Origin of the sequence: Pseudomonas triticicola (assembly GCF_019145375.1) — a bacterium.
In the GTDB taxonomy this organism is placed as follows: Bacteria; Pseudomonadota; Gammaproteobacteria; order Pseudomonadales; family Pseudomonadaceae; genus Aquipseudomonas; species Aquipseudomonas triticicola.
Window position 1 is genome coordinate 641,732 of sequence record NZ_JAHSTX010000002.1, and the last position, 56,669, is coordinate 698,400.

The following is a 56,669-nucleotide window of genomic DNA, read 5'->3' on the forward strand; positions in this document are numbered from 1 at the left end:
CGCTGCTGAACAATCAGGGTCAGGCGTTCACGCCCAAGGAACTGGCGAATTACGAACACCTGCCGCAGCTGTTCGGCCCACAACGGGCTCAGCAGCAGGTGATGCAGCAGTATCAGGTGCTGAGCCAGATGTTGCGCCCGCTGGGTTTTTCGATTGCACGCCTGGAATTGCGTGAACGCGGCAGCTGGTTCCTGACCACCGGTGCCGGCAGTTCCGGCCCCGGCATCGAGTTGCTGCTGGGACGCGGCAACCTGGTGGAAAAGATGCGCCGCTTCATCGCCATCTATGACAAGACGCTGAAAGAGCAGATTACGAACATTGCGCGCATCGATCTGCGCTACGCCAACGGCCTCGCTGTTGGCTGGCGGGAACCCGTAGCGCCGACGACAGCCCAACCCGCTGTCGCAAAGAATTAAGAAGAGGCAGGACCCATGGCAAACGTGCAAAGCGGCAAAATGATCGTCGGTCTGGATATCGGCACCTCCAAAGTGGTGGCGCTGGTAGGCGAGGTCGCGGACGACGGCCAGCTGGAAATCGTCGGGATCGGCACGCATCCGTCCCGCGGCCTGAAGAAGGGCGTGGTGGTCAACATCGAATCCACCGTGCAGTCGATCCAGCGCGCGATCGAAGAAGCCCAGCTGATGGCCGGCTGCCGCATTCACTCGGCGTTCGTCGGCGTGGCCGGCAATCACATCCGCAGCCTGAACTCCCACGGCATCGTCGCGATCCGTGATCGCGAAGTCAGCTCGGCGGACCTTGAGCGTGTGCTCGACGCCGCTCAGGCCGTGGCGATCCCGGCTGACCAGCGCGTGCTGCACACCCTGCCGCAGGATTACGTGATCGATAACCAGGAAGGCGTGCGCGAGCCGCTGGGCATGTCCGGCGTGCGTCTGGAAGCCAAGGTTCACGTGGTCACCTGCGCCGTCAACGCTGCGCAGAACATTGAAAAATGCGTGCGCCGCTGCGGTCTGGAGATCGACGACATCATCCTCGAGCAACTGGCCTCGGCCTACTCGGTGCTGACCGACGACGAAAAAGAACTGGGCGTGTGCCTGGTCGACATCGGCGGCGGCACCACCGACATTGCGATCTTCACCGAGGGCGCGATCCGTCACACCGCGGTAATCCCGATTGCCGGTGATCAAGTGACCAACGACATCGCCATGGCGTTGCGCACTCCGACCCAGTACGCCGAAGAGATCAAGATCCGTTACGCCTGCGCCCTGGCCAAACTGGCCGGTGCCGGCGAAACCATCAAGGTGCCGAGCGTTGGCGACCGTCCACCGCGCGAACTGTCGCGTCAGGCCCTGGCCGAAGTGGTCGAGCCGCGTTACGACGAACTGTTCACCCTGATCCAGGCTGAGCTGCGTCGCAGCGGCTACGAAGACCTGATCCCGGCGGGCATCGTGCTCACCGGCGGTACGTCGAAAATGGAAGGCGCCACTGAACTGGCCGAAGAGATCTTCCACATGCCGGTGCGCCTCGGTGTACCGCATGGCGTGAAAGGTCTGGATGACGTGGTACGCAACCCGATTTATTCCACTGGCGTCGGTTTGTTGATGTACGGCCTGCAGAAGCAGTCCGACGGAGTTTCGTTCTCCGGCATCGGCAGCCGCGACAGCTACAGCAGCGAAGAGCCTCAGGCGCCGCTGCTGGACCGACTGAAAAAGTGGGTTCAGGGCAACTTTTAAAAGCAGCCTGGAGCGACAAGCTTCAAGCGGCAAGCAACTGCAGTAGATACACCGCTACAAACAGCAGTAGGCGAAAAAACTAGAGAATGTAAGGAGAGGGAAAATGTTCGAACTCGTAGACAACATCCCCGCAAGCCCGGTAATCAAAGTTATCGGTGTCGGCGGTGGCGGCGGCAACGCTGTCAATCACATGGTCAAGAGCAACATCGAAGGCGTTGAATTCATCTGCGCCAACACCGATGCTCAAGCGCTGAAAAACATCGGCGCGCGGACCATCCTGCAACTGGGCACCGGCGTGACCAAAGGCCTGGGTGCCGGCGCCAATCCTGAGGTCGGCCGTCAAGCCGCTCTGGAAGACCGCGAGCGCATCGCTGAAGTGCTGGCCGGCACCAACATGGTGTTCATCACCACCGGCATGGGCGGCGGTACCGGTACCGGCGCAGCGCCGATCATCGCCGAAGTGGCCAAGGAAATGGGCATCCTGACCGTTGCGGTCGTGACCCGTCCGTTCCCGTTCGAAGGCCGCAAGCGTATGCAGATCGCCGACGAAGGCATTCGCATGCTCTCGGAAAGCGTCGACTCGCTGATCACCATTCCGAACGAAAAACTGCTGACCATCCTCGGCAAAGACGCAAGCCTCTTGTCGGCTTTCGCCAAGGCTGACGATGTTCTGGCCGGTGCCGTTCGCGGTATCTCCGACATCATCAAGCGTCCGGGCATGATCAACGTCGACTTCGCCGACGTGCGCACCGTGATGAGCGAAATGGGCATGGCGATGATGGGCACTGGCTGCGCCAGCGGTCCGAACCGTGCACGTGAAGCTACCGAAGCGGCAATCCGCAACCCGCTGCTGGAAGACGTCAACCTGCAAGGCGCGCGCGGTATTCTGGTGAACATCACCGCCGGTCCTGACCTGTCCCTGGGTGAGTACTCCGACGTTGGTTCGATCATCGAAGCGTTCGCTTCCGAGCACGCGATGGTCAAGGTCGGTACTGTTATCGATCCGGACATGCGCGACGAGCTGCACGTAACCGTGGTTGCCACCGGTCTGGGCGCGAAAATCGAGAAGCCTGTGAAGGTCATCGACAACACCGTTCACACTTCCATGGCTTCGGCGCAGGTGCAACAACCAGCTCCGGCCCGTCAGGATCAGCCAGCGGTGAACTACCGTGATCTGGACCGTCCGACCGTCATGCGCAACCAGGCTCAGGCCGGTGCTGCGGCTGCCGCGAAGATGAATCCGCAGGATGACCTGGACTACCTGGACATTCCGGCATTCCTGCGTCGTCAGGCCGATTGATGGAATGTATCAGGGCTATGAAGGTGATTGGTGTTCAGCAAAGGCATGGTCTGCTATCATCGCCAGCCTTTGTTGATACCAGTTCGCAATTTGCGCTCAAGCGGCCCATGCCATGATTAAACAACGCACACTGAAAAATATTATCCGTGCCACAGGTGTCGGCCTGCACTCCGGTGAGAAGGTCTATTTGACCCTCAAGCCTGCGCCTGTCGACACTGGCATTGTGTTTTGTCGCGCTGACCTCGATCCTGTGGTGCAGATTCCTGCCCGCGCGGAATACGTTGGTCAGACCACTATGTCGACGACGTTGATTAAAGGCGACGTCAAAGTGCACACGGTAGAGCACTTGCTCTCGGCCATGGCTGGCCTGGGCATCGATAACGCCTACGTCGAGCTCTCCGCGTCCGAAGTCCCGATCATGGATGGTAGCGCTGGACCCTTCGTATTCCTGATTCAATCGGCTGGCCTGGAAGAACAGGACGCCGCCAAGAAATTCATCCGCATCCTGCGTGAAGTGACAGTGGAGGACGGCGACAAGCGCGCCACTTTCGTCCCTTTCGAAGGCTTCAAGGTGAGCTTCGAGATCGATTTCGATCACCCGGTATTCCGGGACCGCACCCAAAGTGCAAGCGTGGATTTTTCCAGCACTTCGTTCGTAAAAGAAGTCAGCCGCGCCCGTACCTTTGGTTTCATGAGTGACATCGAGTACCTGCGCAAGCACAACCTCGCACTCGGCGGCAGCGTGGAAAACGCGATCGTGGTCGACGCTGATGGCGTGTTGAACGAAGACGGTCTTCGTTATGAAGACGAATTCGTCAAACACAAGATCCTCGACGCGATTGGCGACCTGTACCTGCTGGGCAACAGCCTGATTGGTGAGTTCAAAGGCTTCAAGTCCGGTCATGCACTGAACAACCAGCTGCTGCGCAAATTGATTGAGCAGACAGATGCGTGGGAAGTGGTGACGTTCGAAGACGCCAGCACCGCACCGATCTCTTACATGCGCCCGGTTGCGGCGGTGTAAGTAAAAAACCTCTCTAGTTTTTTGAAGGCCATCCTCGGATGGCCTTTTTTTATGCCTGCGGTTTCTCTGGTGCCTGATCAGGCGTCTTCGCGAGCAGGCGGCGGTGCCATCACCTTGGAAACATCAGGCTGACACCACAACGCGATTGCGCCCGCCTTCCTTGGCCTGATACAACGCCTTGTCCGCTGCAAACAACAACTGCTCCAGTGTCATCTCGCTCGCCGATGTCCAGGTGGCGATGCCGATACTCACGGTCATCGCCCGCTCAGCGCCTTCGACCCAGGGCAAATTTTCCACAGCCTGGCGAATCTGCTCGGCGATCTGCTGCGCCCCGGCGCTGTCGGTCTCGGCGAGAATCACCGAAAACTCTTCACCGCCATACCGCGCGACCAGATCCGCCGGGCGTCGCACGTTCGCGGTGATTACCCTGGCCAGTTCACGCAAGACCTGATCCCCAGCCTGATGGCCATGGCGATCATTGAAGGCCTTGAAGTGGTCGGCATCGATCATCATCACCGACAGCGGCTGGCCCGAGCGCTGGGCGCGGAACCATTCGTGGCGCAGGGTCTGGTCGAGCATGCGCCGGTTGGCCACACCGGTCAGGTCATCGGTGGCAGCCAGTTGCGCCAGTTCGCGTTCGGCGCGATGGCGCAAACGCAGTTCCCGGCCGAGCAGCCACGTCAGCCACAACAACCCCAGGCACAACACGCCGGTGGCGCCGCTGATCAGGATCGCCGTGCGGCGCCAGGTGCCGAACACTTCCTCGCTGGACAGCGCCACCATCACGGTCAACGGCAGATTGCCGACCCGCGAGTAGGTATAGAGCCGCCGTTGTTTATCCATGCTCGAAGTGCTGGTGAAACTGCCGCTGCCATCGCGGTCGCTGAGAATGCGCACGACGTTGGGGCGGTTGCCGAAACTCTTGCCGACCGAATCGCTCTGCAGATACGGCTTCTGCGCGAGCAGCACGCCATCGCTGTTGATGATGTTCAACGTGCTGTCGGTGCCGATGTCGAGGCTTTTGAACAGGTCGTCGAAGTAGTCGAGTTTCAGCGACGCCACCGCCACGCCGAGAAATTCGCCGGTCTGCGAGGAGATGCGCCGGCTGAAGCTGATGCGCCACTGATCGGCCTCTTCGCAATCGCAGCGGGTCTTGAACGGTCGGCTGATAAACATGCCGATGTCGCGGTTGAATGCGTGGGCGAGAAAATAATCGCGATCGGCGAAATTGCCCGGTTTCGCTTCGATGCGCGAGGAGTTGGCGATCACCTCGCCGTGTTTGTCGAGCAGCAGGATGTCGCCCTTGAAGCGCGCGGTGGCAGAGCGATCAAACAGTGCCAGATGGCGGATCTGCGGCGAGACGTTCTGCAGGTCGTCACGCTGAGCGGCGGCGATCAGGCCTTGCAGCGTCAGGTCGTACAACTCGACGGTGCGCAGCACGTCGGCATCGATCAATTGCGCGATGGTCGTGGCGCGGCGCGTGGCGACTTCCTGTGCACTGGCGTACTCGCGGATCAGCAGGAAGGTAACGATGCACACCATCGCAATCACGGTCAGCAGGCTGCCGAGGATCAGCAGGCGCTCGGGGCGACCGGTAAGGCCTGTGATGGAAGGCGTGCGGCTGGCGATCATGATGGGGAGCCGGTTGGAGTGGTTTCATAAGCTTAGTTGGGCTGACGCCGGACGAACCTGTGGGAGCGAGCCTGCTCGCGAAAGCGGTGTGTCATTCAACACAGATGTTGACTGACAATCAGCTTTCGCGAGCAGGCTCGCTCCCACAGGGTAGATCACAGGATCTGTAAAGCGCAGCGCCGATCTTAGAAGACGTTGACCGGGTAGTCGATGATCACGCGGTATTCATCTGTATCCGAATCAATCGCGCCGTAGCCGTTGCCGCCACGGTTGGTGGCCCATTGCAGGCGCATCGCGAGGTCCTTGGCCTGGCCGCTTTGTACGACGTACTGCAAATCGATGTCGCGTTCCCAATGCTTGGCGTTGCGGCCATCGGCGCTGTACCAGCTCGAATAGCCTGCGCTGTCCGGGTCAGCTTTGGTCAGATCCAGCGTGCCGCGTGAATAAGACAGCGCCGAAGTCAGGCCGGGGATGCCGACACCGGTGAAGTCATAAGCGTACTTGAGCTTCCAGGAACGTTCGTTCGGGCCGTTGAAGTCCGAGTATTGCTGAGAGTTGTCCAGATAAACGCTGTCGCCCTGGCTGATGTAGTCGAACGGCGTGTTGCCGTTCACGCGTTGGTACGCGGCGGTGACGCTGTGGCTGCCGATGCCGACGGTGAGGTGCGCGCTCCAGGTGTTGTTGTCGATGTCGCCGAGCAGCGCATCGCCGGTGTCCTGCGTGTGATAGGAGTGCAGGCCCGGGTTGAGGCTGACCAGATCGTTCAGTCGCCAGGTGTAGTCGAGGTCGTAGTAGTACTGGTTCCAGATGTCCTTGAGCTCGGACGCGTAAAGACTGCTGGTCAGGCCCTCAACGCCGCTCCAGGACACACCGGCCCAGTTCAGGTGCTGGCTGTCATCGCCGTCTGCCAGCGTGCCGTAGGACGTGCCGATTCGCGTGTGTCCACTTTGGTTATACGGCTTGGTGAAGCTGGCCTGGCCGCCTTCGATCAGCCAGCCGTCAAAGCTGTGGTTGCTCAGGCTGATGCCACGAAAGCTCTGCGGCAGCATGCGCGTGTCGCCGCCGGCAATCACCGGGTTGGTGAGGAACAGATCACCGGCCTTCAACTCGGTATCGAAGGCGCGCAACTTCAACGTCCCGCCTGCGGTGGAGAACGAGCCCGGCGCTTTGCCGTTGCCATCGCTGATCGGCAGGATGCTCGAACCGTCGGTCCCGCCTCCGCCATCGAGTTTCAAGCCGAGCATGGCATGGGCATCGACGCCGAAGCCGACCGTGCCTTCGGTGTAGCCAGACTGGAACACGCCGAGAAAACCCTGACCCCACTCGATATTGTCGTCCGCCTTCTGCAAGCGGTTGCGATTCATGTAGTAGTTGCGGGCGTTGAGGTTGAGGCTCGAACCTGCGACGAAGCCTTGTTGGGCAGGCTCATCGGCGTGGGCGGCGGGGGCAATCGTTGCGGCAAATGCAATGAACAGCGGTGTGAGGCGGGCAGGGTAAAACACGTGCGGTGGAGCTCCTTGGGTCAGCGGGCCGCTCTGGTTCTTGAGCGGCTTGATGTTTCTTGTTGTTACAGACGCACCAGAAGGCTTTCAGACCACAACGAAAAAAGGCCGCTGAATGGCAGCGGCCTAGAGTGACGACGGTTGAACGGGAAGAGCCAAACAACCGCGTCGAGGGAAACCTTTCGCGGTGCGACTCAGCTGTCTTTCTCGAGCGCTTGAGCCTGGGAAGTAGCGGCCTGCGGGGATTGCGTCGCGTCTTGAGCCTTGGCCATCACTTCGGCCTGATGCTGATCGAATGCCTGCGCGCGCGCGACTCTTTGCGCGACGAACGTTTGCGATTCTTCAGCCATCGCCATCGGCGACAGAATCAATGAGGACAAAACGAATGCGCTGGCAATACCCATACTGTTGGACATCTTGAAAACCTTCTCGCTTGGCGAGTGCTGTTTGGTGCGGGCAAAGATAAGGTTGCCGGGGGTTGGGAAACAGCGTGATTTTCATAAATGACTGTTACAGCAAAAGCAAAGATCGGCACGGGTAACAACCCGGTCTGTGCGTGATGGTGGCCTGTGGCGAGGGGATTTATCCCCGTTGGGCTGCGAAGCGGCCCCAAGAATTCCAGCCTCAAAGATTCTTGGATCTTGTGCACAGGATTTGCGACTGCTGCGCAGCCGAGCGGGGATAAATCCCCTCGCCACAGGGCTTGGCTGAGCATTCAGACCGGAAGGTGAATGCCGAAGGTGTTCATGCCCCGATCACTGCGCACAAACACATCTCCGCCATGCATCAGCGCAATCGCCTTGACGATGGCCAGCCCCAGCCCGTGGTTATTGCCGCTGTTGCTACGCGAGGCATCGACCCGATAAAACCGTTCGAACAACCTCGGCAGATGCTCGCTGGCAATCGGCGTCCCGGGATTGGCCACGCCAATGCTCACCTGATGTTCTTCAACCTCGATGCGCACCTCGATCACTTGACCCGGTTCGGTGTGCTGCACCGCGTTGCTGAGCAAATTGATCAGCGCCCGGCGCAGATGCGCGACCTCAATCTGCACTTGCGCATCGCCGCTGACCCGAACTTCAACCTGCGCGTCTTCAAGAATGAAATCCAGATAGTCCAGTGTCGTCGCCACTTCGTCAGCCAGGGACGTCGAGGTCAGTTTGGTCGCCTTGTTGCCCTGATCGGCGCTGGCCAGAAACAGCATGTCGTTGATGATCGAACGCAGCCGCTCCAGCTCTTCGAGATTCGATTGCAGCACTTCGAAATAGTGTTCGGCGGAGCGCCCGCGAGTCAGCGCGACCTGGGTCTGGCCGATCAGGTTGGTCAGCGGCGAACGCAGTTCATGGGCGACGTCGGCGTTGAACGATTCCAGCCGTGAATAGGCCAGTTCGACCCGTTCCAGGGTCGAGTTGAACGACTCGACAAACTGTTCCAGTTCCGGCGGCAGCGGCGACAGACGCAAGCGTCCGGCGCGCAGCGGTGGTGCCAGACGCTGGGCTTCCTGCGACAGTTTGATCAACGGCTTCAGACCGATTCTTGCGACCCAATAGCCCAATGCAGAGGCCAGCAGCACCCCGACAATCGCCAGACTGATCAGGGCGATGAGCAAGTGATGCTGGGTCTGATGCAGCGTCTCGGTGTCGATGCCGATCATGAAACGCAACGGCGGGCGCTGATCCTTGGCGGGGAACTGACTGACCAGCACTTTCAGTGGGTAGGGTTGATCGGGCAGTTGCAGATCGTGCATGCCCAACGGGCCATTGATGGCGGCACGAATCTGCGGCGTAAGGTTGCCGTATTCGTAGCGCGGATCACCGCTGCTGATCCAGAAGCTGATGCGCTTGTCTTCTTCCCCGAGCAGCTTGAGCTTGTTGTTGATCTTCACCCAATGCTCCGGCGTGCCGTAACGGCCAACGGTGGATTCGAGCACGCTGTACCGCGCATCCAGCTCAGCTTCGGGCAACAATCCCAAGCCCTTGTCGACCTGTTGATACAGCGCGCCGCCAATCAACAGAAACACCACCAGCGCCACCAGCGTGAACATGCCGCTCAGGCGCAAGGCAATCGAGTTACTGGACACCACGGCTCTCCAGCACATAACCCATACCGCGAATGGTGTGCAGCAGCTTTTCGTTGAACGGCCCGTCGAGCTTGGCGCGCAGGCGTTTGATCGCGACTTCGACGACGTTGGCGTCACTGTCGAAATTGATGTCCCAGACCATTTCCGCGATTGCGGTCTTCGAAAGGATTTCGCCCTGGCGACGGGCGAGCACGCTGAGCAGGGAAAACTCTTTCGCGGTCAGATCCAGGCGCGTGCCGGCGCGGGTGGCCTTGCGGCTGATCAGGTCGATCCACAGGTCGGCGATGGTCACTTGCACCGGCTCATGGCCGCCGCTGCGGCGGGTCAGCGCTTGCAGGCGGGCGACCAGTTCGAGAAAGGAAAACGGTTTGCCGAGGTAATCGTCGGCGCCGTCGCGCAGGCCTTTGATGCGGTCTTCGACGCGCTCGCGGGCGGTGAGCATGATCACCGGGGTCTGCTTGCGCGCACGCAGTGCGCGCAGTACGCCGAAGCCATCGAGCCCCGGCAGCATGACGTCGAGGACGATCACGGCGTAGTCGCATTCCAGCGCCAGATGCAGGCCTTCGACACCGTCGCGGGCAAGGTCGACGGTGTAGCCCTGTTCGGTCAGGCCACGGTGCAAATAGTCTGCGGTTTTTTCTTCGTCTTCGATAATCAGAACGCGCATGACCGCCTCAGTCTGTGGTCGCCAGTGCCGTTGCGGGCGTTGGGGCTGGTGGGTGTGAGTGCCGGTGAAACAGCCGCTCGAGCCATAAGTATATGACCGGCGTGGTGAACAGCGTCAGCATCTGGCTGACCAGCAAACCGCCGACCACGGCAATGCCCAACGGCTGGCGCAGTTCGGCGCCGGTGCCGTAGCCGAGCATCAGCGGCAATGCGCCGAGCAGGGCGGCGAGGGTGGTCATGATGATTGGCCGGAACCGGGTGATGCACGCTTCGAAAATCGCCTCCTGCGGCGGCAGACCGCGCTGGCGCTGCGCTTCAAGCGCGAAGTCGATCATCAGGATGCCGTTCTTTTTGACGATGCCGATCAGCAGCACCAGACCGATCAACGCCATGATCGAAAAGTCCTGGCCGCAGATCCACAGCATGATCACCGCGCCCAGACCTGCCGCCGGCAGGGTCGAAATGATCGTCAGTGGATGCACGAAGCTTTCATAAAGCACGCCGAGAATGATGTACACCGCCACCAGCGCCGCCAGAATCAGCCACGGCTGGCTGGCGAGCGAACTCTGGAACGCCTGCGCCGCACCCTGGAAATTGCCGCTGATCGCGGTGGGCATGCCGATCTCGGCCTTGGCCTGATTGAGCTGAATCACCGCATCGCCCAATGCCACGCCGGGGGCGAGGTTGAATGACATGTTGGCGGCGGGGAACATGCCGTCGTGGGCAATCGACAGCGGGCCGATGGTTGGCGCGTCAAACCTTGCCAGCGCCGACAGCGGCACCATCTCGCCGCTCAGTGGCGAGCGTAGGTAGAAATAATTGAGGCTTTCGGCCTTGCCGCGCTGTTTGGTGTCCAGCTCGAGAATCACGTTGTACTGGTTGACCTGGGTCTGGAATTCATTGATCTGCCGTTGGCCGAATGCATCGTACAGCGCCTCGTCGACATCGCTTGCAGTCAGGCCGAAACGCGCGGCGGCGCTGCGGTCGATGCTGATGTGGGTGATGCTGCCGCCCAGTTGCAGATCGTTGGAAATGTCGCGAAACGCCGGGTTGCTGCGCAGTTTCTCGGTCAGGCGCTGGGTCCAGGTGGCGAGGGTCGCGCCGTCATTGCTCTTCAGCACATATTGATACTGGGCACGGCTCGGCCCGGAGCTTAGGTTGATGTCCTGCCCGGCGCGCAAATAAAGGACGATGCCGGGCACTTTCATCAGTTGCGGGCGGATGCGGTCGATGAACTGGCTGGCGCTGACATCGCGATCGCCGCGCTTTTTCAGGGCGATCCAGAAGCGCCCGTTGGCGATGGTCTGGTTGCTGCCGGAAACCCCGACGGAGTGCGAGAACGCCTGCACCGCCGGATCGGCCGCGACGATTTCGGCCATCGCCAAGTGTTTTTTCACCATGTCGCCGTAGGAGATATCCGCAGCGGCTTCCGTGGTGCCGAGGACGAACCCGGTGTCCTGCACCGGGAAGAACCCCTTGGGAATGAAAATGTACCCGGCGACCGCCAACGCCAGCGAGAGACCGAACACGCCGATCATCAATTTCTGATGATCGAGGGCGCGGCGCAGGCCCTTTTCGTACCAGCCGAGCAGGCGTTCGCTGAAACCGGGTTTGGCGTTGGCGTGATGTACCGGCTTACGCATAAACAGCGCGGCAAGGGTTGGCGCCAGGGTCAGCGACACCACCACGGAAATCATGATCGTCGAAGTCGCGGTCAGGGCGAATTCCTTGAAAAGGCGCCCGACCACACCGCCCATGAACAGCAGCGGAATGAACGCCGCCACCAGTGAGAAACTGATCGAAACGACGGTGAAGCCAATCTCGCCGGCCCCCTTGATCGCCGCCTCGCGCATGTCATCGCCGGCCTCGAGATGGCGATGGATGTTTTCCACAACCACGATCGCATCGTCCACGACGAAGCCGACCGCCACGACGATCGCCACCAGCGTCAGGTTGTTCAGGCTGAAGCCGAGGATGTACATCAGGGCGAAACTGGCGATCAACGAGACGCCGAGCACCGCCGAAACAATCAGCGTCGCCGACAACTGCCGCAGGAACAGCGCCATCACCGCGACCACCAGCAGGATCGCGATCAGCAAAGTGATCTCGACTTCATGCAGCGAAGCGCGAATGGTTTGCGTGCGGTCGATCAGGGTTTTCACCTGCACCGAGGCCGGCAGCATCGCTTCGAGGCCGGGCAGGGCGGCCTGAATGCGGTCGACGGTTTCAACAATGTTGGCGCCGGGCTGGCGGAAAATCACCAGATTCACACCGGGGCGATCTCCGGCCCAGGCCTGCACGTAGGCATCTTCCGCACCGTTGACGACTTTGGCGACATCGCGCAGGTGAACCGGGGCGCCATCCTTGTAGGAAACGATGAGCTGGCTGTAGTCCTCGGGGTGGAACAACTGGTCGTTGGTCGACAGCGTCGAGATACTCGATTCGCCGTACAGCGCACCTTTGGCCAAGTTAAGGCTGGTCTGCTGGATCGCCAGCCGAATGTCGGCCAGCGTCAGGCCGATGGCCGCGAGTTTGTCCGCCGAGGCTTGTACGCGAATCGCCGGGCGTTGCTGACCGGTGATGTTGATCTGGCCGACGCCGTCGACCTGACTGATCTGACGCGAGAGCAGAGTTTCCACCAGGTCGCTGAGTTCGGTGCCGGGCATCTGTGTCGAGCTGACACTGAGGATCAGCACCGGGCTGTCGGCCGGGTTGACCTTCTTCCACGTCGGCAGCGTTGGCATGTCCTTGGGCAACTTGCCGGCGGCGGTGTTGATCGCCGCCTGTACTTCCTGGGCGGCGGTGTCGATGCTTTTATCGAGGGTAAATTGCAGGGTCAGCAGAGTTGAGCCCAGCGCGCTGCTGGAGGTCATCTGGGTCATGCCGGGGATAGCGCTGAATTGCACCTCCAGCGGCGTGGCCACTGAGGAAGCCATGGTGTCGGGGCTGGCGCCGGGCAACTGTGCCGAGACCTGGATCGTCGGAAATTCCGCTTCCGGCAGTGGCGCAATCGGCAAACGCGGGAAGGCAATTACGCCGACCAGTACCAGAGCGAACGTCAGCAAAATCGTCGCCACCGGGTGATCGATGCACCAGGTCGAGATGCCCTTGTGCGAGTTCATGGCTTCGGCTCCGCCTGCACCACTTGCGCTGGCTCGCTCATGACTTGTACGCTCGAGCCCGGTTTGAGTCGCGACTGGCCGTCGGTCACCAGCACGTCACCAGCGTTGACACCTTTGATGATGTCCTGGCCGCTGCCCTGATAAACCATTTGCACCGGCACCGCCTCGACCTTGTCGTCCTTCACGCGGTAAACAAAGTGTTGTTCGAGGCCACGCTGTACGACGGTGGGCGGAACCACCAGCGCATCTTTATCCACAGCGGTCTGAATTTTTACCGTCACCAGCAAACCCGGCCAGAGCTTCTGGCTGGCATTGGCGAATTCGGCCTTGGCGCGGATGGTGCCGGTGTTGGCGTTGATCTGATTGTCGATCAGGGTCAGCTGACCTTCGCCGAGCAGATTGCCGGTTTCGCCATCAGTATCGGCTCCGATGTAGGCCTTGACCGGTGCGCGTTGCGGATCGCTGATCAGGCTTTGCAGGGTCGGCAGCATCTGCTGCGGCAGGGAGAACTCGACGGCGATCGGGTCGATCTGCGTGACGGTGAACAGGCCCTGGGTGTCGGTCATGCGCAGGAAGTTGCCTTCATCGACTGTACGAATGCCGACACGCCCGGTGACCGGGGAGCGAATCTGCGTGTAGGAGAGTTGCACCTGTGCCGCATCGATCGAGGCCTGATTGCCTTGCGCCGTGGCCTTGAGCTGATTGACCAAGGCCTGTTGCTGGTCGAAGGTCTGTTTCGATACGCCGTCGTCGACGCTGAGCAGTTTGTAGCGCTTGAGATTGACCAGCGCGACCTGCAACTGCGCCTGACTCTCGCCCAACTGCGCCCGGGCCTGGTCGAGGCTGGCGCGGATCGAGCGGTCGTCGATGGTGGCGAGCAGGTCGCCTGCTTTGACCAGCTGACCTTCCTTGACCAGAATTTTCGTCAGGATCCCGTCGATCTGCGGACGCACCACCACGCTGTGCAGCGACAGCACCGAGCCGATGCCGCTGGTATAGCGCGGCACGTCTTTAGCGCTGACCGTCACCACCCGCACTGGAATGGCAGTCGGTGTAGCCAGTTTGGCCGGCGCCGGTTTCAGCGCGAACCACAGGCCGGCGGCTGCCAGCAGAATCAGGAGAGTGGCCAGCAGGATTTTGTTTTTCTGAATGGACATGCGCGGCGCCGAAGTCTGGAGTTTGGGCAGATTGACCAGTTATAAACCGGTCAGGCGGTCGGCAGGGTGACGGCTGGCTGTCAGGAATGTCAGTTTCCGGCGTTAATTGCCGTGGCTGCGATTAGCGTTGAGTTGATAAGTCCCTAAAAGGGACCTATCGTTCCCTTTTTGAGACTCTTTGGCGGGCCAGGTGGAAAACCTTTCTTTGAGCGAAGCGCTGTTCACTGCCACCCAGCAAAAAGTCTTGGGATTGTTGTTCGGCAAGCCCGACCAGACCTTCTACGCCAACGAAATCGTGCGCTGGGCGCAGGTTGGCAAGGGCGGCCTGATGCGTGAACTCGATCGATTGCAACGAGCCGGGATCCTCAGCATGACACGAGTGGGTAACCAGACCCATTACCAGGCCAATCCCGCATGTCCTATCTACGCGGAGCTTCTGGGCATCACGCGCAAGACATTCGGCTTTGCCGAGCCTCTTCGTCAGGCATTAGAGCCGTTTGCCGAACAGATCACTTGGGCGTTCGTGTATGGCTCCATTGCCAAAAACTCGGCGAACACACTCAGTGACATAGATCTCATGCTGATTGGCGAAGGCCTGCACTACAGTGAATTGATGGAGCGACTCATGCCGTTGGAGGAGCAATTGGGGCGTCCCATCAACCCGACGCTATACACCCCGCAAGACTGGGCCAGGAAGCTGGCAGCGCAGAACAGTTTTGTCATGCGAGTGATGCAGCAGGAAAAAATCGATCTGTCAGGGGCAAACCCTTTGGAGTCCAAGGATGGGCAGCAACGAGAGTCTGGAGAATCTTCTACGTAGCGGTGTACTGAAAGCGGAGCCACCTGACCGCAAGGAGTGTGAAGGTCTGATGCGCTCGGCTTTGGACAGGCTCAAGGATGCGCGCACTTGCACACTGTCGTTTTCCAGCCGGTTCGATTTGGCCTACAACGCCGCTCACGCGCTGGCGCTGACAGCTCTTCGCCTGAGTGGCTATCGATCGGACAAGCGCTATCTGGTATTCCAGTGCCTGATCCATACCACGCAAAGCAGCAAGGTTCAGGTGCGATTGTTTGCGTTGTGCCACGAGCGGCGCAATCTCGCCGAATATGAAGGCTATATGGATGAAGATGACGCGCTTCTTGAGCAATTGCTGGAGAGCACCTCGCAATTGTTGGGTGACGTTCAACAACGCATGAACTGAAATATCATCACGCAGTGTCAGTGCCAGGCAGCCATTCAGCGCATCTCGCAAATCTTCAGATGCCGAGCCAGAGCGCACAGGTATACTGCGCGCCTTTGCGGCTCACTGATCGGGCCGACTTTTTGTTCCCGGAGCTTTTATGACTTCCCCGACCCAACCGCCGGTTGACGACGCTGTGAGCGACGTCCCGGCTGAAGTGGCTGACACCAGCGAAACCAAGGCCGAGATCCCGGCGTTCAAGTTCCCGTTCAAGCCGGGCGAGCTGGCTTCGGCGAAAGGCTCGAATCAGCCGTGGTACAAGAATGGCGCGAAGAATGGCCACACCAAAACCCCGGGCATGGCGCCGCCGGGGACGCGTCGGTCGATGGGCAAGCGCTGACATCGGAAAGTGATGGTGCTTGTGCTGGCCTCTTCGCGAGCAGGCTCGCTCCCACATTGGATTTGTGTAGAACCCAAACCTGTGGGAGCGAGCCTGCTCGCGAAAGCGACATCCGCTACAGCACAAATATCAGATCAAGCCGCGCGCAATGAAATAAACGCATAAGTCTGCGCCGGTTCCGTCACCACCTGCCCACCCGCAGCCAGTACCTGTCCGGCCACGTCATCGCCGGACAAATGAAACCGCCATTCACTGGTTTGCGCCGCCAGCGGTTTCGCGCTCACTTGGTCGATTACCGCGGCAAACGCATCCATGTTCGGCAAGTACGCGGTGAACCCGTCGCCCTTGAGCGCTGTGGTGCGAATCCCTAGCGTTGCGCAGATTGCATCCTTGAGTTTGATGTCATCCCGGTCCGCCTGACGCGAACGCTGGATCAGCTCAACCAGTGCCCGATCAACCAACTCGCCGCCCACGATCAGCTCCGGTCCCTGTTCCCAGGACTCCGGTGGGCAATCCTTGGCAGCAGGATTGAGCGGGATGTGCGGATTGATTTCCGCCGGGTAAATCCGGCACACCAGCGGGCGCCGCTCGTAGATCCGGCAGCGCTTGTCGTCGTCAAGATTCCGGCAGGGGCCGACGTTGTAGGCGGCAAAGGTGATCGCCACATGAGCATCAGCAGTGCCGCTGCGGACCACCGCCGAACGGCGCTCGGCATGTTCGCGCTGCTGCGCCGGCAGACCCAGGCCATTGCCGAGAAACGCCTCGACCAGCACGATCACCTGACCGCCATCGGCCGCCCACATGCGGGCTTCGGCCAGCGTCAGCGGGACATGGTGGTCGGTGCAGCACTTGCCGCAGCCTACGCAGGAAAACGTCGTATTCATTGAGCGATCTGTCTTCAATCAGGGTGTGAAACGGTGGCGGAAAACCACCGCACAGGGCCTGGTCGAAGCAAGTTGTGCGCCACTCACTGAGGTTTGGCGGTCGGACGAATCGAATCCCACTCGGTGACGTACGCGGCTTTCGTCTGTTTGTTGTACAGACACAGCTCGCTGCCTTGCTGGCCTTTCATGTGTTTTTGCGGGTATTGGCCTTGCAGCAGAACGGCGGTGTAACCGACGCGGTCGTCGAATTGCGCAGGTGTGCCGACCGGTTTGACGTTTTTCAGACCGCTGGCCTTGGTGCAACTGGCGAGCACGGTCTTGTCGTAAGCGGCCCAGGCGTCGGGGCTGGAGGCGTGGGCCTGGGAGGCGAGGGCGGTGAGGCTGAGCAGGGCCAGGGTGATGGCTTTCATGGTTGGGGCATCCTTGGTTATGGCCAAGGTTGGAGTCTGCCTGAAGAGTTTTGTTGCCTGGGGCACCGCTAAAAGATCGCAGCCTTCGGCAGCTCCTACATGGAAATGCGGTTTCCTGTAGGAGCTGCCGAAGGCTGCGATCTTTTGACTTTGATCAGTCCGGCACCAATTCCCGGCGGACCACATACATCCCGACACTCTCATAAAACCGCCGCGCCCGCAGGTTGTCCTCCAGAACCCGCAAATCGGCAAACCCCTCGCGCCGCTGTTGAAAGACGCTGAAGGCATGCAGCAACAACGCCCGGCCAAGCCCCCGGCCCTGCATTCGCGGGTGTACCACCAGGTTCTTGATATAGGCACTGGTCCAACATTGCGTCACGCCTACCACGCCCTCGGCATCGCAGGCCACGAAACACAATGCTGGGTCATATTCAGGGTCGCTAACGAAGCGCTGACGCCAGTCGTGCAGTGACGGCACTCGACCGCCACCTTCCAGCTGTCCGAGCTGCATCAGCTGATGCACTGCCGGCGCCAGTTCCTCGCGGTAGACGGACAGCTCAATCCCCTCCGGCCACTGCGCATCCGACAGAACCCCACTCAAGTCGCGGCGCAGCAGAAAGCAAAATGTGTCGGCCAAGACTCAGTGCCCGTTCGCCGCGACGTGCTTGGCGGCTTCGATCAGGCGTTGGGTCAGCTCCGGCGAAGAGAACTTGGTCAGCACCGCATTTGCACCGGCCAGCCGGGCTTTTTCACTGTTCATCGCGCTGTCGAGGGAGGTGTGCAGCAAGACGTACAAATGAGCGAAGTCCGGAGTCTCGCGCAGGGTGCGGGTGAAGGCATAGCCGTCCATCTCGGACATTTCGATGTCGGAGACGATCAGGTTGATCTGCTGCGCGGTGCCCTGCAGGTCGAGCAGGCAGTCGATGGCTTCCTTGGCACTGCGCGCGGTGTGGCATTGCAGGCCGAGGTTGCGCAGGGTATGCACCGATTGCTGCAGGGCCACCTGGCTGTCGTCGACCACCAGAATGCGCGCGTTGCCGAGCACTTCGGCGTCTTCCATGGTCAGGTCGGTCGGCGCCATTTCAATCTGCGCCGGGGCGATGCTGTGGATGACTTTTTCGATATCCAGCACCTGCACCAGCGTGCCGTCCACCGAGGTCACGCCGGTGATGTAGGCGCGCGAGCCGCCAGAGCCGAACGGTGGTGGCTTGATGTCGGTGGTCAGGCAATGGACGATCTTGCTCACCGCCTGCACATGCAGACCCTGCTTGGAACGGCTGACATCGGTGACGATCAGGCAGCCACCGTTGGGATCTTCCAGAGGCCGCTCGCCGATCGCGCGGCTAAGGTCGATCACCGACAACGATGCACCGCGCAGGGAGGCGATGCCTTTGACGTGCGGGTGCGACTCCGGCAGCTTGGTCAGCGGCGGGCAGGGGATGATTTCACTGACTTTCAGCAGGTTGATCGCCATCAGCTTGCCGCTGCGCAAGGTAAACAGCAGAAGCGAAAGTGAATCTGCGCGGGCTTTGGTGGAGGACATAAGAACCTTCTGTGGGGCGAGAGTGGAAATCGCCAGAAACCTTTGATGCCGGGTTATCGGCGTGAATGGGGTGGGCTTTAGGTTTGTCGTCACAGATCAAAAGCCCCTCACCCCAGCCCTCTCCCGGAGGGAGAGGGAGCCGATTGGGGGATTTTGAAGAACTCCGTCGACCTGAACGTGATTTACCGAATCCGTACCTGACTGGTTCAATGCGTTGTCGATTCAAGCTCTTCGAATCCATAATCGACTCGATTTTTTCAGGTCGATGCATGACGCAAGACATCTCGGTCGGCTCCCTCTCCCCCGGGGAGAGGGCTGGGGTGAGGGGCTTTTGGCACTTGGCGGAAATCTTCAGCCCTTCATGCCCAAGCGCTTGGCCATCCGCCCAAGATTTGCCCGATCCACCCCCAACTCCCGCGCCGCACTCGCCCAGTTATCCTGATGACGCTCCAGCGCTGCACTGATCAGGCGCCGCTGAAACTCATCGGTGGCACTGCGCAAATCACCACCGATCATCGGCATCACATTGGCCAAGTCGACACTGGCAGGCACAACCACGTTATCCACAACCTCTCGGGGCAAATCCAGATCCGCCGCGCTCAGACTCAAAATCTTCGGACGCACTTTGCAGTTACCCAGCGCTTTCAGCGCACTGCGCCCGATCAGGTGTTCCAGTTCGCGCACATTGCCCGGCCAGGTGTAGGCGAGCAGTGCTTCCTGAGCATCACTGTTCAAACGCAGGCTATTGAGGCCCATGCGCGAGCGGTTCTGCTCGAGAAAGAAGCCACTGAGCAGCAACACGTCGCGCCCGCGATCGCGCAGCGCCGGCACCCGCAGCGGGTACACGCTCAAGCGGTGATAGAAGTCGGCACGGTAGCGACCGCTGCGCACTTCTTCGGCCAGATCGCGATTGGTCGCGGCAATCAGACGCACGTCGACCTGGTGCTCTTTGTCCGAGCCCAGACGCTGCAATTGACCGCTCTGCAATACGCGCAGCAACTTCGCCTGGACTGTCAGCGACAGCTCGCCGACTTCATCAAGAAACAGCGTGCCGCCATTGGCCAGTTCGAACTTGCCACGCCGGTCGCTGGTGGCACCGGTGAAGGCGCCGCGCACGTGGCCGAACAGTTCGCTTTCCACCAGCGTGTCGGGGAGGGCGGCGCAGTTGAGGCTGATGATCGGTTTGTCGGCGCGCGCGGAAGCGGCGTGGATGGCTTGGGCGACCAGTTCTTTGCCGACACCGGTTTCGCCGGTGATCAATACGGTCAGGTCACTGCCGCCAACCAGATTGATTTCTTCCACCAAGCGTTTGTGCGCTTTGCTCTGGCCGACCATTTCGCGGTTCTGCTGACCGCTGGCCTGACGGTAAACCTCGGCGCGCTGATGCTCGTCTTCGGCGCGGGTGGCCAGACGTTCGATGCGTTCGGCGGCGTTGACCGTGGCCGAGGCGAGGCTGGCGAAGGCTTGCAGGGCGTCGAGTTCGATCGGCTCGAAACGCTCCGGGTCCAGCGCGTCGAGGGTGATCAGGCCCCAGAGTTTTTCATCGACGAATAAAGGACAGCCGAGGCAGTCGTGAACTTCGAGGTGATCGTCGAGGCCATCGACCAAACCGTCATAAGGATCGGGCAAGTCGCTGTCGGCAGCGAAGCGCGTCGGCCCGGCGCCGGCCAGCAGGATTTCAAAACGCGGATGCTCGCTGACCTTGAAGCGCCGGCCGAGGGTGTCGGTACTCAAGCCATCCACTGCCAGCGGCACCAATGATTCGCCATCCAGACGCAACAACGCGGCGGCATCGCAGGGCAACAAGGCGCGCATGGCTTCGAGCAGGCGCCGATAGCGCTCGCCCTCGGGCAGTTCGCGGGACAGGTCAGCGACCAGAGGCAGCAGGGCGGTAAGCAGGGATTTAGCGGTCATGGTTATGTAGTCAAAGAGACAAGGTGTAGTCGCGATGACTATACGTTCATTTGTGTCGAAATGACTAAGCAGGTTTCAAGCTATTGAATTCAGGGGATTAATTAGTTGGCACGAAAGCTGATATCCCCTAGGCAATCTTTCAAGAAAGCGCAGGAGTCACCTTATGCTTAGCGTCCAGGATCGTGCCATCATCAAATCCACTGTGCCTCTGCTGGAAAGCGGCGGCGAGGCGTTGATCACACATTTCTACCGCATGATGCTCTCCGAATACCCGCAAGTGCGCCCGCTGTTCAACCAGGCGCATCAGGCCAGTGGCGATCAACCCCGTGCCTTGGCCAACGGCGTGCTGATGTACGCGCGGCACATCGATCAGCTCGACCAGTTGGGCGATCTGGTGGCGAAGATCATCAACAAACACGTCGCCCTGCAGATTCTGCCAGAGCACTACCCGATCGTAGGCACCTGCCTGCTGCGCGCCATTTCCGAAGTGCTCGGCGAAGAGATCGCCACGCCTGAAGTGATGAGTGCCTGGGGCGCTGCGTACGGGCAACTGGCCGACATCCTGATCGGCGCGGAAGCCGCGATCTATGACCAGAAGGAACACGCCGTCGGCGGCTGGCGCGGTGCGCGGGAATTCATCGTTGCGGCGAAGGTGCAGGAGAGCGCGGAAATCACCTCGTTCTACTTTGAACCGGTGGACAAACGGCCGATTCTTGCGGTCGAACCGGGTCAGTACATTGGCATGAAGTTGATCCTCGACGGTGAAGAAATCCGTCGCAACTATTCGTTGTCGGCACTGGCCAATAACGGCCAGTACCGCATCAGCGTCAAGCGTGAACCGAATGGTCGCGCGTCCAACTACCTGCATGATCAACTGCACGTCGGCGCGAGCATCCAACTATTCCCGCCGTCGGGCGAATTCACCCTGGCGGCCAGCGACAAGCCGCTGGTGCTGATCAGCGGCGGCGTCGGCATCACCCCGACGCTGGCGATGCTGGAAGCCGCGCTGGCCACCGAACGTCCGGTGCACTTTATCCACTGCGCGCGCAACGGCAGCGTCCATGCGTTCCGCGACTGGGTCGATGGGCTGGCGGCGCGTCATCCGCAACTCAAGCGCTTCTATTGCTACGCCGAAGAAGATGGCGTCAGCCCGGCGGCGGACAAGGTCGGCCTGCTCAGCGAAGAACTGCTCGGCCAGTGGCTGCCGGTACAGCGCGATGTCGATGCGTACTTCCTCGGACCGAAAGGGTTCATGGGCGCGATCAAGCGGCATCTGAAAGCGTTGGGCGTTCCGGAGAAACAGAGCCGTTACGAGTTCTTCGGCCCGGCTGCTGCTCTGGAGTGATCCGAGACCGACTTGTCTCGTTGGCGAGCAGGCTCGCTTCCACCGGATTTGCGTTCGACGCAGATCCATTGTGGGAGCGAGCCTGCTCGTGAATCTTCTGCGCGCCGCAAAAGCCATGTTGGTTAATCATTCCTTAACCGCTCTATCGTTTATTGCCCCGGTGTAGACTTGCGACAATTTCAGCCGCCGGCCGGCTGGACCATGAACTTACAAAGGAAAGGCAATGAGCGAGGAAACGATGCGGTTGGGACGTGAGCGGCGCTATCTGGTGCTGCTGGGGATCATCTGCCTGGCGTTGATCGGCGGCGCACTTTACATGCAGGTCGTGCTCGGCGAAGCACCTTGCCCACTGTGCATTCTGCAGCGCTATGCACTGTTGCTGATTGCATTGTTCGCCTTCATTGGCGCGGGTATGCGCAGCCGTCGCAGCATCACCGTGTTCGAGACGCTGGTGGTGATCTGTGCGATTGCCGGGGCCGGTGTGGCCGGGCATCACGTCTATACGCAGTTCTATCCGGCGGTGAGTTGTGGCGTCGATGTGCTGCAGCCGATTGTCGATGATCTGCCGCTGGCAAAGATCTTCCCGCTGGGCTTCCAGGTTGACGGTTTCTGCTCGACGCCGTATCCGCCGATCCTCGGGCTGTCGCTGGCGCAATGGGCGCTGGTGGCGTTCGTGCTGGTGGTCATTCTGGTGCCGTTGCTGACCTCGCGTAATCGAAAAGCGCTGCGCTGAGTCAACTTCTCGGCAGAGCTGCCGATAAACAAAACGCCCCGATTTTCGCTGATGAAAATCGGGGCGTTTTGCATTTCAGAGCGTTTGTGAAAACACCGTGACGAACGGCAATGAAGCGTGCGGCAAATGTGCGACATGTTGTCACACAGGAGCTGTCGCAGGGACTCGGGATGCGGCGGATTGGCCCCCTGTTACATAAAAACATTGGCCAGTTTCAGCGTTTTCGGGCTTCAGCACGGACGTACAAGAGCAGGCAGTTTTAACAGGCACCGGCAGATGGACGAAGCCCTTGGAACATCGGGCTTTGCGCCGCTCCAGCGTCTGTAGATCGGGTGCATAGCTGTCTGATTTGAGGCGGTTACGCTGGCAGATTTTGCCGCTTTTATTGAGAAACGCTTTCGATAACTTGCGCAACTTTTGCAAAAATGGCGATGGATTGTTGCTCTGAGTGATAAAAATTATTTCGGGATAAGACATGGTGTATAGGGCGCTACCTATCTACAATCGCCCGCACTGAATTCCCGACGCTGTTCAGCCTTTATCAAGGAACTGATCAGGAGGTCGGGTGTCGAGCGAGCCGCGAGGCTTTCGAGACACCCTGGTGTCGGTGCCTTTCCAATTTTCCGCACCAAATGGAATTGGTCTGTAACAAGGCCTTTGACCACGAATTCGAATAAGAACTGAACGCTGTCCCAAGGTTTTGTCGAGCGTAAGACGCGCGACGGGCGGCCCTTATTCAATCCAAAGAAAATGCCAACCCTTGGCAGGGTGAAGTGTTGGCGATCAAAACCCAACTGCATTGCGCAAGCTGCTTTAGAGGTCGTGAGATGAGTAAAAACAGGTACCCCAGATTACTAGGCCTAGTGCCGCTGCTCGGCACGTTGTTGCTGGGAGGCTGCAACATGACCTTGCTCAATCCAACGGGCCAGGTCGGCCTGGAACAGCGCAACCTGATCATCACCGCCACGCTGCTGATGCTGTTGGTCGTCGTGCCGGTCATCGTCATGACCTTCCTGTTTGCCTGGAAGTACCGCGCTTCGAACAAGAACGCCGTCTACACGCCGAAGTGGTCGCACTCGACCAAGATCGAAGTGGCCGTATGGACCATCCCGGTGCTGATCATCATCGCCCTGGGCTACATCACTTACATCTCGACTCACGAGCTGGACCCGTATCGTCCGATCGAGTCTGACGTCAAGCCGGTGACCATCGAAGTCGTCGCGCTGGACTGGAAGTGGCTGTTCATCTACCCGGAACAAGGCATTGCCACGGTCAACAAGATCGTGTTCCCGGCGCACACGCCAATCAACTTCAAGATCACCTCCGATGCGGTGATGAACTCGTTCTTCATCCCGGGCCTGGGCGGCCAGATCTACGCGATGGCGGGCATGCAGACCAAGCTGCACCTGATCGCTGACCGCAACGCTGAGATGGACGGTATCTCCGCCAACTACAGCGGTGCCGGTTTCACCGGTATGAAATTCAAGGCTATCTCCACCACTCAGGAAGATTTCGACGCCTGGGTAAGTGAAGTCAAGAAGTCGCCTAAACAGCTTGATCAGGCTGAATACGCGGCCCTGGCCAAACCGAGCCAGAACAACCCAGTCGAACTCTACTCGTCGGTCACGCCGAACCAGTTCCAGATCATCGTCGACAAGTACGAAGGTATGAAGCCGGGCAAGCCGCTGAAGCACGAGAAGAAAGAGAAAGAAGTGGCGGCCACGGATATTGACGCGGGTTCGCATTCAGCTGCCGGGGCAGAGGAGTAAACGATGTTTGGTAAATTAAGTTGGGAAGCAGTCCCATTCCACGAGCCGATCGTGATGGTGACCATCGCCATGATCGCCCTCGGTGGTCTGGCGCTGTTCGCTGCGATCACTTACTTCAAGAAGTGGACGTACCTGTGGACCGAGTGGCTGACTTCGGTCGACCACAAGAAAATCGGCGTGATGTACATCATCGTCGCCATGGTCATGCTGCTGCGCGGCTTTGCCGATGCGATCATGATGCGTACCCAGCTGGCCATGGCCACCGAGGGTTCGCCTGGCTACCTGCCACCTGAACACTATGACCAGATCTTCACCGCTCACGGTGTGATCATGATCATCTTCATGGCGATGCCATTCTTCACCGGCCTGATGAACCTTGCAGTGCCGCTGCAGATCGGCGCGCGTGACGTTGCGTTCCCGTTCCTGAACTCCCTGAGCTTCTGGCTGCTGGTGTCCGGCGTTGTGCTGATCAACCTGTCGCTGGGTATCGGTGAATTCGCCAAGACCGGTTGGGTTGCGTATCCGCCGCTGTCGGGCCTGCAATACAGCCCTGGCGTGGGTATGGATTACTACATCTGGGCGCTACAGCTATCCGGATTGGGTACGACGTTAACCGGGGTCAACTTCCTCGCGACCGTACTGAAAATGCGTACCCCTGGCATGAAACTGATGGACATGCCGATCTTCACCTGGACCTGCACCTGGGCAAACGTTCTGATCGTGGCTTCGTTCCCGATCCTGACCGCTACCCTGGCACTGCTGACCCTTGACCGTTACATGGATTTCCACATTTTCACCAATGAACTTGGTGGCAATCCGATGATGTACGTCAACCTGTTCTGGGCCTGGGGCCACCCTGAGGTTTACATCCTGATCCTGCCGGCCTTCGGCATCTTCTCGGAAGTGATCTCGGCCTTCACCGGCAAGAAACTGTTCGGCCACCACTCGATGATCTACGCCTCGGGCGCGATCTCGGTACTGGGCTTCATGGTCTGGCTGCACCACTTCTTCACCATGGGTTCGGGTGCAAGCGTCAACGCCTTCTTCGGTCTGGCGACGATGCTGATTTCCATCCCGACGGGTGTGAAGCTGTTCAACTGGCTGTTCACCATCTACCAGGGCCGTCTGCGCTTCACCAGCCAGGTCATGTGGACTCTGGGCTTCATGGTGACCTTCGCCATCGGGGGCATGACCGGCGTACTGCTGGCCATCCCGGGTGCTGACTTCGTACTGCACAACAGCCTGTTCGTGATCGCGCACTTCCACAACGTGATCATCGGCGGTGCGGTATTCGGTTACATCGCTGGCTTCGCGTTCTACTTCCCGAAAGCGTTCGGCTTCAAGCTGCACGAAGGCTGGGGTAAAGCAGCGTTCTGGTTCTGGATCTCGGGCTTCTTCGTCGCGTTCATGCCGCTCTATGCACTGGGCTTCATGGGCATGACCCGTCGTCTGAACGCCACCACCAACCCTGAGTGGGTACCGTATCTGTACGTTGCCATGTTCGGTGCGGTGATGATCGCTGTCGGTATCGCCTGCCAGTTGATCCAGCTGTACGTCAGTGTGCGTGACCGCAACAAGCCAGAGAACGTTTGCGATCACGGTGACCCGTGGAATGCACACACCCTGGAATGGTCGACCTCGTCGCCACCACCGTTCTACAACTTCGCTGTGCTGCCTAAGGCTGACTGCATCGACCCGTTCACCGAAGCCAAGGAAAACGGTACTGCGTACCAGCGTCCGGCCAAGTACGAGCCGATTCACATGCCGAACAACACCGCCACTGGCGTGGTGATGGGCGCGCTGTTGACCGTCTTCGGTTTCGCGATGATCTGGCACATCTGGTGGCTGGCGATCGCGAGCCTGGTGGGCACCGTCGTTTACTTCGTGATCCACGCTGCACGTGACGACCAGGGCTATATGGTTCCGGTTGAAACGATCGAGCGTATCGAAGCCGAGCAGCACAAGCGTCTGGTCGCGGCAGGGAAAATCCCGGCCAATGCCACCCGTGTTGAAACCTCGTTGGAACAGGCTTAAACCATGTCGAACTTAGTGACCAATGTTGGACACGCCCATGGTGACCATGGGCACGATGACCATCACCACGACTCGGGTGAGATGACCGTATACGGTTTCTGGCTCTACCTGATGACCGACTGCATTCTGTTTGCGTCGATCTTCGCGGTGTACGCAGTACTGGTAAACAACGTCGCCGGTGGCCCGTCGGGCCACGACATCTTCGAACTGCCATACGTGCTGGGCGAAACCGCTCTGCTGTTGTTCAGTTCGATCACCTACGGCTTCGCCATGCTGGCGTTGTACAAAGGGAAGAAGCAGGCAGTCCTGGGCTGGTTGTTCATGACCTTCCTGCTCGGCGCGGGCTTCATCGCCATGGAGATCAACGAGTTCCACCTGCTGATCTCCGAGGGCTTCGGTCCTAGCCGTTCGGGCTTCTTGTCGGCGTTCTTCACCCTGGTCGGTACCCACGGTCTGCACGTTTCGGCCGGTCTGATCTGGATGGGCATCATGATGTATCAGGTCAACAAGCATGGCCTGACGTCGACCAACAAGACCCGTCTGAGCTGCCTGAGCCTGTTCTGGCACTTCCTGGACGTGGTCTGGATCTGCGTCTTCACCGTTGTTTACCTGATGGGGACTCTGTAATGGCTAATGCACACTCCCATGACAGCCACGATGCTGGCCACGGCAGCGTCAAGTCGTACGCCATCGGCTTCATCCTGTCGGTAATCCTGACCGTCATTCCGTTCGGTCTGGTGATGTACCCGACCCTGCCGAAGTCGACGACGCTGGCAATCGTTCTGCTGTTCGCAGTGATCCAGGTGATCGTTCACCTGTATTACTTCCTGCACCTGGACCGTTCCATTGCACAGCGTAACAACGTGATCGCATTCGTCTTTACGGCGATCGTGATCGTGCTGCTGGTTGGCCTGTCGCTGTGGATCATGTTCAGCATCCACACGTACATGATGGCGAAGTGAGGTAGACCCGATGTCGCTCAAGCACTTTATCCAAATCACCAAACCGGGGATCATTTTCGGTAACGTGCTTTCTGTGGCAGGCGGGTTCTTCCTGGCCTCGAAAGGGCATGTCGATCTGGCGGTGTTTCTGGCCGCCATGATCGGTACTTCCCTGGTCGTGGCCTCCGGTTGCGTGTTCAACAACTGCATCGACCGCGACATCGACCTGAAGATGGAACGCACCAAGAACCGTGTGCTGGTCCAGGGCCTGATCTCCCTGAAACTGGCCCTGGTTTACGCGACCATTCTGGGTGTTCTCGGCGTTGCCTTGTTGTACAAGGTGGCCAACCCGTTGGCTGCCTTGTTCGCAGTAATCGGCTTCATCATCTACGTCGGCTTTTACAGCCTGTACCTCAAGCGCAAGTCGGTTCACGGCACGCTGGTGGGCAGTCTGTCGGGCGCCATGCCGCCAGTGATCGGTTACGTTGCCGTGACCAACAGCTTCGACATGGCCGCACTGACCCTGCTGGTGATGTTCAGCCTGTGGCAGATGCCGCATTCCTACGCCATCGCGATTTTCCGTTTCAATGATTACCTGGCCGCATCGATTCCGGTGCTGCCAGTGAAACGCGGCATTCAAGTGGCGAAGAAGCACATCCTGCTCTACATCCTGGCGTTTCTCGTGGCGACCTTGATGCTGACCTTCAGCGGCTACGCCGGCATGAGCTACCTCGCCGTCGCCGCCGCCATGGGCATGTACTGGCTGTACATGGCCTGGACCGGCTACAAGGCAGTCGATGACACCGTCTGGGCACGCAAGCTGTTCGTGTTCTCGATCTTCACCATCACTGCGTTGAGCGTCATGATGTCCCTGGACTTCAAGGTGCCGACAGAGCTGCTGCTGACGTACGCGCCGTAAGTTTGCTGGCTTCAGAAAAAACCCGCCATCGCGAGATGCGCGGGTTTTTTTTCGGCAGATATTCGACGTGCAACGTGGTGAGTTGCACACCGAGGGTCATTACCTATCCAGCAAACGGAAAAATCGCTCCCGCACATGCACATGATCACTGTGCGCGACGTTGAACCGCAGATAGTTGCCGGCGTCTGCAGCTTTGCTCAGCAATGTGCCCGGGGCCAACACCAGATTGTTTGCCAGTCCTTGGCGGGCCAGGATTTCGGCGTTCTTGCCCGCAGGCAGGCGCGTCCAGATGAACAACCCTTCGCCGGGTAGCGACGACACCGAGCAGCCTGCTTCAACCAGCCAGGCGGCGACGCGGCTGTTGGATTCGTACAAGCGGTCGACCGTGCGTCGCGCGTGTTTGGCGTAGCTGCCATCGCTAAGCAGGGTGCAGGTGATTTGCTCGGCCAGTTCCGAGGTGACGCCGCCGCAGGCCATTTTCAGGGCGATCATTCGTGCTGCCAGGGGCGCCGAAAGCACTGCATAGCTGACCCTGCTGTTGGCGGTCAGGGTTTTCGAGAAGCCCGAGACATAACTGACGTTGTCCAGGCCGCTCGCTGCCAGACGCGGAGTGCGGCGTTGCTGGATATCGCAATACAAATCGTCCTCGACGATATGGAAGCCGTATTGGTGGCTCAACTCCAGCAAGCGGTAAACCTGGGCCGGTGAGAAGGAATGGCCGGTGGGGTTGTGCAGGGTGCTGTTGGTCATATACAGCACCGGTCGATGGGCAATCAGCAGTTGCTCCAGCGCTTGCAGGTCCATGCCGCTGCTGTCGCGCGCGATGGTAATTACCTTGGCGCCATGCAGGGCGAGGTTGGCATGCAGGTTGAAGTAGCAGGGATCATCGAGCAGCACAGTGTCGCCGGGTTTGATCAGCAGCCGCATCAACAGGTCGATGGCCTGCATGGTGTTGGCGGTGGTGATGATCTGTTCCAGCGGCGCTTCGATGCCGAATGTCGCCAGTTTCACCTGCAAGGCCTGACGCAAGGGCAGGTAACCCCCGGCGACGCCGTACTCGCCCATGCGCAAAGTGGTCGCGCGCAATGTACCGCGCACGGCTTTGAGCAACTCTTCGGCGGGCAGCCATGAGGAGGGCAAAAAGCCGCAACCGGGACGCAGTGCGCCGTTGTCCAGCAACAATGCGCGCCGCACCACGCTGAGAGTGTCCTGGGGTTGCAGATCGGGTCGTGGACCGGCGGCGGGCGATATGGCAGCGCGGTGCACGTAATGCCCCGAGCCTTGACGTGACACGACCTGGCCCTTGGCGCGCAAGCGGTCGAGGGCATCGACCACGGTCGATTTGCCGACGTTCATCAACTCCGACAATTCGCGGATCGGTGGCAGCCTGGCGCCGTGGGGCAGACCTCCGGTGCTGATGGCCTGGGACAGTTGATCGACGATCTGCTGCACCAGCGGCACGCCGGGCTGGAACTGGACTGCGGCGATCACGGCGCGTTGAACCTGCATTTTACTGGTCTCTCCGACAGTAAACTTCGCTGGATTCTATACGAACTTGCTCTGACCGGAACACGGGCGTGTCCCTACCATCGCCTTACAGATTTTACTGGTTGGCGGTCAGGAGCTTTGGGATGAGTATCGAAACAACGGTCGCCGCGGCGAAACCGGTCATCAATGTGCGGTTGTTCGTGATCCGCATGATCACCGCCGTGTCGCTGTTTGCGGTGCTGGGCAAAGCCAACGTGTGGCTCGATACCGCCACCAACAGCATTCTCGCACTGGGTTATCGTGCCCTGCTGTTGCTGCTGCCACTGACGTTGCTGATTCTCGGCCGTCGTTCGCTCAGTGTGACGCTGTTGTGTGCCAGCCTCGGCCTGGTGCTGCTGGCGCTGACCAGTCAGCAGGGGATGGTGATGTTTGCCGCAGGCCTGTTCGCCTACGGCATTGCGATTGCCGGTTACCTGATCAAGAGCGAGGCGGCGCAGACCCGGGAAGGCGCGGCATACAACCGCGTGGCAATGAACATGGGCAGCCTGGTGGCGGGGCTGATCCTGTTGTCGCCATTGCTCACGCCGACGATGTTTTTTCTCGGCGCTGCGGCATTTGTGCTGCTGTGCATGCCGATCGCCCTCGGCGCTACGTTCAGCAGCCAACCGAGCGTGGCCCGTCCGGTGACGCAGGGCGGCAGCGGCTGGCGCAACAAGCTGCCGTGGGTGATCGCCGGGATCATCATGGGCATCAAGCTGTTCGGCGTGTTCTCGATCCTGCCGCAAGCGATTCTGCTCAAGACCGGCGAACTCCCGGCCTGGTACGGGCTGATGCTGATCCTCAACAGCGCAGTAGTGGTGTTTGCTCAGGTGCCAGTGATGAACCTGATCGAACGCACCGGCCGCTTCAAGGTACTGGTGGTGATCGCGATCATTGCCGGAGGTTTCGCCGTGCTGTCCGCACCGGGCGTCTTCCATGTCGAAACCTTGCTCGGTGCGTTGATCTGGGTGGCGCTGCTGTCGATCGCCGAGTGCGCGTTCAGTTACCTCGACTACTTCTCGGTCAAGCAAAACAACATGTTCGTCAAAGAAGTTTCGCTGGGCGTCGGTGCCGGGTTGACCGTGCTGGTCATGCGCGTGGTCCCGGCGCCGTTCAACGCCGTGTTGCTGGCGCTGCTCGGTGCCGGCGGGATTCTGCTCTGGTACTGGCTGGTGCGCCGCTCCAGCGCCGAGCTGCACGATTGATTCGCAGTGTTCTCATCAAGGAGTCAGGGGTAGTCATGAGTACGAAGTCTTGCATGGTGGTGGTCGGGTATAACGGCAACCGGGTCAACGATATCCAAAAGCTGCGCGAGTGCTGCCATCGCTTGTACAACGCGCGCCTGGTGCTTCTGGTCGAGCAGGTGCAGGCGGATGATCATCGGGTGGCCGATCACGTCTGCAGTACTTCATTCGCCGAAGCGGATGTGCTCGACTCGGTTGAGCAGGTGGCCGGTTGTTTGAGTGCCGACCATTGGCAGTTGCTCGGGGTGCTGCCGTTTTCCGATCGTGGAGTCTTGCTTGGCGCGGCGCTGGCCACGCATTTCGGTCTGCCGGGTATCACCCCGGCACAGGCTCGGGCGGGACTGGACAAGCAGATTTTCCGTCAGCTCGAAGCGCGTGGCGAATCCTCCCCGGTTGACTATCGCCCAGTGGCTTCGATGCGCATCGACAGCCTGGCGCAGTTGCATCAGCGGGTGGTCGAGCTTGGCGGTAAAGGGTTCATCAAACCGGCATGTGAAGGCGCCAGTCGTGGCTGCAGGGTGATCAACCATCCGGGCGAGTGCGAGGAAGCGTGGCAGGCGCTCAAACCCTATCGCGAGGGCGGCATCGTCCTTGAAGAGCTGGTGCAGAACGCCCGTGAATACAGCTGGGACGACGTCGCCGGCAGCACCTGGATCACTGAAAAAACCACCACCGAAGGTGCTTATCGCGCAGAAATCCAGCAAGTGGTGCCGGCACCGCTGAATGCCCGGCTGCAGGCTCGGCTGATGGCTGCCGGGCAGCATATGGCGGCGCTGGTGTCGGCGGATAACGGCGCGTGGCACAACGAAGTGTTCCTGCGGGACGACGGCTTGAGTTCGGCGGTGGAAACCAACATGCGCCCCGGCGGCATGCACATCTGGGATCTCGCCCGGCACGCCTTCGAGGATTTCGATCCATGGCAACGCTGGGTGCGCTGGGCCGTGGCAGGCCACATTGACCGACATGTCCCGGTGGCACGCGGTCACTGCGGGATTCGTCTGCTGCGCGCACCGCTCGACGGCATCCTGCGCTCAATGCCTGACATCGCCGCTCTCGCGCACAACCTGGGCATGGATCTGGTAGAGGCGCTGTACGCAAAAAAGGCTGGCGATCCGGTCAGTGCCCTCGTGCAGGACAACACCGCATTTGTCGGCCACATCATGTTGTTCAATCACGATTACGCGCAGCTCAGCGATGACTTGCTGCGACTGGCCGACGCTATCGAGGCGCGGATCGAAGTCACGGTGCTGGCCCTGGCCGGTTGATGAGAAGCTTTTGTTCAAAGGGTGAAACAGATGAGTGAGCAACTACTGACTTGTGATGAACGCTTTATCGCGCTGGCCAAGGAACTGGGCTATGACATCTATGGTGAAAACACCGCCGGCGGCCACTATGCGCCCCTCGTGCGCAATCATGATGAGCTTTACGTCAGCGGCCTGGTGCCGCGCATGAACGGCAGGATCCAGTACCCCGGCCGCGTCGGTCTGGAGCTGACCCTGGCTGACGCGCAGGCGGCGGCGAGCATCAGTGCGATGCGCGGTCTGGCACTGATCGTTGATGCGATCGGCTCGCTGGACAAACTCAGGTCTTTGATGCGAGTAACCGTCTACGTCAAGTCCACTGCGGACTTTGTCGACCTAAGCGAAGTGGCCAACGGCGCTTCTGATGTATTCAGTCATGTATTGGGTGAGGCGGGCAAACATACCCGCACGACGGTCGGCGTTTATCAACTACCGAAGAACGCGGCGATCGAGGTGGACATGATTGCGGCTTTGCGTCCTTCAGCACTGTAAGTTGTAATAATGCAACTTTACATCGTCAACTTACGCAACTAGTGTTGGCCAATTCAATGGCTGGATGACAGGCGGGATTACATGAGCGGACTGCACGGTGAATTTTTTTCCTACAAGGACTTTCGACAGAGCCTGCATCATCGCCCGCTCAGTCCGAAAGTCTGGAGCCATGCGCAGCTGACGGATATGCGCCAGACGCTGGAGAACGCTGACGTCGACATTGTTGCCTTGGCAACCGCGCCGACTCTGCATGGCTGCGAAGTCACGCCCGGCGTGGCCATGGCCATGCAGTGGCTCAACCCTGGCACTGAACTCAAAGGGCACGCACACGCCTGGTGGCACCTGTTCATCATCCAGTCCGGCCACGGCAGTCTGACCCTCGGCGACGCCGGCCCGGTGGCGGTCAGCCCAGGCGATGTGCTGTTGGTGCCAGCCTGGACAACGCATGGTTTCAGCAATCGCGACGGCAATGAAACGCTGGCGATGCTCAATCTGAGCAACATGCCGCAGATGGCGTTGCTGGCCAATTTTGCCGACAGCCATGGGCTGATCACTACCCCGGCCTGACGTCGGGGGTTGTTTGCAAGGGAGCCGAAAGGCTCCCTTTTTTTTGGTGTTTTTGCCCGATGGCAATCTTGTTCTGTATCCATGCAAACGGGCAGATTCTGTATCTATTCGGATTTTAAGCAACTAACTACGATCACTTCCAAGGCATTCAACAGAGCATAAGTGCCCCGCTGATAAGGGGTGCGCCTGAATGCGCTTAATACACAGGAGTGTTTTATGGGCGGTGTAAAACTGAAGTTGTATGTCGGCGCAGATTTTATCAGTGCCTTCGCCATGTCGGCATTTGTCGGGCTCAAGGAAAAGCAACTTTCATTCGATCTGGTGACGCTCGACTTAAAGGCACGGGATAATTATTTGCCGGCTTATCGTGATCTTTCACTGACTTGCAAAGTTCCCACACTGATTCACCAAGGCTTCGCACTTGCCGAGTCTTCGGCCATTGCCGAGTACCTCGACGAGATCGCCCCCGGTCATCCGAGATTGTTACCGCAGGATACCCGCCAGCGCGCTCGGGCGCGGCAACTGCAAGCCTGGCTGCGCAGCGATCTGCTGGTGATCCGCAAGGAACGTCCTGCCGATCTCATCTACTTCGGGCCGCGCGATACACCGCTGTCGGCAGAAGCACAGAGCGCGGTGCAACGTTTGTATTTTGTTGCAGCGCACCTGTTGGAGGACGGCGCCGAACACCTGTTCGGTGAGTGGAGTATTGCCGACACCGACCTCGCAATCATGCTCAACCGCCTGTTGGCCAACGGCGATCCGATGCCGGCGCTCCTCGCCGACTACGTGCGTCGCCAATGGCAGCGCGACAGCGTCCAGGCGTGGCTCGATCAGCCCCGCGCGATGCCGTTGCAAGCCTAAACCCCCGCGAGCCAGGAGCGCTGCCATGCAAGGACTTTCACCTTACGATCGTTACAAGCCCTACACCTCACGCAGCATTCGCGAAACGCAGTACTGGCACAAACTCACCCCGCAGTTGCAGGAAGCCATGGACGTGGTGGCGCGGGTGATGCCGTTTCGAACCAATGACTATGTGCTCGGCACGCTGATCGACTGGGACAACATTCCCGACGATCCGATCTTCCGCATGACCTTCCCCCACCGCGACATGCTGTTGCCGGAGGAGTACGACGCACTCAAGCGCCTGATCGAGGCGGGTGATCCGTCGGCGATCAAGCGCCGCATCGAATCGATCTGGCTGCGGATGAATCCGCACCCGGCCGGGCAACTGACGCACAACGGCGTCAGCCTCGACGGCAAAATCCTTGAGGGGATTCAGCACAAGTATCGCGAGACCGTGCTGTTTTTTCCCGGTGCCGGGCAGACCTGCCACGCCTACTGCACCTTTTGTTTCCGCTGGGCACAGTTCATCGGCGAGGAAGAGCTGAAGTTCAACGCCCGTGAATCCCAGGAGCTGGTGAGTTATCTGCAGCAGCACACCGAAGTGACGGACGTGCTGATCACCGGTGGCGATCCGATGATCATGAACGCCCGTTCGCTGGCCGGGTACATCGAGCCGTTATTGACGTTGCCGCACGTGAACAGCATCCGCATCGGCACCAAGTCCGTGGCGTACTGGCCGCAGCGCTTTGTCAGTGACAAGGACACACTCGAGTTGCTGGCGCTGTTCGAACGCATCGTCGCGGCCGGTAAAAACCTTTCGATCATGGGCCACTACAACCACCCGGTTGAACTGCGTCAGGACATCGCCCGCCAGGCCGTGGCGAATATTCGAGCGACTGGTGCGACCCTGCGCATGCAAGCACCGGTGATTCGCCATATCAACGAAAACCCCGCCGACTGGGCAGCGTTGTGGACCGAAGGCGTGCGCCTCGGCGCGACGCCGTACTACATGTTTGTCGAGCGTGACACCGGACCGAGCCACTATTTCGCGATGCCGCTGGCGCGGGCCTTTGAAATTTTCCAGGCCGCCTACCGCAGCGTTTCCGGTCTGGCGCGTACCGTGCGCGGGCCCTCCATGAGCACTTTTTACGGCAAGGTCCTGATCAACGGTATCGAGACCGTTGCCGGGGAAAAAGTCTTCGTTCTGCAGTTTCTGCAGGCGCGCAATCCGAAGTGGGTGCTGCGCACCTTCTATGCCGGTTTCGACCCGCACGCGACGTGGTTCGATGAGTTGCGCCCGGCGTTTGGCGAACGCGCATTTTTCTTTCAGAGCGACGCGGTGACGACGCCTGAGTTGATACCGGTGCTGCTGCAGAGCGCTTAGGACGAATACCTCAAAGGAGAGAAAACGACATGAGCGCAATTCCGTTTGATCAACGCGATGGTGTGATCTGGCTCGACGGCGAGTTTGTCGAATGGTCACAGGCGCGGCTGCATGTGCTCAGTCATGGGCTGCATTACGCCAGCACCGTGTATGAGGGCGAGCGTGTGTATGGCGGCAAAATCTTCAAGTTGCATGAGCACACCCAGCGCTTGTATCGCTCGGCGCAATTGATGGATTTCGCCATCCCCTGGTCGCCGCAGGAACTGCAAGCCGCCAGTCGGCAATTGCTCCAGCGCAACGCCGTACTAGACGGTTATCTGCGCCCTGTGGCGTGGCGCGGCAGCGAGATGATCTCGACCTCTGCGCGCTTCAACCGGGTGCATGTGGCGATTGCCTGCTGGCAGTGGCCGAGCTACTTCGACCCCGAGGCGCGGATGGCCGGCATTCGTTTGAAAACTGCGGATTGGCGTCGACCGCCGCCGCAGAGCAGTCCGTTCGAAGCCAAAGCCTCGGGGCATTACCAGATCGCCACGCTGAGCAAACATGACGCGGAAAACAACGGCTATCACGATGCCTTGATGCTCGACTGGCGCGGCCATGTCGCCGAGGCCACGAGCGCGAATGTGTTCTTCGCCAAGGGCCGGACGCTGCACACACCGCTGGCTGACTGTTTTCTCAATGGCATCACGCGCCAGACCGTGATCGAGCTGGCGCGTGCCCTCGATTACCAGGTTATCGAGCGAACGATATTGCCCACTGACCTGGGTGACTTCGATGAGTGTTTTCTCACCGGCACCGCCGCCGAAATCACCCCGGTACAAAGCATCGACCAGCAGCGCTTCGAGCCGGGCATTGCCTGTCGCGAATTGATTGCCGCCTACACCTCAACCGTTAACGCCTGAATCACAGAAGGACCGCCACCATGTCAGATCAAGGACTTGCCGTGTCCGCACCTTATGCTGCGCTGAGCCATCGTCACGACGAGCTGGCGACGCGCGGCTGGACGGTGCTGACGCCCGAAGAGTTTGCCCACGATGTCGAGGGCGTTTTACACGGCTTCGGCCCGATCGTTCCGCAGTTCAACGGGCAAACCGCGTTCGCCATCACGCGTAAACCGGGCTACGAGGACCTGCCTTATTCGCAGAGCATGAACGGCATCGGCCCGCACACCGAGGCACCGGTCTACGGGCCACCGCCACGCTACCTCGCCTTGCATTGCCTGCGGCAGGCGACCTGTGGCGGCGGGCATACCGGGTTGGTTGACGGCATTGAGTTTCTGCGCTCGCTGACGTCCAGCGAACCCGAGCTGCGCGAGTGGCTCGACGACCATCCGGTCGAGTTCGTCGCCACCGCCAAACCCGGCGAGCCGGACCAGCGCCGTGTGCTCGAGTACATCCTCACGCCGACGGCCTCCGGGGATATTTTCCGCTTCAGCTACAACCAGTTTCACTACGGCGATGTGAACCCGTCGAAGCAAGCGCTGGAGCAATCGCAGGTGGCCGACAGTGATACGCCGCTGGCGCGATTCGCTCGGTTGGGCGAGGCGTATTTCGTCGAGCACAACACCCCGGTGCTGATCCCCGACGGTTGCCTGCTGATCTGGGACAACTGGCGAATGATCCACGCCCGCAGCCGCTACAGCGATCCGGCGCGTCACCTCACGCGTTACTGGCTGGGCTGATTTTTCCGACTGCCTTCTTTCCATTGGCGTACCCCTGGCGGGTACGCACCTTACGGGTACCGTGTCATGCAAACAGCAATCGAGATTGCCACCGTTGATCATCAACTGGTGGTGCGGCTGAATCAGGCCTGGAGCAAGCGTGCGACGGTGTGTTCGCCGGACAAAACGGCTGCGGTCGAGACGTTCGACCCGGCGCGGGCCGACTACCCCGAGCGGCTGGTACCGTTTTTCAATCATGCGGACTTTCAGGCACTCAGTGCCGAGCTGAAAAGCGCGGTGCTGACCTGGGGCTGGATCGGTTACAACCTGCGCACCGTCACCGCCGAGGAACACGTGGTCAACCCGGCGCTGAGCGTGATCGCCAACCAGTATCTGGGGGCCGATGACTGGCACTTTCGCGAGGCCATGCAACAAACCCTGATCGACGAGCATTACCACACGTTGATGCACCTGCGCGCCATCGAGCGCACCCGCGCTGAACGCAATCTGACAGTCATGCTCGAGCTGCCGCCGTCGGTGACTTATCTGCGCCTGCGGGCCCTGCAGGAAACCCTGAGTGAGCAATGGCAGCGTGACCTGGCAGCGATCACCTTCGCGGTGGTTGCGGAAATCAGCGTCAATGCCTACCTCGATCTGTTGGCCGACGATCAGAGTATTCAGCCGCAGAATCGCCGCGTCGCCGAACTGCACAACCGCGACGAATATGCCCACAGCAAAGTGCTCGCCGAAGTGGCCAAGGTCATGTACGCCAACATGCAGGTGGCCCAGCGCGAATTTTTCACCCGCACCTTGTCGCAGGCCCTCAGTGCGTTTGTTGCCCAGGATTACTCGATGTGGGAAGCGATCCTGACGCAGCTGGGTGTGCAGAAAGCGGCGCGGATAATCGAGCAAACCCGCGAAAGCAATCGCAACGCGACCATCATGCGTGATTACAGCGGTCTGCATCGTCTGGCTGAGGATCTGGGCATCAGTGCGCAGCTCGATTTCGACTTCCGCCCAACCCTGAAAACTACAGCGGCAGCCTGAGCCGGGAGATGAACATGAGCGTTCCTGTGTACGAAGTATTCGCTATCCGTGTTGGCGCCAACGCGCAGCGCACTGCTCGGGAAAACTTTCTCTACGATGCCTGCTGTGGTGATCCGAACGCTTCGATGCCGCTCGATTATTACTTCTGGGTCATCCGTAACGAAGCGCACGTAGTGGTGGTCGACACCTGCTTTCAACCGGCCACGGCGGATCGGCGCAACCGGCAGATGTACCGTCGCCCGGAAAATTCCCTGCGCCAGTTGGACATCGATCCGAGCCAGGTCAAGCAAGTGATCCTGACCCATCTGCATTGGGATCACGCCGGTAATCTGGGGTTGTTCCCAAATGCCACGGTGCATTTGCAGGAAGCCGAACTGCGCTTCTGCACCGGGCCGAAAATGGCCCATCGCACGGTCAACAAAACCTACGAAGTCGAGGACGTCATGTCGGCGCTGCCGCCGCTGTTCGAGGGACGCTTGCGTCTGCACACCGGCAGCGTCGAGGTGCTGCCGGGGCTTACGGTGCATCCGGTCGGGGGGCACACGCCGGGTAGTCAAGTGGTGCGCGTGCACACCGAGCGTGGCTGGATCGTGCTGGCCTCGGATGCCGCGCATTTATGGGCGAACATTCGCCAGCGCAGTCCGTTTCCGATCCTCGACGATCTGGCGCAAACCCTGGAAGCCTTCGACCTGATCGATGCGCTGGCGGACGGCGCGGATCACGTCATTCCTGGACATGATCCGTTGATCGCCGAGCGCTTCGCCCACTGGAACGATGACCCGCACATCATCAGCCTGCACCGGCCACCGATTGCCTAACGTTGTTCGTCGAGCAGTCGTCCGAGGGTTTGCAATGCCTCATCGATGCGCGAAGAAAACGGTGTCCCGCAGGCAATACGCAGGCAATGGCCGAAGCGCTGGGTGTTGGAAAAAATGTCACCAGGGGTGATCTGGATACCCACCTTCAGCGCTTCGTGAAACAGCGTCATCGCCGACAGTTGCCGGGGCAGTTCCACCCACAGTAACGTCCCGCCGCGGGGTGCGGTGGCGCGAGTTCCGGCAGGGAAATAGCGGATGATCGCAGCGCTGGTCTGTTGACGTTGTTCGGTGAGGATTTTGCGCAAGCGACGCAGGTAGCGTTCGTACGATGGACTCTTCATGAAGGCGCTGACGGCCAGTTGCGACAGCGCTTCACAGCCTCGGGTCTGGGTGTGTTTAAGCATCTCGACTCGTTCATGCCAGCGTCCGGCGCTGATCCAGCCGAGGCGTATGCCTGGCGCCAGAGTTTTGTTCAGCGAAGCGCAATAGATCAGATTGTCGTTGCGGTCCCAGTGCTTGAGGGTGGACAGCGGTTGTTCGGTGTCGACCAGATCGCCATAAGTGTCATCCTCGATCAGCACAGTGCCATGCTCATCGCACAGCTCGACCAGTCGCGCCTTGTGTGTGTCGGGCATGATGCTGCCGAGCGGGTTTTGCAGATTGGGAATCACGATCATGGCACGGACCGGTTCCGGTCCCTTGAGCATTTGTTCGAGGGCAAAGAGATTCAAGCCGCTGTGGGCGGTGGTCGGCACTTCGAGCACGCGCAAGTTGAGACTCTCGAGGATTTGCAGCAGACCGTAAAACGTCGGCGACTCCACCGCCACGGTGTCGCCGGGCTGCGTAACCGCGCGCAACGCCAGATTGATCGCCTCGGTGGCGCCATTGGTGATGACAATGCGCTCGGCGGGCATATTGGCTTTGCTCGCCAGCGCGCGTCTGGCGAGTACCTGGCGCAACACCGGGTTGCCGCACGCCGAACCTGGCGCGCCGAGCAAGTGCCGATCCACGCGCAGGGTCTTGGCCATGTGCGTCTGCAAAGTCTTTAGCGGATACAACTCCGGTGCACAGTAGGCGCTGGCGAAATTGATTTTGACTGCGGCCTGCTGACTGGCCTTGAGCACCGAAGACACCTGTTGGTGAATCCCCACGTACACGGCGCTGTCCAGCGGCACCGGTGCAGCAGGGGCGGGTGGTTTCGGTTTGTCGGGCTGGCGGATGAAGTTGCCCGAGCGCGGCCGCGCCTCCAGCACGCCTTGGTCCTCCAGCGCCCGACAGACCTGCACGGCGGTGGACAGACTCACCGCGTGTTTTTCCATCATCAATCGAATTGAAGGGAAGCGTTCGCCGGCCTTGAGGGTGCCGGTGCGAATCGCGTCAAGGTAGTGGTTGGCGAGCTGACGATAAAGGGGCGTGGTGTTCATGATGACCTCAGCAATCGCACCACTGAAGTCTTGGGCTGGAAAGTGAGTTGACGCTCTCTGCGGGCGGATCCGTGGTGCTCATGGGTTGGGAAAAGGATTTTCTGGCACAGGCCGACCTGTGCACGGTCGCCGTTTTGGGTGGCCTGCGATAGTTGCGGGAGGGGCATTGATTGCCGTAGATGCTGGCACTTTGCAATGGGCCAGGCTGAATAGCCTGCGTAACCGTTTATAAATCAGCCATGCGGGTGCAACCATGCTGGCGGACAGGGTGTAACTAGTTGTCAGGAGTGCACTTTGTTAGTGCAACCGGGTAGCACCATTACATACTTGGTAAGCTGGTGAGCGCCGCTATTGGTAGTTGGTTATCTGTTGGCTTAAGTGTTCCAGTGCTTGTAACAAGTTTGTGACCTTCGAGCTTCAGCGCACTAAAAGAGTGCGTGGTTTTTGCCTAGCAAAAGTTTATGACAGATCTGTTAAAAAATATTGCCGAGGGATTTTTTTTACTATAGCGTGTGCCCCGTAAGCAGGAAGCTTTAACAGTGAAGGATCACATGAATATCACTTATTCAACCAAGAACCTGACGATCCTGATATGGATCGTAAACCTCTGTGCCATTTGCGCCTCTACCCTCAGTTATATCTACCTGTCTTATTACACTTACAAGGAAACCGACAATCTGCTGTATTCGCAGATCGTGCTGTTTTCACCGATGGTATTGCCCGTAGTATTTGTCGGGCAGATATATCGGCTCTCTGACCGGATCTCTCCGCGGACCTTGCTCCTGTTGTCCAATGCCGTGGCATTGCTGGTGGCAGTGTTGGTTTATTCGATATTGCCGACGGTTGCCCTGATTGCCATTGTCGGTGGCGTCGCGATCGGTACCCTGGACGCGCTGCAACGGGTGGGTCGCATCGTCGCGATCAAATGCTATTTCAACTCGCAGAACGTCGAGTCGACAGTGCCTTTGACGCTGACTGCGCAGTTCATTGCTGGCGGTATCGCCGGTGCAACAATGGGCCTGGTCAAAGGCGAGATGATGCCTTGGCAGGCTATGCTGATCACCGCCACGCTGTTTGCGATCGCAGCCGGTGCCGCCTTTCTGCTGCCCAAAGCCGATCGTCCGGCCAGCGGCGCGTTGCCGCCATCTGCTGCACTGATCGCGACGTTCTCCCAGTTGATGAAAACGACGCCTTCGCTGCGTAGCAGCTTTGCCAGCTTCATCATCTTTGTCAGTGTCTACCAGGGCTTCTTCAACGTTTCGCGGATCATTCTGCCCGCCCATGTGCTGGGTTTGTCGGAAGGTTATGTCGGTCTGTTGCAAGCCGTGAACAGCATGGCCGCATTGGCCGGGGCGATCCTCTACTACAAGCTCAACAAGCGCGGCCATCGCCTGGCACCGCTGTCGATGGCCGGTGCCAGTGCGCTGTTCATGATGACCGCGGCCTATGGTGGCGGGTTTGCCTCCAGCTACATTGCTTACTTCTTCTATATCTTTTTCTTTGAACTGGCGTTTTTCAAACTGCAATCGGATGTGGTGCTGGCGACGCCGGCCAATGCAATGCCTTTGGTGGCGTCGGTGCAATATGCGGGCGTCTACGCCGGGATGATCATTACAATCTTCTTTGGCTCATTACTGGTTGAACATATTGGTTTGTTTGCCACCAGCATGGTATTTGCCGGCAGCTATCTAATCGTTATGAAGTTATTATCGTCAGGTCTAAAGCCGGTCGAGCAAACTGTTTAATTAAACTTTTCCAGACAAGGAAGTCATGATTCATGCGCCATATAGTGCCGCTGTTTCCGTTCGTGCGTTTTCTCGATCTGGCTAATTGGGTAACCACCTTAAACATACTGTTGTCCTTTATTGCCGTGGTCGCGGCCTATCAAGGTCAGTTGTCCTGGGCCGCCACTATCATTTGCCTTGCCGCGATACTCGACTTCGTCGACGGCCACATCGCGCGGACCTGGTTGTCCGCTGATGCGCCCCGTCGGGCATTCGGCAAACACCTGGACAGTTTTGCCGATCTGCTGAATTTCAGCGTCGCGCCGGCGCTGATCCTGATTCTGCTGTTCCCTTCTTTTGCGAGTGTCGCGGTGGCCGCCGGTCTGGTGCTCTCGGGTGTGCTGCGCCTGGCGGTGTTTGCCATCAATGATCCGAAAGCGCCGGTCGGCTATCGCGGGTTGCCGACCACCTATTCCGGCTTGCTGTTCGCCCTGGCTTTTCAGGCAGTGGACGCCAGCCATCTCGCCGCCCATGCCCTGGTGTGGCTGACTTTACTGATTGCCGTGTTGCAAGTGACCAATCTGAAATTGCCGAAATTCAAGGCAATGCCCACGGTCACGTTCATTGCGGTGGTCTTTTCCCTGAGCACTTTTCTCCTTCACAACGCATAAGTACACGGAGCGCTTTTATGAAACACGTCGTTTTGGTCGACAGTACTGTCAGTGGCCTGCTGGCTTTCGAAGCTGCCAAGCGTCTGGGTTGTTACGTGACGTTCATTCACCAGCGCGATATGTCATTCCTGACCATTTCGGTGAAGGGCGACCAGTCGAAGATCGAGCCTTATCTCAAGCACGTCGACGAATACATCCGTGTCGATTCGCTCAATGGCGATGAGTTTCACGATCTGCTGGTAAAGCTCAACGACACCCGCAAGATCGATGCGCTGATCACCACGTCCGAAGCGGCGATTGTTGCCGTGGCCCGCGAAGCTGAACTGCTCGGTACGCGTTACCCGAGCCATGAACATCTGTGCGGCGCCGTCTACAAGAGCCGCCTGCGTGAAACCCTGCGGGCAAACAATGTGCGCTCCCCGGATTTCCAGGTGTTGACCGAAAGCCAATTGGCCGAAGGGGTTGTTCCGCGCCTCGCACTGCCGTTCGTGGTCAAGCCGACCCGTGGTTTCTCCAAGCAGTTCTCGGCGATCTGTTTCACCAGGAAAGACTTCGATGCTTTCGTCGAAAACATCCGTCAGGCCCGCGCCGATTCCGACCCGATGATCGATGGACTGGTGAGCCGTGAATACCTGGTCGAGCAATACGTCAACGGCACGCTGCACTCGGCAGAAGTGATCGTGCAGAACGGCGTGGTCTCCTGCTATGCGACGACCATTCGTTTCCGCGCCGACTACAACGAAATCCTCGAGATGACCGCGACCATGCCATCCGGCCTGGACACGGCGGCACGTGACGAAATCAAAGCATATGTGCAGCAGGTCTTCAGTGCTCTGAAACTGGACATCGGCCTGTATCACGTCGAATTGCTGCGCGATGAAAACGGTCCGTGCCTGGTGGAAATCAACGCACGGATGATGGGCAGCGTCGCCCCGCAGATGTATCGCATGCTGACGGGTATCGACCCGTTCGAAATGCTCATCCGCCTGCACTTGGGCGAGACCATCAAGATTGACGATTCGCTCATCGAAACGGCCGGCACCGTAGTCACTGTCGCTTCGCGGCATGGCGGCCGGATATCCACCAGTTACGATCCGAGCCTGTTGCAACCGTTGCTGGATAAATACGAAATCACCTTCTGCACCGCGCATGTCGCTCCGGGTCAGGAAGTGAGTGTGTACAGCGGCAATATCGGCACTATCGGCCACGTCATCGTGCTCGACAGCTGCCCGTACGCCGCAGCAAAAAAGGGCAATGAGTTCCTTGCTGAGCTGTCGCTGCTGTACGGCAACGAGCTGGCGAAATACACCGGTCCCGAGTTGCTCTGAAGCACACGCGTACCCGGCGCCCGGTGGCCATCGCTGTCCCCAACGGATTGTAATCACCTCTATCAATGGAAGACGACATGCAGTCGATGACTTTAGCCAGTCCCTTCGAGTTTTCCGGTAAGGCCGGAACGCTGGAAAGCCTTGCCCCGTTTCTGAAAACCGGCCGGGTGCTGCCATTGCACCGGTTCACTGTTGCCAATTGGCGCAACAAGCCGCAGGCGATTCTGGATTACTGCGCTCGGCGCTTTGCCGATCAGCCGATGATCGTGCGGTCGAGCAGTCTCACCGAAGACCAGGACGGCACGTCTGGCGCCGGCATGTATGACTCGATTGGCAACGTGCGTGGGGTAGCGGCGCTGAAGCAGGCCATTGAACAGGTGATTGCTTCCTACGGAGAGGCCCGGGACTTCGACGAAGTGCTGATTCAGAGCATGGCCACCGGCGTGCTGGCCTCCGGGGTAGCGATGACGCGTGATCCGGAAACCGGCCTGCCGTATTACGTCGTCGATTATGTTCCCGGCGAGGGCACTGACGGCGTCACGGCCGGGACCGGCACCGTGCATTCGTTTGTCGCCATCAAGTCGCAATGTGGCGTAGAACCTGCGGCACTCAAAGGTTTGTTTGCATTGCTCGCTGAAGTCGAGGAACTGACCGAGCGCGATGCGCTGGACATCGAATTTGCCATCACTGCCGAGGGACCGTTGTTGTTCCAGGTGCGCCCGATGACCGGCGCCGGTGTTGAAAATATCGACACCCAAGCCGATTCAGCCTTGCGTGCGGTGCTCGACAGCGAAGTGGTGTTGCTTGAAGGCCTGGCGCGCAAGACTCGTCAGCCCGAGCTTGGCTTGAATGCCTTTCTGGGCTTGATGCCGGACTGGAATCCGGCCGAGATGATCGGTGTCAAACCAAGGCCGCTGGCCTATTCGCTGTACAAGGAATTGATCACCGATGTGAACTGGGCTTCGGCGCGGTTCCGTTATGGCTACCGTGACATGCGCAACAAACCGCTGATGTATCAGTTCAGCGGCTCACCGTACATTTGCATTCCCTACAGCGTCGAGTCGTTCATTCCGGCGACGTTGCCGCTGTCGATCGTCAACTCGGTGGTCAGCCACTGCTCTGAACACCTGGCAGCCCATCAGTCGCTGCATGACAAGATCGAGTTTTCCATCATCCCCACATGCTTTACCCCGCAACTGGCAGCGACACCGATCGAATCGATACCAGCGTTCAAGGGTTTGAACGCCACGCAGTGCGAGCTCTATCTGGGGGAATTGAGAAACGTCACCGAACACATTATCAGCGCCGACGGTCCGTTTTTCTCGGACCTGACCCGACTGCCGCGCATCGAGCAGAAAGCCGAACGGCTCGATCGCTACCATGAAAATGACGATCCGCTCCAGCGCCTGCGCCACGCGCTGGCGGACGCCAAGGTTGTCGGCGAAGTGTTTTCCGGCGTCGCGCGGGCGGCCTTCGTTGCCACCGCAGTGATCAAATCACTGGAAACCCAGCAGCGAATCCCGACGGGTTTCACCGACTGGATGATTGGCGGGGTAAACACCGTCGGCCGCAAGATGGCCGATGATTTCCGCATCCTTCACAAAGAAGCGTTCCTGCGTCTGCACGGCCATGTACGGCCAGGCACCTACGATGTGCGCGTGGCCCGCTACGACGAAAGCCCTGACGCTTATTTCGACTGGAACACCCCGTTGCAACGCGCTCACCGTGATGATGGGCCAAGGGTGATCAGCCGGGACATCCGTCAAGCCGTGCAACAGGCGTTCGACGAGTGCCAGTTCCGTGTGTCGGCGGAGCAGTTCTTCAAGTTTCTCGACGCTGCTGTCGCGGCCCGGGAAAAGGTCAAATACCTCTACGGAGCATTCGTCTCGCAGGCACTCAAGGCGCTGGCCGGGTGGGGTCAACAGCATCAACTGAGCCTTGATGAACTGAGTTTCGCCAAGCTGAGCGATTTCATCGGCAATCCGGAAGAGATCCGTCTGGAAACGGTGCGCGACAAGATCGCCAGCAACCGCGCGCGCTGGCAATTGACTCAGGGTATCCGTACCCCGGTGATCGTCTGCAAGCCGCAGGACCTGCTGTCCCATGCAATCGAGTCGTGTAATCCGAACTTCATCACCCGCAGTGCCACAGAAGCGCCGGTCGCGGTGCTGCGGGCAGAGGAAACCAGCAAGCGCGATATCGAAGGCTGCATCGTCCTGATCGAGAATGCCGACCCCGGCTTCGACTGGATTTTCACCCACCGGATCGCCGGTTTCATCACCGCCTACGGCGGGGAAAACTCGCACATGTCGATCCGCGCCCGGGAGTTCGCCATTCCTGCCGCCATCGGCGTCGGTGACGTCAAGTTCCGCATTCTGCTGTCGAGTTCGCGGCTGATTCTCGACTGTGCCGAGCGACGCATCCAGGTGCTGTCGTGACGTTGATTGCCGTGACCATGCTGCGCCTGTTCGACGCCTCGCGTGATGAATGGCGCGATGCGATTGATCAACGCTGGGCGAAGTTTCTCGCGCATTGCGCGCTACTGCCGTTGTACCTGCCGAACGATCCGCAGGTCAGTCAAGAGTTGCTGGAACGCCTGCAACCGGAAGGTGTGCTGTTGACCGGCGGTGGCAGTTGTCAGGCCCTGTCGGGCAGCGTTGATTGCCGGGATCAAACCGAAGCGATGTTGCTTGCATGGGCGCAACACAAGCAGTTGCCGGTACTCGGTGTGTGCCGCGGCATGCAAGTCATGCTGGCCGCTGCCGGGGGCATGCTGGAACGGGTTGCCGGCCATGTCGGCAGCCACGAAATCACATTTCGCGGTGTGAATCGGCGGGTCAATTCATTCCACGATTACGGTTTTTTGTCCGTAACGGCAGGCTACGAAATCGAGGCGCTGAGCGCGGACGGAGTGATCGAAGCGGTCAGCCATCCGGGCAAGCGCCATAGCGCAGTGATGTGGCACCCCGAACGTAATCCCCATTTTGACGATGCCGACATATCCCTGGTGCGGCAGGTTTTTGGAGTTTCACCATGAAGGCAATCATTCTCGCTGCGGGACGTGGCAGCCGCCTGGGATCGCTCACCGATCAGCGTCCCAAGGCTTTGGTCGAGTTCAACCAGACCCCGTTGATCGAGCGCACCGTGCGCACTTTGCGTGCCGCTGGCATCAGTGAAATCGGGATAGTCGCCGGTTATCGCAGCGAAATGCTTGCGCCGTATGCCGATCGACTGTTCATCAACCCACTGTGGAGCACTACGGGTATTCGCCAATCGCTGAGCGCGGCGCAGGAATGGCTCGAGTCGCAACCGTGCGTGGTCAGCTACGGCGATATCTTTTATTCACCGTCGCTGGTGCGCGACCTGATGCACAAGGACGAGGATATCGACCTCGGATACGACCCGCAGGCCGTCAAATTGTGGCAGCAGCGATTCGACAATCCGCTGGAGGATATGGAACGCTTCGTCATCGATAACGGACGTATTTGCCAGATCGGTCATCGTGCCGAGTCGCTGGAGCAGATTCAGGGCCAATACATGGGCTTGTTCAAACTCACCCCCGCCGGCTGGCAGGCGCTGAGTGCGCAATTGGCCGGGCTGACTGCCGAGCAGCGCGATCAGGTCGATATGACCTCACTGTTTTCGCGGGCGATCGAAGCAGGCGTGCGCGTTGCCGGGACACCGACACTGGCGCCGTGGGGCGAAATCGATTGCCCGTCCGATGTGCAGTTGTACCAGCGGATTTATCCACAGCTGTGATTCCCGCTGTCGGCAAAAAGCCCCATGTTGCATGACAGCATGGGGCTTTTTTCGTCTGGCGTGCCGGTTTACTGCGCGGCGATGCTGTAGCCATCAAACGCCGTCTGCGATTGCAGAGCGGTGATGATGTTCTTGCGGTTGACCGCGTGTTCGGTGCCGGCATTGTCGACGAAGGTTTCGCTGTCGAGCTCGGCTTCATCGCCTTCACCCACGAAAGTAAAACCGAGAAACTCCAGCGCCTCACGATCAATGCTCAGTCGCGAACGCGGCGTGCGCATTGGCAGGGTCACACTGGCGCCGTCCTTGCTGATGGTGAAGATTTCCACTTCTTTCTTTTTTGCAGCCTTGCTCTTGCCACCGCCCGGATTGCTGATCGCCTGATGGGTCTGATTCAGCACTTTCAGCGCCAGACCATAAACGATTTCCTGAAACGCCGGATCGTCCTTGAAGCTGGACAGAATGCGCCCGATCGAGAACTTGCTGCTCAGGTCTTCCAGCGCGGCGATGTCCGCTGCCTCGGCGTCTTTCAGGCGCTTGAGTTCGCCCATCAGCTCGTACGCCTTGTCGTCATCAAAGCTGTCATGCGCCTGACGGATCGCCGCACGCAATTCGCGGATCTGGTCGCTCTCGCGGGTCGACTGGAACGCGTCCAGGACCATCTCGCTGATGATTTTGGCTTGAGGCAGGTGTTGTGAAAGATTGATGGAGTTTTCGTATTCCGCTTTGGACGACTGGGTGACTACGGATTCAGCGGTGTTGAAATCGGACATTGAAATTTCACTACTTTTTAACTTGAGTTGAGACGAGAAAGCACGAGGTCTTTTTCAGGCCGACTAATTTAGGGGAGCGGGGCGGCGTTGTCACGGAGCAACGGTCTGGTGGTCGGGATTTTTCCACCGTGCGCTATTTGCGGCGCTGACGTTCCATGGCAATCACTGACGTCTCAAAACCCAGACTGGCAAAAAAAGCTTCAGCACCCTCGCGTCCAGCGCGTAGTACCCAAGTGATATCCGGGTTATCGCCCATGACGTGCTTGACCAATGCACGGCCGATTCCCTTGCGCCGATGCTGGTCATCGACCACCACCATCGACAGATAGCCGTTGGAGACCTCATCGGTAATTGCTCGAGCGAAACCGACGATTTGCTCGCCTAAGAGCGCAACAGCTGTACGCTGCGAATTGTGAATCAAGCGAGCAAAAGATTCGGCATCGCCAATGCGATGGCCCCAGCCATGCTGGCTGAGAAACAGCCTTGCCGATTCTGTTTCGCCGGGATGCAAGTCGCGCACGGTAAGGCTGTCGTTCATGGGATATTCAAGTCCTTATCAATTTCCATCGTGATCGATTACGGCCGGCCGACGTCAGGTTTTCCCCACGTACGCATCGCAAACTCGACAAACCGTCTCAGCTTCGGCAATCGGTAGCGATCCTGCGCATACAACAGATGCATCGGCCTGCTCGGCGGTTGGTAGTCCGTCATTACCCTGACCAGTTTGCCGTCGCGCAGATCCTGCTCCACCAGCGCGTCGGGCAGCATCATGATGCCCATGCCGTTGCGCGCTGCCTGGTGCAGACCGGCGGAGCTGTTGATCAGCATCGGCCCGCTGACGTCGACGAGGACTTCACCTTCCGGACCGCTCAGACGCCAGCGTTTTTCCACCGATTGCCAGTCATCCCCAGCCGGGTAGGCGAAGGACAGGCAATCGTGTTGCTGCAAATCCTGTGGCGTGTGCGGCATGCCGCGCCGCGCGATGTAGTCGGGGGAGGCGCAGACCGTCAGGGTGTAGTCGATCAGGGGGCGGGCGATCAGGTTGGATTGGTCGAAATTGCCCAGGCGGAATGCGACATCGAGGCCGTTCTCCAGCAGATCCGGACGGCTGTTGGTCAGTACCACGTCGAGCTTCACTTGCGGATACAGCAAGGAGTATTCGCTGAGGGCCGGGGTCAGTCGTTCGACGCCGAAGGTCAGTGGCGCAGTGATACGCAGCAAACCGCGCGGCTCGTCCGACGCTTGTTCGGCAAGGCGTTCGGAGTCGGCCACCAGGCCCAGCACTTCCAGGCAGCGCTGATAATAGACGCTGCCGAATTCGGTCAGGCGCTGGCGGCGCGTGGTGCGTTGCAGCAGTTGCACGCCGAGCCGTTGCTCCAGCGCGCGCAGATGATTGCCTACCATCGTCGTCGACATTTCGCACTTCGCAGCGGCGGCCGTCATGCTCCCGGTTTCCACCACTTTGACGTAGACGCCCATCGACTGAAACAAATCCATTATCAAGCTCGGCTTTTAAATGATTGAAGTTTTTCCGGGTTTATCCAGCTGAGGTGGCTAACCATACTGCAAAAACACCGACCTGCAATGGAGTTTCACGTCATGACCGCCGCCCTGATGAACACCTACCAACCACTGGCCCTGAGTTTCACCAAGGGCCTGGGCACGCGCCTGTGGGATCAGGCGGGGCGCGAATATCTGGACGCTGTTGCCGGTGTGGCAGTGACCAATGTCGGCCACTCGCATCCGCGCATTGTCTCGGCGATCAGCGAGCAGGCGGGATTGCTGCTGCACACCTCCAACCTGTACAGCATCGACTGGCAACTACAGCTGGCCAAACGGCTGACGGCGTTGTCGGGGATGGAGCGCGCGTTTTTCAACAACTCCGGCGCCGAAGCGAACGAGACGGCACTGAAACTGGCGCGCCTGTACGGCTGGCGCAAAGGCATCGAGCAGCCGCTGGTGGTGGTCATGGCCAACGCGTTTCATGGCCGCACCCTCGGCACGCTGTCTGCCAGCGATGGCCCGGCGGTGCGCCTGGGCTTCAACGAACTACCGGGGGATTTCGTCAAAGTGCCGTTCGGCGATCTCCCGGCGCTGGAGCAAATACAGCGCAAACACGGCGCGCGCATCGTGGCGATTCTGGTCGAACCGATCCAGGGCGAAAGCGGCGTACAAGTCGCACCGCCGGGTTATCTCAAAGCCCTGCGCGACCTGTGCAGTCGCCACGCTTGGCTGCTGATGCTCGATGAAATCCAGACCGGCATCGGCCGCACCGGGCAGTGGTTCGCCTTTCAGCACGAAGGCATCGTGCCCGATGTCATGACCCTTGCCAAAGGCTTGGGCAATGGCGTGCCGATCGGCGCCTGCCTGGCCCGTGGCCGCGCGGCGGATTTGTTCACCCCGGGCAGCCACGGCAGCACCTTCGGTGGCAATCCGCTGGCCTGCCGGGTCGGCTGCACGGTGCTGGACATCATCGAAGAACAAGGTTTGCTGGAGAATGCGCGGGTGCAGGGCGCACGGCTGCTGGAACGCTTGCGCGCCGAATTGGCAGACAACCCGAACGTGCTGGCAATCCGGGGGCAGGGCCTGATGATCGGCATCGAGCTGAAACAACCGGTGCGCGACCTGACGCTGATCGCCGCACGGGATCACGGCTTGTTGATCAACGTGACTCGTGGCAAGACCATCAGGTTGCTCCCGCCGTTGACGATTGATGAGCGCGAGGTAGGGATGATTGTCAGAGGGGTTGGACGGGCGTTGTCGTCAGCCCTATCTGCATAATCACTGCTGCGGAGTGTCTGGTAAGGACAGCGAATTGACTGTCCGCAAAAGTGACTCATAGTCAGTCAGGCCTATCATCACAACCGGTTCGGCACCGCGCCTGGTAATCAGCAACGGTTCGCGATCATTGGTTGCTTGGTCCATCGACAAGGCCAGGTGAGCTGTGGTTTTGCTGAAGGTGATGATTTGCATGATGTGGGCCTGCGAGTGGTTGGCACACAGCGAGGTCGACTGTGATTGCGCCCAGTATCACTTAAGCACTTCGGAGACGTTTCCGAGAGGCTTGTAATCCTTATCTGCTGTAATTGTCAGCAGGTGGAGTGCCCGTTGCCGGGCCCTCCACCTATGCTCAGATCTGGTTTCAGTCTGGCCCATCTCCCAACTCCGGCGCCAGCATCCTCGTCCTCTCCGCCCCATTCGAGTTGTGCTGAACAATCTCGCTCGGCTGCCCCTGTTCATTGAAAAACACCTGTCCGATCCCCGCCGAATTCCACAGCCGTTCCCCGGCCTCGGCATGTTCCGGCGTATACGGGACGATGCGCATCAAGCGGCGTTTGGTGAACCAGTTCAATGGCGAGCGCGGAGAGTAGAGCCAGCGGTTGAGGCGGTCGAACCATTCCAGCAGCGTTGGCGGGAATTCGTTCTTGATGCCGCTGCTGGTGATCTGCCAGATCCGTGGGCCGGCCTTGCGGTGGCGGATCAGGACTTCGTAGACGAAGGAATAATGCACATCGCCGGACAGTACCACGTAGTTTCCGGGTGTGCGCGAGTGTCGGAAAATGTTCAGGATCACCTGTGCCGCGCCGCGATGGGCCATCCAGTTTTCTGCGTCGACCAGCAGCGGATAACCGCACCAGCTGAACACCTTCTGCACGGTTTCAATCAGCTTCACGCCGAAGATCGGCGCCGGCGACACGATGATCGCCGAAGGGTGATCGAGCAGTTCCTGTTGCAGTTCGCTCAAGGCCTCCCAGTCGAGCAGGCCCGATGGTTGCTTGAGCGCCATCTCGCTGCGCCAGCGCCTGGTGCGCGTGTCGATCACCACCAGTGCCGGAGTGCTCGGCAGCACGAAATGCCACTGCTGAAAACGCAGCAACTGATCAATCAGATCGTCCTGCACCGGCATGTCCAGATAGCCGTCATCACCGCTGGCGCTCAGTTGCGCGGTCTGCTCCAGTACGTCCTTGAAGGCATCCGGATTGTTGCCCCAGCCCTGACACAACAGATAAGCAATCAGCGCGTTGCCGATGATGCGCTTGGAGAACGGATGGCCGTAGGCGGTTTCCTCCCACTGCGCAGAAAGATTCCAGTCATCGGTGATGTCGTGGTCATCGAAAATCATCAGGCTCGGTAGATGCACCAGCGCCCGCGCGACGTTGCCCAAGCCCGCCTTGAAGGTATCGATGCGCGTCTGCTCGAGGTTGTAGCGCTTGCGGCGTTCCGGCGTCAGCGTCGGCGCGCTCGGATTGATCAGCGACCACGGCGTCGGCGACCACACCAGCATGTACATGGCCATGACTTCGGCGAATGTCACCAGGTGATTGTCGGCGCTGCTGCTGGTGAAAATCGGCTTACGCGCGCCACCGAAAAATCGCTCGCGCAAGGTCTCGTTGCTCTCCAGCGCCGGTAACAAATCCGCACGGTGGTAGTAGCTGGCCGGGTGCTCATAGAGCTTGGCGCTGTCGCTGACCACGGCACCGTCAAGGTGCTCATCGAACAGACCCAGACGCTCGATCAAGGCATGAATCGCCCGCAGCATCGGCCCGGCGACGTCGTCGGCATAGACCTGATCACCACTCATCATCAGCAGCGCCGGGCGCCGTTGCGCATCGGTTTCGTCGGCCAGCAATTGATCGACGCAGAGCAAACCATCGGTTGCCGGATGATGCGGCTTGCGGCAGGAACCGTGGAGCAATTGCTCGATCCGCGAACGCACGACGAGGTTCGCGCAGGTGGCACCGGGATAAAGCAGGTGCGGTGCCCACTCAGCCATACCGATGGCGTCATCGATCAGCAGGTCGTAATCGATAAACGTGTCGCAGGGCAGGGTGCTTTCGAGTTGAACGTCGATCAGATGCACGAACGCATGACGGCCTACGGCAATGACCGTGCATTTCTCTGAGTCGAGCGGAATATCTCCTACACCTTGCAGGCGCAAGGTCAGCGTCAGTTCACGCGAGCCCACCAGCCACAGCACCACGCGCGTCGGCTCCAGCCGCCGCAGCAACGGGCCGGCCAGTACAGGAGGCAGCGAGTTAAGGTCATCGGGTGTTGAAAACATCGAGGGCAAAGCTCAAGGCGCACAGGCCGGCGATGATAGCGCAGCCGGCGCCTTGATCCCTTAAATCAGCCTTAAGAGTCGGCTTTTTGCAGTTTCAGCGCCAGCAAACGCCATTCACCGGCCGTTGCATCAACCCGTGGCAGCTCTTGTACAGAACAATCGAAACGGTAGGTGACATCGTCGCCATTCATGTTGCGCGCAGTGACGCTGTTGCTGAAGCTGTAGACCTGATCCTTGAAGCGATGGCTGACCAGCGCTTTGCTGTCGGCAAAACGCGCCGACGCGGGATAGCGCAGGGTGCTGGTGACAAACGGGCTGCACATGACATACGCGATCATCGACTTGTCGGCCTGTGCGTCGCCGCGCAACTTCTTGTTCAGTGCAGCCAGGGCCATGCGACCCTCGTAGTCGCTTTGATTCAGCACGGTCTGTACCGGCATCGATTTCGGCGACCGGCTGGCGTAATTCGGCAGCAGTGCGGAGTCGGCGGGAGAAGGCTTGTCGTCCGCCTCGATGGCAGCAAAAGCCGGCGCATCTTTCAGCTCGGTGACGGGCGTGACTGCCTCGGCTTCAGGCAACACAGAGGTCGACTCGACGACTGGCGTGTTTTCCGCCTGCGCCGCCTCGCGATCGAACGACGAAGGAAACAGCGAAAAGGTGATCGACAACATCACCAGCCCGACAATGAACCCACCCGCCGCGCCAACGATGTTGCCGTAGAAAATATTCCAGCTGCCGCGGTTCTTCACCACCCAGCGCCACATGAAACCCCAGACAGCGACGAACGCCAGAAAACGCAGAAACTCCATTTGATCCTTTCCTTACCTTTCAACAATCCAAGCGCGGCGCGAGACGATCAGCAAGCCCCGACGATGCGCGGCAAGATAGCAAAATAGACGCGCCGTCCGGCTACGGTTGCGGAAAATAATTCGCCGCCAGAAAAATCAACGTGATCATCCCGGCGGCAAAGCCACAGGCGCCCGCGAGCAGTTGACGTGCAACCGGATGCGCCGGCTGACGACGCTTGGCGATCCACAACCACACACCCGCCAGAACGCCCGCGCTGGTCATGAACACCACCAGGCTGTTATGCAGCCCCGGCGCTGCCATGGTGGTGCCGAACAGCCCGTCATAAAGCAGTGTGAAGACAATGCCCGCGACCACAGCGCTGCCCGCTCCGGCAAGGTTCGCCATCAACAAATTCCACTGCCCGCGCTGTCGCACTACCCAGAACCACATTGCAGCCATGACTACTAAACACAACACAGCATCCATCGGATTTCTTTCCTGGCTACGAGACAGAGGCGGCAACTTGCTCGCCTGTAGAGAGTGGACGGCAAGATAGCAAAATAGTAGCGTCGCGCCATGCCTTCTCTGTAATGGACTACCCATGTTTTCCACAACCCGTTTGCTGCAACTGCTCGGCGCTCTCACCCTTGCCGTCTCCATTACCCCAGCCTTCTGCTTCGCAAAAGAACACCCGCAAGCCAGCTGGAATTACTACCTCGCCAATTGCCAGCGGATGCAGGAGACAATCGCCGACGTCCAGAGCGGTCGCGTTTCCGCTGCCTATGCACTAACGTCCGGCCTGCAAGACAGCCTCGCCTCCATGAACGAGCGCCGCCTTAACCTGCTCCCGCAACACCTCGACTCCAGCGAGTACGCCCACTGCGAAAACGTCGCCGCCCACGCCGAGGCAACCCTGGCCCAAGGCAAAGCCGAGTTCGCCGCGCAAATGCAACGCGGTGTGGAGGAGGGCAGAATTGCGCACCAGAACTCCCTCGCCTACCAACGCGCCCGTTCCCTCGGCTACAGCGACGTCGGCGACATCTCTTTCCTGAAACTGCACGAAGACACCGACGGCGAAGCCCGCCTGAAAACCATGCTCATCACCGTCGACGAAATCTGCGGCCAATACTTCCGCGCCACGCAATATGTGAAGCCGTATGTGATCTACACCGTGCGCCCGTCGGATGGCGGCTGTGGCGAAGTGAAGCGTGTGGCGATAGTTGGCGGAGGGCAACCAGAGAAGGGCGACTACATTGATCCCAATGGCGAATTTCAATACATGGGCTGGAAACAACTGGTTGGCGCTGACGGCTTCCCAACGGATATTCGAGTACTGAAAGCGCGTCGCTGATCGGACGAGATAGCGGCATGGCTGTAGCGCGGCACTCAAAGAATGTCGCGCAAATACCCCTTCAGCGCGAGCAGCGGCTGACCCAGTTGCTCCACCGATCGCGCCTGAGCCAACTCCGCCGACAACTTGCGCAACTCCCGCCCCAACGGCTTCTCGACCCCGCCCAAAGCATCCAGCGCCAGGTTCAGGCATTCGTTCATCTTGAACTGAATGGCCTCGACATCGCCGCGTTTCACCAGTAACTCGAAGACGTCTTTCTGATAATCGCCCATGACCATGTCATCGCGCAGGATCGGGCTCAGGCCTTCTTCTTCGTAGGCAAGTTTGAGGGAGAAGAGGGCGACGGTTTCCAGTGAGGTTTCCATGGGGATGTCTGTCAGTGAAGGTGGAAGGTTTGAAACCAATGCGCGAAACGCCAGAGGAGCTTTGCCGTGCGGGCGTGATTATACGGGCGGGGATCGCAGTCGAGGCAACCAGCAATCGGGCATCTAAACCCAAGAGCTCGCGCCGCATTGACATCCACTTTGATACGACGCTTTGATTACAAACACTGAACATCAGCGGAGTGACCATCATGGAATACGACATGAAACTGATCGACGACGCCGTCCTTGCTCTCCTGGCAGCCTATAGCTCCGACGCCGGCAATGCGTGGAAGGGC

Annotated in this window: 55 protein-coding genes (2 of these 55 running past the window's edge); 33 read left to right on the plus strand and 22 right to left on the minus strand. The window is 59.5% G+C overall.

Features of this window, described 5'->3' with window-relative positions; translation table 11 throughout:
• The 4 genes from KVG85_RS24770 to lpxC all read left to right on the plus strand — a co-directional run.
• Window positions 1-416, plus strand: partial view of a cell division protein FtsQ/DivIB gene (locus KVG85_RS24770; protein WP_217865270.1) — the end only. Its footprint begins 451 nt before the window's first position; only the last 416 of its 867 coding nucleotides appear in the window; the start codon falls outside the window, past its left edge; its stop codon occupies window positions 414-416.
• Window positions 417-431: 15 nt separating this feature from the next.
• Window positions 432-1,691 carry a cell division protein FtsA gene (ftsA, locus tag KVG85_RS24775; RefSeq protein ID WP_016773282.1) on the plus strand — a complete coding sequence of 420 codons (1,260 nt, stop codon included), beginning with the start codon at window positions 432-434 and terminating at the stop codon, window positions 1,689-1,691.
• 103 nt (window positions 1,692-1,794) lie between these two features.
• Window positions 1,795-2,991 (plus strand): cell division protein FtsZ, encoded by a 1,197-nt coding sequence (gene ftsZ / locus KVG85_RS24780; protein ID WP_217865271.1) that lies wholly within the window; start codon window positions 1,795-1,797, stop codon window positions 2,989-2,991.
• Between the two features lie 112 nt (window positions 2,992-3,103).
• A complete protein-coding gene (gene lpxC / locus KVG85_RS24785) occupies window positions 3,104-4,015 on the plus strand; it encodes a UDP-3-O-acyl-N-acetylglucosamine deacetylase (protein ID WP_116031548.1) in 912 nt (303 codons plus the stop codon).
• A gap of 123 nt (window positions 4,016-4,138) precedes the next feature.
• Here lpxC and KVG85_RS24790 read toward each other — a convergent pair whose 3' ends face one another.
• From KVG85_RS24790 to KVG85_RS24820, 7 genes are all read right to left on the minus strand, one after another.
• The gene (locus KVG85_RS24790; RefSeq protein ID WP_217865272.1) at window positions 4,139-5,647 is read right to left on the minus strand and encodes a sensor domain-containing diguanylate cyclase; all 1,509 of its coding nucleotides are present in this window, start codon (window positions 5,645-5,647) and stop codon (window positions 4,139-4,141) included.
• Between the two features lie 185 nt (window positions 5,648-5,832).
• On the minus strand, window positions 5,833-7,149 hold the full coding sequence (locus KVG85_RS24795; protein ID WP_217865273.1) for an OprD family porin: 1,317 nt from the start codon (window positions 7,147-7,149) through the stop codon (window positions 5,833-5,835).
• 194 nt (window positions 7,150-7,343) lie between these two features.
• Window positions 7,344-7,565 carry a hypothetical protein gene (locus tag KVG85_RS24800; protein WP_217865274.1) on the minus strand — a complete coding sequence of 74 codons (222 nt, stop codon included), beginning with the start codon at window positions 7,563-7,565 and terminating at the stop codon, window positions 7,344-7,346.
• A 299-nt stretch (window positions 7,566-7,864) separates the two neighbouring features.
• Entirely contained in the window at window positions 7,865-9,229 is a 1,365-nt protein-coding gene (locus KVG85_RS24805; RefSeq protein WP_217865275.1) for a heavy metal sensor histidine kinase, read from the minus strand.
• Window positions 9,219-9,896, minus strand: a complete 678-nt coding sequence (locus KVG85_RS24810; protein WP_016773287.1) for a heavy metal response regulator transcription factor — start codon at window positions 9,894-9,896, stop codon at window positions 9,219-9,221. Before KVG85_RS24810 ends, KVG85_RS24805 begins: the two co-directional genes overlap by 11 nt.
• A 7-nt stretch (window positions 9,897-9,903) precedes the next feature.
• On the minus strand, window positions 9,904-13,017 hold the full coding sequence (locus tag KVG85_RS24815; protein WP_217865276.1) for a multidrug efflux RND transporter permease subunit: 3,114 nt from the start codon (window positions 13,015-13,017) through the stop codon (window positions 9,904-9,906).
• Window positions 13,014-14,174 carry an efflux RND transporter periplasmic adaptor subunit gene (locus KVG85_RS24820; protein WP_024014238.1) on the minus strand — a complete coding sequence of 387 codons (1,161 nt, stop codon included), beginning with the start codon at window positions 14,172-14,174 and terminating at the stop codon, window positions 13,014-13,016. The genes KVG85_RS24815 and KVG85_RS24820 overlap by 4 nt, the downstream gene beginning before the upstream one ends.
• A gap of 190 nt (window positions 14,175-14,364) precedes the next feature.
• Here KVG85_RS24820 and KVG85_RS24825 point away from each other — a divergent pair, with 190 nt between their 5' ends.
• From KVG85_RS24825 to KVG85_RS24835, 3 genes are all read left to right on the plus strand, one after another.
• Window positions 14,365-14,994 carry a nucleotidyltransferase domain-containing protein gene (locus KVG85_RS24825; protein ID WP_110646179.1) on the plus strand — a complete coding sequence of 210 codons (630 nt, stop codon included), beginning with the start codon at window positions 14,365-14,367 and terminating at the stop codon, window positions 14,992-14,994.
• Window positions 14,957-15,376 carry a hypothetical protein gene (locus KVG85_RS24830; protein WP_125917621.1) on the plus strand — a complete coding sequence of 140 codons (420 nt, stop codon included), beginning with the start codon at window positions 14,957-14,959 and terminating at the stop codon, window positions 15,374-15,376. Before KVG85_RS24825 ends, KVG85_RS24830 begins: the two co-directional genes overlap by 38 nt.
• A 139-nt stretch (window positions 15,377-15,515) precedes the next feature.
• A complete protein-coding gene (locus KVG85_RS24835; protein ID WP_039761398.1) occupies window positions 15,516-15,755 on the plus strand; it encodes a hypothetical protein in 240 nt (79 codons plus the stop codon).
• A gap of 134 nt (window positions 15,756-15,889) precedes the next feature.
• Here the strand turns inward: KVG85_RS24835 and KVG85_RS24840 are convergent, their stop codons facing one another.
• From KVG85_RS24840 to norR, 5 genes are all read right to left on the minus strand, one after another.
• Window positions 15,890-16,639 (minus strand): YkgJ family cysteine cluster protein, encoded by a 750-nt coding sequence (locus KVG85_RS24840; protein ID WP_217865277.1) that lies wholly within the window; start codon window positions 16,637-16,639, stop codon window positions 15,890-15,892.
• 83 nt (window positions 16,640-16,722) lie between these two features.
• Complete coding sequence (locus KVG85_RS24845; protein WP_217865278.1) at window positions 16,723-17,049, minus strand: hypothetical protein; 327 nt, start codon at window positions 17,047-17,049, stop codon at window positions 16,723-16,725.
• A gap of 154 nt (window positions 17,050-17,203) precedes the next feature.
• Window positions 17,204-17,686 (minus strand): GNAT family N-acetyltransferase, encoded by a 483-nt coding sequence (locus tag KVG85_RS24850; RefSeq protein ID WP_217865279.1) that lies wholly within the window; start codon window positions 17,684-17,686, stop codon window positions 17,204-17,206.
• A gap of 3 nt (window positions 17,687-17,689) precedes the next feature.
• The gene (locus KVG85_RS24855) at window positions 17,690-18,592 is read right to left on the minus strand and encodes a chemotaxis protein CheV (RefSeq protein WP_016773296.1); all 903 of its coding nucleotides are present in this window, start codon (window positions 18,590-18,592) and stop codon (window positions 17,690-17,692) included.
• A 351-nt stretch (window positions 18,593-18,943) separates the two neighbouring features.
• The gene (gene norR, locus KVG85_RS24860; RefSeq protein WP_217865280.1) at window positions 18,944-20,506 is read right to left on the minus strand and encodes a nitric oxide reductase transcriptional regulator NorR; all 1,563 of its coding nucleotides are present in this window, start codon (window positions 20,504-20,506) and stop codon (window positions 18,944-18,946) included.
• 163 nt (window positions 20,507-20,669) lie between these two features.
• Here norR and hmpA point away from each other — a divergent pair, with 163 nt between their 5' ends.
• The 7 genes from hmpA (at window position 20,670) to cyoE (ending at window position 28,247) form a co-directional block, all read left to right on the plus strand.
• Window positions 20,670-21,851, plus strand: coding sequence for an NO-inducible flavohemoprotein (gene hmpA, locus KVG85_RS24865; RefSeq protein ID WP_217865281.1), 1,182 nt, complete (start codon window positions 20,670-20,672; stop codon window positions 21,849-21,851).
• Between the two features lie 223 nt (window positions 21,852-22,074).
• Window positions 22,075-22,584: a disulfide bond formation protein B gene (locus tag KVG85_RS24870; protein WP_016773299.1), complete on the plus strand. Its 510-nt coding sequence runs from the start codon at window positions 22,075-22,077 to the stop codon at window positions 22,582-22,584.
• An 827-nt stretch (window positions 22,585-23,411) separates the two neighbouring features.
• Entirely contained in the window at window positions 23,412-24,353 is a 942-nt protein-coding gene (cyoA, locus tag KVG85_RS24875) for a ubiquinol oxidase subunit II (protein WP_024014231.1), read from the plus strand.
• A 3-nt stretch (window positions 24,354-24,356) separates the two neighbouring features.
• Complete coding sequence (cyoB, locus tag KVG85_RS24880; RefSeq protein ID WP_016773302.1) at window positions 24,357-26,387, plus strand: cytochrome o ubiquinol oxidase subunit I; 2,031 nt, start codon at window positions 24,357-24,359, stop codon at window positions 26,385-26,387.
• Between the two features lie 3 nt (window positions 26,388-26,390).
• Window positions 26,391-27,014 (plus strand): cytochrome o ubiquinol oxidase subunit III, encoded by a 624-nt coding sequence (gene cyoC, locus KVG85_RS24885; RefSeq protein WP_016773303.1) that lies wholly within the window; start codon window positions 26,391-26,393, stop codon window positions 27,012-27,014.
• Window positions 27,014-27,349 (plus strand): cytochrome o ubiquinol oxidase subunit IV, encoded by a 336-nt coding sequence (cyoD, locus tag KVG85_RS24890; protein ID WP_011335842.1) that lies wholly within the window; start codon window positions 27,014-27,016, stop codon window positions 27,347-27,349. The genes cyoC and cyoD overlap by 1 nt, the downstream gene beginning before the upstream one ends.
• Before the next feature lie 10 nt (window positions 27,350-27,359).
• Window positions 27,360-28,247 carry a heme o synthase gene (cyoE, locus tag KVG85_RS24895; RefSeq protein ID WP_016773305.1) on the plus strand — a complete coding sequence of 296 codons (888 nt, stop codon included), beginning with the start codon at window positions 27,360-27,362 and terminating at the stop codon, window positions 28,245-28,247.
• A 99-nt stretch (window positions 28,248-28,346) separates the two neighbouring features.
• On the opposite strand, the gene KVG85_RS24900 is transcribed toward cyoE, so the two are convergent.
• Window positions 28,347-29,756 (minus strand): aminotransferase-like domain-containing protein, encoded by a 1,410-nt coding sequence (locus KVG85_RS24900; RefSeq protein ID WP_217865282.1) that lies wholly within the window; start codon window positions 29,754-29,756, stop codon window positions 28,347-28,349.
• Between the two features lie 122 nt (window positions 29,757-29,878).
• On the opposite strand from KVG85_RS24900, the gene KVG85_RS24905 reads away from it, so the two are divergent.
• The 10 genes from KVG85_RS24905 to KVG85_RS24950 all read left to right on the plus strand — a co-directional run bounded on the left by KVG85_RS24905 (window position 29,879) and on the right by KVG85_RS24950 (window position 39,130).
• Window positions 29,879-30,979: an MFS transporter gene (locus KVG85_RS24905; protein WP_217865283.1), complete on the plus strand. Its 1,101-nt coding sequence runs from the start codon at window positions 29,879-29,881 to the stop codon at window positions 30,977-30,979.
• Between the two features lie 35 nt (window positions 30,980-31,014).
• Window positions 31,015-32,283, plus strand: coding sequence for an ATP-grasp domain-containing protein (locus KVG85_RS24910; RefSeq protein ID WP_217865284.1), 1,269 nt, complete (start codon window positions 31,015-31,017; stop codon window positions 32,281-32,283).
• Window positions 32,284-32,313: 30 nt separating this feature from the next.
• Window positions 32,314-32,811 carry a RidA family protein gene (locus KVG85_RS24915; RefSeq protein ID WP_073473428.1) on the plus strand — a complete coding sequence of 166 codons (498 nt, stop codon included), beginning with the start codon at window positions 32,314-32,316 and terminating at the stop codon, window positions 32,809-32,811.
• 81 nt (window positions 32,812-32,892) lie between these two features.
• Window positions 32,893-33,378 carry a cupin domain-containing protein gene (locus tag KVG85_RS24920; RefSeq protein WP_217865285.1) on the plus strand — a complete coding sequence of 162 codons (486 nt, stop codon included), beginning with the start codon at window positions 32,893-32,895 and terminating at the stop codon, window positions 33,376-33,378.
• Between the two features lie 216 nt (window positions 33,379-33,594).
• On the plus strand, window positions 33,595-34,239 hold the full coding sequence (gene yfcF, locus KVG85_RS24925) for a glutathione transferase (protein ID WP_217865372.1): 645 nt from the start codon (window positions 33,595-33,597) through the stop codon (window positions 34,237-34,239).
• A gap of 25 nt (window positions 34,240-34,264) precedes the next feature.
• Entirely contained in the window at window positions 34,265-35,605 is a 1,341-nt protein-coding gene (locus KVG85_RS24930) for a KamA family radical SAM protein (protein WP_217865286.1), read from the plus strand.
• A gap of 29 nt (window positions 35,606-35,634) precedes the next feature.
• Window positions 35,635-36,507, plus strand: coding sequence for a branched-chain amino acid aminotransferase (locus KVG85_RS24935; protein WP_217865287.1), 873 nt, complete (start codon window positions 35,635-35,637; stop codon window positions 36,505-36,507).
• A 20-nt stretch (window positions 36,508-36,527) separates the two neighbouring features.
• Window positions 36,528-37,286, plus strand: a complete 759-nt coding sequence (locus tag KVG85_RS24940; RefSeq protein WP_217865288.1) for a TauD/TfdA family dioxygenase — start codon at window positions 36,528-36,530, stop codon at window positions 37,284-37,286.
• Window positions 37,287-37,352: 66 nt separating this feature from the next.
• The gene (locus KVG85_RS24945) at window positions 37,353-38,312 is read left to right on the plus strand and encodes a diiron oxygenase (RefSeq protein WP_217865289.1); all 960 of its coding nucleotides are present in this window, start codon (window positions 37,353-37,355) and stop codon (window positions 38,310-38,312) included.
• Window positions 38,313-38,326: 14 nt separating this feature from the next.
• Complete coding sequence (locus tag KVG85_RS24950; protein WP_073473412.1) at window positions 38,327-39,130, plus strand: N-acyl homoserine lactonase family protein; 804 nt, start codon at window positions 38,327-38,329, stop codon at window positions 39,128-39,130.
• Here KVG85_RS24950 and KVG85_RS24955 read toward each other — a convergent pair.
• A complete protein-coding gene (locus KVG85_RS24955) occupies window positions 39,127-40,554 on the minus strand; it encodes an aminotransferase-like domain-containing protein (RefSeq protein WP_217865290.1) in 1,428 nt (475 codons plus the stop codon). The two genes, KVG85_RS24950 and KVG85_RS24955, sit on opposite strands and share 4 nt — an antisense overlap.
• A 551-nt stretch (window positions 40,555-41,105) precedes the next feature.
• On the opposite strand from KVG85_RS24955, the gene KVG85_RS24960 reads away from it, so the two are divergent.
• From KVG85_RS24960 to KVG85_RS24985, 6 genes are all read left to right on the plus strand, one after another.
• Entirely contained in the window at window positions 41,106-42,299 is a 1,194-nt protein-coding gene (locus KVG85_RS24960) for an MFS transporter (protein ID WP_217865291.1), read from the plus strand.
• A gap of 32 nt (window positions 42,300-42,331) precedes the next feature.
• Complete coding sequence (locus KVG85_RS24965) at window positions 42,332-42,949, plus strand: CDP-alcohol phosphatidyltransferase family protein (protein WP_217865292.1); 618 nt, start codon at window positions 42,332-42,334, stop codon at window positions 42,947-42,949.
• Between the two features lie 17 nt (window positions 42,950-42,966).
• Window positions 42,967-44,277 (plus strand): ATP-grasp domain-containing protein, encoded by a 1,311-nt coding sequence (locus KVG85_RS24970; protein WP_122706613.1) that lies wholly within the window; start codon window positions 42,967-42,969, stop codon window positions 44,275-44,277.
• A 77-nt stretch (window positions 44,278-44,354) separates the two neighbouring features.
• Complete coding sequence (locus KVG85_RS24975) at window positions 44,355-46,715, plus strand: PEP/pyruvate-binding domain-containing protein (RefSeq protein WP_217865293.1); 2,361 nt, start codon at window positions 44,355-44,357, stop codon at window positions 46,713-46,715.
• Window positions 46,712-47,314, plus strand: coding sequence for a gamma-glutamyl-gamma-aminobutyrate hydrolase family protein (locus KVG85_RS24980; protein WP_217865294.1), 603 nt, complete (start codon window positions 46,712-46,714; stop codon window positions 47,312-47,314). The genes KVG85_RS24975 and KVG85_RS24980 overlap by 4 nt, the downstream gene beginning before the upstream one ends.
• Complete coding sequence (locus tag KVG85_RS24985) at window positions 47,311-48,036, plus strand: phosphocholine cytidylyltransferase family protein (protein ID WP_217865295.1); 726 nt, start codon at window positions 47,311-47,313, stop codon at window positions 48,034-48,036. Before KVG85_RS24980 ends, KVG85_RS24985 begins: the two co-directional genes overlap by 4 nt.
• Before the next feature lie 68 nt (window positions 48,037-48,104).
• On the opposite strand, the gene KVG85_RS24990 is transcribed toward KVG85_RS24985, so the two are convergent.
• From KVG85_RS24990 to KVG85_RS25000, 3 genes are all read right to left on the minus strand, one after another.
• On the minus strand, window positions 48,105-48,806 hold the full coding sequence (locus tag KVG85_RS24990; RefSeq protein ID WP_217865296.1) for a hypothetical protein: 702 nt from the start codon (window positions 48,804-48,806) through the stop codon (window positions 48,105-48,107).
• Between the two features lie 133 nt (window positions 48,807-48,939).
• Window positions 48,940-49,344 (minus strand): GNAT family N-acetyltransferase, encoded by a 405-nt coding sequence (locus KVG85_RS24995; protein WP_217865297.1) that lies wholly within the window; start codon window positions 49,342-49,344, stop codon window positions 48,940-48,942.
• A gap of 38 nt (window positions 49,345-49,382) precedes the next feature.
• Window positions 49,383-50,303, minus strand: coding sequence for a LysR family transcriptional regulator (locus KVG85_RS25000; protein WP_122611838.1), 921 nt, complete (start codon window positions 50,301-50,303; stop codon window positions 49,383-49,385).
• A gap of 102 nt (window positions 50,304-50,405) precedes the next feature.
• Here KVG85_RS25000 and KVG85_RS25005 point away from each other — a divergent pair, with 102 nt between their 5' ends.
• Window positions 50,406-51,587 (plus strand): aspartate aminotransferase family protein, encoded by a 1,182-nt coding sequence (locus tag KVG85_RS25005; RefSeq protein ID WP_217865298.1) that lies wholly within the window; start codon window positions 50,406-50,408, stop codon window positions 51,585-51,587.
• Here KVG85_RS25005 and KVG85_RS25010 read toward each other — a convergent pair whose 3' ends face one another.
• The 4 genes from KVG85_RS25010 to KVG85_RS25025 all read right to left on the minus strand — a co-directional run bounded on the left by KVG85_RS25010 (window position 51,588) and on the right by KVG85_RS25025 (window position 55,062).
• On the minus strand, window positions 51,588-51,779 hold the full coding sequence (locus tag KVG85_RS25010; protein ID WP_217865299.1) for a type II toxin-antitoxin system Phd/YefM family antitoxin: 192 nt from the start codon (window positions 51,777-51,779) through the stop codon (window positions 51,588-51,590).
• Window positions 51,780-51,948: 169 nt separating this feature from the next.
• Window positions 51,949-53,868, minus strand: coding sequence for an alkaline phosphatase D family protein (locus KVG85_RS25015; protein ID WP_217865300.1), 1,920 nt, complete (start codon window positions 53,866-53,868; stop codon window positions 51,949-51,951).
• 71 nt (window positions 53,869-53,939) lie between these two features.
• The gene (locus tag KVG85_RS25020) at window positions 53,940-54,677 is read right to left on the minus strand and encodes a hypothetical protein (protein WP_217865301.1); all 738 of its coding nucleotides are present in this window, start codon (window positions 54,675-54,677) and stop codon (window positions 53,940-53,942) included.
• 100 nt (window positions 54,678-54,777) lie between these two features.
• Window positions 54,778-55,062 carry a hypothetical protein gene (locus KVG85_RS25025; RefSeq protein WP_225926901.1) on the minus strand — a complete coding sequence of 95 codons (285 nt, stop codon included), beginning with the start codon at window positions 55,060-55,062 and terminating at the stop codon, window positions 54,778-54,780.
• A gap of 196 nt (window positions 55,063-55,258) precedes the next feature.
• Between KVG85_RS25025 and KVG85_RS25030 the strand changes: the two genes are divergently transcribed.
• Window positions 55,259-56,008, plus strand: a complete 750-nt coding sequence (locus KVG85_RS25030; RefSeq protein WP_217865303.1) for a hypothetical protein — start codon at window positions 55,259-55,261, stop codon at window positions 56,006-56,008.
• Window positions 56,009-56,043: 35 nt separating this feature from the next.
• Here the strand turns inward: KVG85_RS25030 and KVG85_RS25035 are convergent, their stop codons facing one another.
• Window positions 56,044-56,373, minus strand: a complete 330-nt coding sequence (locus KVG85_RS25035; protein ID WP_016773313.1) for a hypothetical protein — start codon at window positions 56,371-56,373, stop codon at window positions 56,044-56,046.
• Between the two features lie 221 nt (window positions 56,374-56,594).
• Between KVG85_RS25035 and KVG85_RS25040 the strand changes: the two genes are divergently transcribed.
• A protein-coding gene (locus KVG85_RS25040; RefSeq protein ID WP_224789896.1) for a DUF6429 family protein crosses the window boundary here: on the plus strand, window positions 56,595-56,669 show its beginning. The gene runs 144 nt beyond the window's last position; the window shows 75 of its 219 coding nt (coding positions 1-75); its start codon is at window positions 56,595-56,597; the stop codon falls past the right edge of the window.

Bases quoted from the DNA above. Each gene is read 5' to 3' on its own strand.
- KVG85_RS24955 (WP_217865290.1), bottom strand. From the start codon at position 40,554: ATGAACACCACGCCCCTTTATCGTCAGCTCGCCAACCACTACCTTGAC.
- hmpA (WP_217865281.1), top strand. From the start codon at position 20,670: ATGCTTAGCGTCCAGGATCGTGCCATCATCAAATCCACTGTGCCTCTG.
- KVG85_RS24970 (WP_122706613.1), top strand. From the start codon at position 42,967: ATGAAACACGTCGTTTTGGTCGACAGTACTGTCAGTGGCCTGCTGGCT.
- KVG85_RS24915 (WP_073473428.1), top strand. From the start codon at position 32,314: ATGAGTGAGCAACTACTGACTTGTGATGAACGCTTTATCGCGCTGGCC.
- KVG85_RS24815 (WP_217865276.1), bottom strand. From the start codon at position 13,017: ATGAACTCGCACAAGGGCATCTCGACCTGGTGCATCGATCACCCGGTG.
- KVG85_RS24800 (WP_217865274.1), bottom strand. From the start codon at position 7,565: ATGTCCAACAGTATGGGTATTGCCAGCGCATTCGTTTTGTCCTCATTG.
- norR (WP_217865280.1), bottom strand. From the start codon at position 20,506: ATGACCGCTAAATCCCTGCTTACCGCCCTGCTGCCTCTGGTCGCTGAC.
- KVG85_RS24870 (WP_016773299.1), top strand. From the start codon at position 22,075: ATGAGCGAGGAAACGATGCGGTTGGGACGTGAGCGGCGCTATCTGGTG.
- KVG85_RS25035 (WP_016773313.1), bottom strand. From the start codon at position 56,373: ATGGAAACCTCACTGGAAACCGTCGCCCTCTTCTCCCTCAAACTTGCC.
- KVG85_RS24845 (WP_217865278.1), bottom strand. From the start codon at position 17,049: ATGAAAGCCATCACCCTGGCCCTGCTCAGCCTCACCGCCCTCGCCTCC.
- KVG85_RS24905 (WP_217865283.1), top strand. From the start codon at position 29,879: ATGAGTATCGAAACAACGGTCGCCGCGGCGAAACCGGTCATCAATGTG.
- KVG85_RS25025 (WP_225926901.1), bottom strand. From the start codon at position 55,062: ATGGCGAACCTTGCCGGAGCGGGCAGCGCTGTGGTCGCGGGCATTGTC.
- KVG85_RS25020 (WP_217865301.1), bottom strand. From the start codon at position 54,677: ATGGAGTTTCTGCGTTTTCTGGCGTTCGTCGCTGTCTGGGGTTTCATG.
- ftsZ (WP_217865271.1), top strand. From the start codon at position 1,795: ATGTTCGAACTCGTAGACAACATCCCCGCAAGCCCGGTAATCAAAGTT.
- KVG85_RS24965 (WP_217865292.1), top strand. From the start codon at position 42,332: ATGCGCCATATAGTGCCGCTGTTTCCGTTCGTGCGTTTTCTCGATCTG.
- KVG85_RS24810 (WP_016773287.1), bottom strand. From the start codon at position 9,896: ATGCGCGTTCTGATTATCGAAGACGAAGAAAAAACCGCAGACTATTTG.
- KVG85_RS24790 (WP_217865272.1), bottom strand. From the start codon at position 5,647: ATGATCGCCAGCCGCACGCCTTCCATCACAGGCCTTACCGGTCGCCCC.
- yfcF (WP_217865372.1), top strand. From the start codon at position 33,595: ATGGGCGGTGTAAAACTGAAGTTGTATGTCGGCGCAGATTTTATCAGT.
- KVG85_RS24930 (WP_217865286.1), top strand. From the start codon at position 34,265: ATGCAAGGACTTTCACCTTACGATCGTTACAAGCCCTACACCTCACGC.
- cyoE (WP_016773305.1), top strand. From the start codon at position 27,360: ATGTCGCTCAAGCACTTTATCCAAATCACCAAACCGGGGATCATTTTC.
- ftsA (WP_016773282.1), top strand. From the start codon at position 432: ATGGCAAACGTGCAAAGCGGCAAAATGATCGTCGGTCTGGATATCGGC.
- KVG85_RS24855 (WP_016773296.1), bottom strand. From the start codon at position 18,592: ATGTCCTCCACCAAAGCCCGCGCAGATTCACTTTCGCTTCTGCTGTTT.
- KVG85_RS24910 (WP_217865284.1), top strand. From the start codon at position 31,015: ATGAGTACGAAGTCTTGCATGGTGGTGGTCGGGTATAACGGCAACCGG.
- KVG85_RS24820 (WP_024014238.1), bottom strand. From the start codon at position 14,174: ATGTCCATTCAGAAAAACAAAATCCTGCTGGCCACTCTCCTGATTCTG.
- KVG85_RS24945 (WP_217865289.1), top strand. From the start codon at position 37,353: ATGCAAACAGCAATCGAGATTGCCACCGTTGATCATCAACTGGTGGTG.
- lpxC (WP_116031548.1), top strand. From the start codon at position 3,104: ATGATTAAACAACGCACACTGAAAAATATTATCCGTGCCACAGGTGTC.
- KVG85_RS24940 (WP_217865288.1), top strand. From the start codon at position 36,528: ATGTCAGATCAAGGACTTGCCGTGTCCGCACCTTATGCTGCGCTGAGC.
- KVG85_RS25015 (WP_217865300.1), bottom strand. From the start codon at position 53,868: ATGTTTTCAACACCCGATGACCTTAACTCGCTGCCTCCTGTACTGGCC.
- KVG85_RS25005 (WP_217865298.1), top strand. From the start codon at position 50,406: ATGACCGCCGCCCTGATGAACACCTACCAACCACTGGCCCTGAGTTTC.
- KVG85_RS24990 (WP_217865296.1), bottom strand. From the start codon at position 48,806: ATGTCCGATTTCAACACCGCTGAATCCGTAGTCACCCAGTCGTCCAAA.
- KVG85_RS24995 (WP_217865297.1), bottom strand. From the start codon at position 49,344: ATGAACGACAGCCTTACCGTGCGCGACTTGCATCCCGGCGAAACAGAA.
- KVG85_RS24985 (WP_217865295.1), top strand. From the start codon at position 47,311: ATGAAGGCAATCATTCTCGCTGCGGGACGTGGCAGCCGCCTGGGATCG.
- KVG85_RS24830 (WP_125917621.1), top strand. From the start codon at position 14,957: ATGGGCAGCAACGAGAGTCTGGAGAATCTTCTACGTAGCGGTGTACTG.
- cyoD (WP_011335842.1), top strand. From the start codon at position 27,014: ATGGCTAATGCACACTCCCATGACAGCCACGATGCTGGCCACGGCAGC.
- KVG85_RS24835 (WP_039761398.1), top strand. From the start codon at position 15,516: ATGACTTCCCCGACCCAACCGCCGGTTGACGACGCTGTGAGCGACGTC.
- cyoC (WP_016773303.1), top strand. From the start codon at position 26,391: ATGTCGAACTTAGTGACCAATGTTGGACACGCCCATGGTGACCATGGG.
- KVG85_RS24975 (WP_217865293.1), top strand. From the start codon at position 44,355: ATGCAGTCGATGACTTTAGCCAGTCCCTTCGAGTTTTCCGGTAAGGCC.
- cyoB (WP_016773302.1), top strand. From the start codon at position 24,357: ATGTTTGGTAAATTAAGTTGGGAAGCAGTCCCATTCCACGAGCCGATC.
- KVG85_RS25000 (WP_122611838.1), bottom strand. From the start codon at position 50,303: ATGGATTTGTTTCAGTCGATGGGCGTCTACGTCAAAGTGGTGGAAACC.
- KVG85_RS24900 (WP_217865282.1), bottom strand. From the start codon at position 29,756: ATGCAGGTTCAACGCGCCGTGATCGCCGCAGTCCAGTTCCAGCCCGGC.
- KVG85_RS24920 (WP_217865285.1), top strand. From the start codon at position 32,893: ATGAGCGGACTGCACGGTGAATTTTTTTCCTACAAGGACTTTCGACAG.
- cyoA (WP_024014231.1), top strand. From the start codon at position 23,412: ATGAGTAAAAACAGGTACCCCAGATTACTAGGCCTAGTGCCGCTGCTC.
- KVG85_RS24950 (WP_073473412.1), top strand. From the start codon at position 38,327: ATGAGCGTTCCTGTGTACGAAGTATTCGCTATCCGTGTTGGCGCCAAC.
- KVG85_RS25010 (WP_217865299.1), bottom strand. From the start codon at position 51,779: ATGCAAATCATCACCTTCAGCAAAACCACAGCTCACCTGGCCTTGTCG.
- KVG85_RS24935 (WP_217865287.1), top strand. From the start codon at position 35,635: ATGAGCGCAATTCCGTTTGATCAACGCGATGGTGTGATCTGGCTCGAC.
- KVG85_RS25030 (WP_217865303.1), top strand. From the start codon at position 55,259: ATGTTTTCCACAACCCGTTTGCTGCAACTGCTCGGCGCTCTCACCCTT.
- KVG85_RS24960 (WP_217865291.1), top strand. From the start codon at position 41,106: ATGAATATCACTTATTCAACCAAGAACCTGACGATCCTGATATGGATC.
- KVG85_RS24840 (WP_217865277.1), bottom strand. From the start codon at position 16,639: ATGAATACGACGTTTTCCTGCGTAGGCTGCGGCAAGTGCTGCACCGAC.